At 58.6% G+C, this 56,813-nt stretch carries 50 protein-coding genes, 1 tRNA gene and 2 pseudogenes (1 of these 53 running past the window's edge); 27 read left to right on the forward strand and 26 right to left on the reverse strand.

All coding sequences use genetic code 11. The features are described 5' to 3' along the window. Window positions 1-222, reverse strand: a 222-nt coding sequence (locus M5B97_RS22900; protein ID WP_248732732.1) for a hypothetical protein, incomplete at its 3' end; no start/stop codon positions are given. Window positions 223-522: 300 nt separating this feature from the next. Here M5B97_RS22900 and M5B97_RS22905 point away from each other — a divergent pair. After that, the gene (locus M5B97_RS22905; RefSeq protein WP_248732733.1) at window positions 523-1,608 is read left to right on the forward strand and encodes a DUF1615 domain-containing protein; all 1,086 of its coding nucleotides are present in this window, start codon (window positions 523-525) and stop codon (window positions 1,606-1,608) included. Here M5B97_RS22905 and M5B97_RS22910 read toward each other — a convergent pair whose 3' ends face one another. Further along, window positions 1,609-2,394, reverse strand: coding sequence for a DUF4349 domain-containing protein (locus M5B97_RS22910; RefSeq protein ID WP_248732734.1), 786 nt, complete (start codon window positions 2,392-2,394; stop codon window positions 1,609-1,611). A gap of 154 nt (window positions 2,395-2,548) precedes the next feature. Between M5B97_RS22910 and M5B97_RS22915 the strand changes: the two genes are divergently transcribed. After that, window positions 2,549-2,968, forward strand: coding sequence for a PaaI family thioesterase (locus M5B97_RS22915; RefSeq protein ID WP_248732735.1), 420 nt, complete (start codon window positions 2,549-2,551; stop codon window positions 2,966-2,968). A gap of 178 nt (window positions 2,969-3,146) precedes the next feature. On the opposite strand, the gene M5B97_RS22920 is transcribed toward M5B97_RS22915, so the two are convergent. The 3 genes from M5B97_RS22920 to M5B97_RS22930 are packed head-to-tail and all read right to left on the reverse strand — an operon-like array spanning window position 3,147 to window position 5,733. Continuing rightward, window positions 3,147-4,328 (reverse strand): acetyl-CoA C-acetyltransferase, encoded by a 1,182-nt coding sequence (locus M5B97_RS22920; protein WP_248732736.1) that lies wholly within the window; start codon window positions 4,326-4,328, stop codon window positions 3,147-3,149. An 11-nt stretch (window positions 4,329-4,339) separates the two neighbouring features. Next, the gene (locus M5B97_RS22925) at window positions 4,340-4,999 is read right to left on the reverse strand and encodes a CoA transferase subunit B (protein ID WP_027603173.1); all 660 of its coding nucleotides are present in this window, start codon (window positions 4,997-4,999) and stop codon (window positions 4,340-4,342) included. A gap of 35 nt (window positions 5,000-5,034) precedes the next feature. Continuing rightward, window positions 5,035-5,733, reverse strand: coding sequence for a CoA transferase subunit A (locus M5B97_RS22930; protein ID WP_010211319.1), 699 nt, complete (start codon window positions 5,731-5,733; stop codon window positions 5,035-5,037). Between the two features lie 133 nt (window positions 5,734-5,866). On the opposite strand from M5B97_RS22930, the gene M5B97_RS22935 reads away from it, so the two are divergent. Continuing rightward, window positions 5,867-6,769: a LysR family transcriptional regulator gene (locus M5B97_RS22935; protein WP_248732737.1), complete on the forward strand. Its 903-nt coding sequence runs from the start codon at window positions 5,867-5,869 to the stop codon at window positions 6,767-6,769. A gap of 67 nt (window positions 6,770-6,836) precedes the next feature. On the opposite strand, the gene M5B97_RS22940 is transcribed toward M5B97_RS22935, so the two are convergent. From M5B97_RS22940 to M5B97_RS22965, 6 genes are all read right to left on the reverse strand, one after another. Further along, window positions 6,837-7,166, reverse strand: coding sequence for a hypothetical protein (locus tag M5B97_RS22940; protein ID WP_060756451.1), 330 nt, complete (start codon window positions 7,164-7,166; stop codon window positions 6,837-6,839). A gap of 461 nt (window positions 7,167-7,627) precedes the next feature. Beyond that, window positions 7,628-8,473 carry an NAD-dependent protein deacetylase gene (locus M5B97_RS22945; RefSeq protein WP_248732738.1) on the reverse strand — a complete coding sequence of 282 codons (846 nt, stop codon included), beginning with the start codon at window positions 8,471-8,473 and terminating at the stop codon, window positions 7,628-7,630. Between the two features lie 9 nt (window positions 8,474-8,482). Next, window positions 8,483-8,923, reverse strand: a complete 441-nt coding sequence (locus M5B97_RS22950) for a CBS domain-containing protein (RefSeq protein WP_123717719.1) — start codon at window positions 8,921-8,923, stop codon at window positions 8,483-8,485. A gap of 131 nt (window positions 8,924-9,054) precedes the next feature. Then, window positions 9,055-11,004 (reverse strand): DNA topoisomerase III, encoded by a 1,950-nt coding sequence (locus tag M5B97_RS22955; protein ID WP_248732739.1) that lies wholly within the window; start codon window positions 11,002-11,004, stop codon window positions 9,055-9,057. Window positions 11,005-11,169: 165 nt separating this feature from the next. After that, window positions 11,170-12,792, reverse strand: coding sequence for an MFS transporter (locus tag M5B97_RS22960; protein ID WP_134660692.1), 1,623 nt, complete (start codon window positions 12,790-12,792; stop codon window positions 11,170-11,172). Window positions 12,793-12,912: 120 nt separating this feature from the next. Then, on the reverse strand, window positions 12,913-14,574 hold the full coding sequence (locus M5B97_RS22965) for a GMC family oxidoreductase N-terminal domain-containing protein (protein WP_248732740.1): 1,662 nt from the start codon (window positions 14,572-14,574) through the stop codon (window positions 12,913-12,915). Window positions 14,575-14,703: 129 nt separating this feature from the next. Here M5B97_RS22965 and M5B97_RS22970 point away from each other — a divergent pair, with 129 nt between their 5' ends. Beyond that, window positions 14,704-15,597, forward strand: a complete 894-nt coding sequence (locus M5B97_RS22970; RefSeq protein WP_248732741.1) for a LysR family transcriptional regulator — start codon at window positions 14,704-14,706, stop codon at window positions 15,595-15,597. 61 nt (window positions 15,598-15,658) lie between these two features. Here the strand turns inward: M5B97_RS22970 and M5B97_RS22975 are convergent, their stop codons facing one another. The 4 genes from M5B97_RS22975 to M5B97_RS22990 form a co-directional block, all read right to left on the reverse strand. After that, entirely contained in the window at window positions 15,659-17,518 is a 1,860-nt protein-coding gene (locus M5B97_RS22975) for a DUF3857 domain-containing transglutaminase family protein (RefSeq protein ID WP_248732783.1), read from the reverse strand. 156 nt (window positions 17,519-17,674) lie between these two features. Continuing rightward, on the reverse strand, window positions 17,675-18,778 hold the full coding sequence (locus M5B97_RS22980; protein ID WP_248732742.1) for a DNA alkylation repair protein: 1,104 nt from the start codon (window positions 18,776-18,778) through the stop codon (window positions 17,675-17,677). Between the two features lie 31 nt (window positions 18,779-18,809). Beyond that, window positions 18,810-20,156 carry a glutamine synthetase family protein gene (locus M5B97_RS22985; RefSeq protein ID WP_248732743.1) on the reverse strand — a complete coding sequence of 449 codons (1,347 nt, stop codon included), beginning with the start codon at window positions 20,154-20,156 and terminating at the stop codon, window positions 18,810-18,812. An 11-nt stretch (window positions 20,157-20,167) separates the two neighbouring features. Beyond that, window positions 20,168-20,725, reverse strand: a complete 558-nt coding sequence (locus M5B97_RS22990; protein ID WP_123717726.1) for an XRE family transcriptional regulator — start codon at window positions 20,723-20,725, stop codon at window positions 20,168-20,170. A 704-nt stretch (window positions 20,726-21,429) separates the two neighbouring features. Here M5B97_RS22990 and M5B97_RS22995 point away from each other — a divergent pair. The 3 genes from M5B97_RS22995 to M5B97_RS23005 all read left to right on the forward strand — a co-directional run bounded on the left by M5B97_RS22995 (window position 21,430) and on the right by M5B97_RS23005 (window position 23,828). Next, window positions 21,430-21,888: a transposase gene (locus M5B97_RS22995; RefSeq protein ID WP_248732744.1), complete on the forward strand. Its 459-nt coding sequence runs from the start codon at window positions 21,430-21,432 to the stop codon at window positions 21,886-21,888. A gap of 361 nt (window positions 21,889-22,249) precedes the next feature. Beyond that, complete coding sequence (locus M5B97_RS23000) at window positions 22,250-22,558, forward strand: RcnB family protein (protein WP_123717713.1); 309 nt, start codon at window positions 22,250-22,252, stop codon at window positions 22,556-22,558. Between the two features lie 76 nt (window positions 22,559-22,634). Continuing rightward, window positions 22,635-23,828: an MFS transporter gene (locus M5B97_RS23005; RefSeq protein WP_248732745.1), complete on the forward strand. Its 1,194-nt coding sequence runs from the start codon at window positions 22,635-22,637 to the stop codon at window positions 23,826-23,828. On the opposite strand, the gene M5B97_RS23010 is transcribed toward M5B97_RS23005, so the two are convergent. Both M5B97_RS23010 and M5B97_RS23015 read right to left on the reverse strand, forming a co-directional pair. Beyond that, a complete protein-coding gene (locus M5B97_RS23010) occupies window positions 23,791-24,063 on the reverse strand; it encodes a DUF1652 domain-containing protein (protein WP_123717711.1) in 273 nt (90 codons plus the stop codon). The genes M5B97_RS23005 and M5B97_RS23010 overlap by 38 nt on opposite strands. A gap of 103 nt (window positions 24,064-24,166) precedes the next feature. After that, window positions 24,167-25,663 (reverse strand): helix-turn-helix transcriptional regulator, encoded by a 1,497-nt coding sequence (locus tag M5B97_RS23015; RefSeq protein ID WP_248732746.1) that lies wholly within the window; start codon window positions 25,661-25,663, stop codon window positions 24,167-24,169. 173 nt (window positions 25,664-25,836) lie between these two features. Here M5B97_RS23015 and M5B97_RS23020 point away from each other — a divergent pair, with 173 nt between their 5' ends. Both M5B97_RS23020 and M5B97_RS23025 read left to right on the forward strand, forming a co-directional pair. After that, on the forward strand, window positions 25,837-26,805 hold the full coding sequence (locus tag M5B97_RS23020; RefSeq protein WP_248732747.1) for a hypothetical protein: 969 nt from the start codon (window positions 25,837-25,839) through the stop codon (window positions 26,803-26,805). A gap of 78 nt (window positions 26,806-26,883) precedes the next feature. Beyond that, on the forward strand, window positions 26,884-27,504 hold the full coding sequence (locus tag M5B97_RS23025; RefSeq protein WP_123717708.1) for a hypothetical protein: 621 nt from the start codon (window positions 26,884-26,886) through the stop codon (window positions 27,502-27,504). Window positions 27,505-27,567: 63 nt separating this feature from the next. Here M5B97_RS23025 and M5B97_RS23030 read toward each other — a convergent pair whose 3' ends face one another. From M5B97_RS23030 to M5B97_RS23040, 3 genes and pseudogenes are all read right to left on the reverse strand, one after another. Continuing rightward, a complete protein-coding gene (locus tag M5B97_RS23030; protein WP_248732748.1) occupies window positions 27,568-28,734 on the reverse strand; it encodes a hypothetical protein in 1,167 nt (388 codons plus the stop codon). 14 nt (window positions 28,735-28,748) lie between these two features. Continuing rightward, window positions 28,749-29,636, reverse strand: a complete 888-nt coding sequence (locus tag M5B97_RS23035; protein WP_123717706.1) for a nitrilase family protein — start codon at window positions 29,634-29,636, stop codon at window positions 28,749-28,751. 121 nt (window positions 29,637-29,757) lie between these two features. Continuing rightward, window positions 29,758-31,702 (reverse strand): annotated as a pseudogene (locus M5B97_RS23040) (FAD-dependent oxidoreductase). Window positions 31,703-31,956: 254 nt separating this feature from the next. On the opposite strand from M5B97_RS23040, the gene M5B97_RS23045 reads away from it, so the two are divergent. From M5B97_RS23045 to M5B97_RS23070, 6 genes are all read left to right on the forward strand, one after another. Beyond that, window positions 31,957-32,301 (forward strand): FKBP-type peptidyl-prolyl cis-trans isomerase, encoded by a 345-nt coding sequence (locus tag M5B97_RS23045; protein ID WP_060756432.1) that lies wholly within the window; start codon window positions 31,957-31,959, stop codon window positions 32,299-32,301. A 12-nt stretch (window positions 32,302-32,313) separates the two neighbouring features. After that, window positions 32,314-32,913 (forward strand): GNAT family N-acetyltransferase, encoded by a 600-nt coding sequence (locus tag M5B97_RS23050; RefSeq protein ID WP_248732749.1) that lies wholly within the window; start codon window positions 32,314-32,316, stop codon window positions 32,911-32,913. A gap of 483 nt (window positions 32,914-33,396) precedes the next feature. Beyond that, a complete protein-coding gene (locus tag M5B97_RS23055; RefSeq protein ID WP_134660701.1) occupies window positions 33,397-34,113 on the forward strand; it encodes an MgtC/SapB family protein in 717 nt (238 codons plus the stop codon). A gap of 302 nt (window positions 34,114-34,415) precedes the next feature. Then, window positions 34,416-35,042, forward strand: a complete 627-nt coding sequence (locus M5B97_RS23060; protein WP_134660702.1) for a response regulator transcription factor — start codon at window positions 34,416-34,418, stop codon at window positions 35,040-35,042. Window position 35,043: 1 nt separating this feature from the next. Beyond that, complete coding sequence (locus M5B97_RS23065) at window positions 35,044-38,658, forward strand: transporter substrate-binding domain-containing protein (RefSeq protein WP_248732750.1); 3,615 nt, start codon at window positions 35,044-35,046, stop codon at window positions 38,656-38,658. 134 nt (window positions 38,659-38,792) lie between these two features. Further along, window positions 38,793-39,215, forward strand: coding sequence for a chemotaxis protein CheY (locus M5B97_RS23070; RefSeq protein WP_248732751.1), 423 nt, complete (start codon window positions 38,793-38,795; stop codon window positions 39,213-39,215). Here M5B97_RS23070 and dkgB read toward each other — a convergent pair. Both dkgB and M5B97_RS23080 read right to left on the reverse strand, forming a co-directional pair. Further along, complete coding sequence (gene dkgB / locus M5B97_RS23075; RefSeq protein ID WP_248732752.1) at window positions 39,212-40,030, reverse strand: 2,5-didehydrogluconate reductase DkgB; 819 nt, start codon at window positions 40,028-40,030, stop codon at window positions 39,212-39,214. The two genes, M5B97_RS23070 and dkgB, sit on opposite strands and share 4 nt — an antisense overlap. A gap of 263 nt (window positions 40,031-40,293) precedes the next feature. Beyond that, window positions 40,294-41,373 carry a 3-deoxy-7-phosphoheptulonate synthase gene (locus M5B97_RS23080; RefSeq protein ID WP_248732753.1) on the reverse strand — a complete coding sequence of 360 codons (1,080 nt, stop codon included), beginning with the start codon at window positions 41,371-41,373 and terminating at the stop codon, window positions 40,294-40,296. A 604-nt stretch (window positions 41,374-41,977) separates the two neighbouring features. Here M5B97_RS23080 and M5B97_RS23085 point away from each other — a divergent pair. The 7 genes and pseudogenes from M5B97_RS23085 to M5B97_RS23115 all read left to right on the forward strand — a co-directional run. Further along, window positions 41,978-42,727 (forward strand): carbon-nitrogen hydrolase family protein, encoded by a 750-nt coding sequence (locus M5B97_RS23085; RefSeq protein ID WP_248732754.1) that lies wholly within the window; start codon window positions 41,978-41,980, stop codon window positions 42,725-42,727. A gap of 19 nt (window positions 42,728-42,746) precedes the next feature. Beyond that, complete coding sequence (locus M5B97_RS23090) at window positions 42,747-43,181, forward strand: GNAT family N-acetyltransferase (protein ID WP_123717696.1); 435 nt, start codon at window positions 42,747-42,749, stop codon at window positions 43,179-43,181. A gap of 203 nt (window positions 43,182-43,384) precedes the next feature. Further along, window positions 43,385-44,026: a UvrY/SirA/GacA family response regulator transcription factor gene (gene uvrY, locus M5B97_RS23095; protein ID WP_248732755.1), complete on the forward strand. Its 642-nt coding sequence runs from the start codon at window positions 43,385-43,387 to the stop codon at window positions 44,024-44,026. Window position 44,027: 1 nt separating this feature from the next. Then, window positions 44,028-45,851, forward strand: coding sequence for an excinuclease ABC subunit UvrC (gene uvrC, locus M5B97_RS23100; protein WP_134660709.1), 1,824 nt, complete (start codon window positions 44,028-44,030; stop codon window positions 45,849-45,851). 32 nt (window positions 45,852-45,883) lie between these two features. Beyond that, window positions 45,884-46,444 carry a CDP-diacylglycerol--glycerol-3-phosphate 3-phosphatidyltransferase gene (gene pgsA / locus M5B97_RS23105; protein ID WP_123717694.1) on the forward strand — a complete coding sequence of 187 codons (561 nt, stop codon included), beginning with the start codon at window positions 45,884-45,886 and terminating at the stop codon, window positions 46,442-46,444. Between the two features lie 60 nt (window positions 46,445-46,504). After that, window positions 46,505-46,580: transfer RNA gene (locus M5B97_RS23110), tRNA-Gly, on the forward strand. 173 nt (window positions 46,581-46,753) lie between these two features. Then, window positions 46,754-46,977, forward strand: a pseudogene (locus tag M5B97_RS23115) (integrase arm-type DNA-binding domain-containing protein); the annotation flags it as partial. 76 nt (window positions 46,978-47,053) lie between these two features. Here the strand turns inward: M5B97_RS23115 and M5B97_RS23120 are convergent. Next, window positions 47,054-48,157 carry an endo-1,4-beta-xylanase gene (locus M5B97_RS23120; RefSeq protein WP_248732756.1) on the reverse strand — a complete coding sequence of 368 codons (1,104 nt, stop codon included), beginning with the start codon at window positions 48,155-48,157 and terminating at the stop codon, window positions 47,054-47,056. 370 nt (window positions 48,158-48,527) lie between these two features. Between M5B97_RS23120 and M5B97_RS27740 the strand changes: the two genes are divergently transcribed. The 4 genes from M5B97_RS27740 to M5B97_RS23145 all read left to right on the forward strand — a co-directional run bounded on the left by M5B97_RS27740 (window position 48,528) and on the right by M5B97_RS23145 (window position 52,327). Then, window positions 48,528-49,574, forward strand: a complete 1,047-nt coding sequence (locus tag M5B97_RS27740) for a helix-turn-helix domain-containing protein (protein ID WP_123715893.1) — start codon at window positions 48,528-48,530, stop codon at window positions 49,572-49,574. 200 nt (window positions 49,575-49,774) lie between these two features. Continuing rightward, the gene (locus M5B97_RS23130) at window positions 49,775-50,098 is read left to right on the forward strand and encodes a hypothetical protein (protein WP_248732757.1); all 324 of its coding nucleotides are present in this window, start codon (window positions 49,775-49,777) and stop codon (window positions 50,096-50,098) included. Window positions 50,099-50,155: 57 nt separating this feature from the next. Next, on the forward strand, window positions 50,156-50,569 hold the full coding sequence (locus M5B97_RS23135) for a hypothetical protein (protein ID WP_248732758.1): 414 nt from the start codon (window positions 50,156-50,158) through the stop codon (window positions 50,567-50,569). Between the two features lie 1,239 nt (window positions 50,570-51,808). Then, window positions 51,809-52,327 (forward strand): GNAT family N-acetyltransferase, encoded by a 519-nt coding sequence (locus tag M5B97_RS23145; protein WP_248732759.1) that lies wholly within the window; start codon window positions 51,809-51,811, stop codon window positions 52,325-52,327. Window positions 52,328-52,470: 143 nt separating this feature from the next. On the opposite strand, the gene M5B97_RS23150 is transcribed toward M5B97_RS23145, so the two are convergent. From M5B97_RS23150 to M5B97_RS23160, 3 genes are all read right to left on the reverse strand, one after another. Continuing rightward, a complete protein-coding gene (locus M5B97_RS23150) occupies window positions 52,471-52,677 on the reverse strand; it encodes a hypothetical protein (protein WP_123715889.1) in 207 nt (68 codons plus the stop codon). Further along, complete coding sequence (adeC, locus tag M5B97_RS23155; protein WP_248732760.1) at window positions 52,674-54,113, reverse strand: AdeC/AdeK/OprM family multidrug efflux complex outer membrane factor; 1,440 nt, start codon at window positions 54,111-54,113, stop codon at window positions 52,674-52,676. The genes M5B97_RS23150 and adeC overlap by 4 nt, the downstream gene beginning before the upstream one ends. A gap of 62 nt (window positions 54,114-54,175) precedes the next feature. Beyond that, window positions 54,176-54,991: a helix-turn-helix transcriptional regulator gene (locus M5B97_RS23160; protein WP_248732784.1), complete on the reverse strand. Its 816-nt coding sequence runs from the start codon at window positions 54,989-54,991 to the stop codon at window positions 54,176-54,178. A gap of 320 nt (window positions 54,992-55,311) precedes the next feature. On the opposite strand from M5B97_RS23160, the gene M5B97_RS23165 reads away from it, so the two are divergent. Further along, window positions 55,312-56,813, forward strand: partial view of a cyclic peptide export ABC transporter gene (locus M5B97_RS23165; protein WP_248732761.1) — the 5' portion only. 196 nt of this gene lie beyond the right edge of the window; the window shows 1,502 of its 1,698 coding nt (coding positions 1-1,502); the start codon lies at window positions 55,312-55,314; its stop codon lies off the right edge, out of view.

Below are 56,813 nucleotides of genomic sequence, written 5' to 3' on the forward strand. Positions count from 1 at the left end.
AACGGTAGAAAAATCCGCATCGGAAAAACTCACCGAGCGCTGTGAGTCTCCCACCCGTAACACCCGATCCATTCCCAGCAGCGATGGCATATCCGCGACATGACTGACTGAGTCCAGTGCCTGCGCGTACCAGGCGCTCATCTGTCGGCGGTAGTGCGTCAGGCTCTGATGAAAGCCATCCAGCTCGTGTTCGATATGGGTGATGTGGGAGGCGTGGGTCATTGGCGGCTCCTTCCCACGCAAGGAGCATCTAAGGTCGTCGAGTCATTCAACGCACAAAAAAGAAACAACATCTGCAATCCCTCGCACTGTGTGATCAGGCGACGGACTTTGCAGAGGATCTCGGCGGCGGTATGCAGAGCTCATCCGGCTATTACGTGGGATGTTTCAGCGGCTTGTGTGCGCCTTGCGCCAAGGCCCTGAACACGGTGCTGCGAAGGGGGGACAGCAAGTCGGCGAACCCCGGTTAGACTTACCTGTCGATATCCGCAATGCCCGGCCGTCGTCGTTCAAGGAAGCCCCATGTATTCAAGCCGCATGATTCTGTGTCTCACCACCTTGCTGGTGCTGGCCGGTTGTTCCACCACGCGCAACCCGCTGCAGCCGGAGCGCAGCGAGGCCGATGTGAAGGCTCAGATTGTGCGTCTGCTGCCAGCGTCGGTCCCGGACCGCAACGGTTGGGCCCAGGATATCTACACGGCCTTCGACACCCGGAAGATCTACCCCAGCACCGAAAATATCTGTGCCGTGCTGGCGATCACCGAGCAGGAGTCCACTTACCAGGTCGACCCTGTGGTGCCGAACATGGGCAAGATCGCTCAGGATGAAATCCTGCGCAGGGCCGGCAAGGTCCACGTGCCGGCGTTCGTGATACGCACCACGCTGCAATTGCGCTCGCCCACCGGCAAGTCCTACGCCGAGCGCCTGAGCGCCGCGCGCACGGAGAAGGACCTGAGCGGGATCTTCGACGACTTCATCAGCATGGTGCCGCTGGGAAATACCCTGTTCGGCGGCTTCAACCCGGTACACACCGCCGGCCCGATGCAGGTGAGCATCGAATTTGCGCAGCAACATGCGCGGGATTATCCCTACACGGTGGATGGCTCGATTCGTCGGGAAGTCTTCACCCGACGTGGCGGCATGTATTTCGGCATCACGCATCTGCTCGGCTACCCGGTGAATTACGACCGGCCGCTGTACCGTTTTGCCGACTTCAATGCCGGTTGGTATGCCAGCCGCAACGCCGCGTTCCAGGCCGCCGTCAGCCGTATCACTGGCACCGAACTGGCGTTGGATGGGGACTTGATTCGTTACGGATCATTGCTGCCGGGTACCACTGAGCTGGCGGTGCGCTCGCTGGGGTCGAAACTGGACATGCGCAACCCGAGTATCCGCAGCCAGTTGGAGCAGGGCGAGCAGTTGGATTTTGAGGACACCACGCTCTACAAACGCGTGTTTGCCCTGGCCGACAAGGCCGCGGGCAAACCGATGCCGCGGGCGATCCTGCCGGGCATCGTGCTCAAGAGCCCGAAGATCACTCGCAACTTGACCACGGCGTGGTTTGCCCAGCGGGTGGATGAGCGATATCAGCGCTGTATGAAGCGTTGATCACGTGCGCCGTTTGACGAACCGGCGCCACAACCCTACCCATAGCCACACCACGGGGAACGCCAGGATCACAAAGGGCAATACATAGCTGGCACGCTCCAGGGCGTCAGCCGTGCCGTTCACCAGGTTGTCGCCCAGGTTGCTGAACATCCGACTAAAGCGCGACTGCTGGTTCGCACCGTCGGACGAGCGGAAGTTAAGGGTAACGCGGTTGGTATCGAGGCGACGCTGCTGGCCGGCAGCGAGCTGGGCTAATTCCTGCAGTTCATTCTCGATGGACGCCTGTTCCTTGCTCAAGGCGATCAGATCGCTGACGGTGATGTCCTTGCGCTTGGCCAGTTCATCAAGGCGCTGCTGCTGGGCTTGCAGGCGCGCCTGGCGACGCTTTACGTCATTGACCGCATCGGCCAGGTCTTCGGCGGTGGTGATGCGCTGGCCGAGTTTGCCGCCTTCAGCCGCCATCGCGACCAGCGGTTCCACACCGGCAGGCGCTATGCGCAGGATGATCTCGCCGCCGTTGCCGTCTTCGGTGATGCCCAGAATATTGCAGGCACCAAAGTGTGCGGTTTCACAGGCTTCGCGAGTGGCTTGCATGCGCGGTGCGAGCAGAGCGCCGGGCAGGGCCAGGGTCAGCTCGTGTTCGTAGGCCAGTTGCGCGCCGGCCCGGCCTTGTTCGCCGTTGATCACCGTAGCGCGGGTGTGGTCCTTGGGCGAACAGCCGGCCAAGGTCAGCCCGGCCAGTAACAGCATGAAAAGCGGGCGAGATTTGCCGTCCAGATGGCGCATTGCAGTTCCTTGGGGGGAGGGGGAATTGACGGCGATTAAACCGGGTCTGGCGGATTAACGCAAAGCATCAGAGGGGATATGCGTGGCTGATGGTGATGGCCCTCACATCGGCCCTGGAGTACACCTCAAACCTCACTCCAAGGACGAATTCATCATGAATGTTCATGCCGTGCCCGAAGGTTTTATTTCGCTGCCGCGCAGCAGCCCACTGCTTGATTTGCTGGGCCCTGCCTATGGCCGGGGTGAGGGGCTGCACCTTGAAATTGGTCTGCGTGCGGATAACCGCCACGCCAACGGGCGCGGCACGGTGCATGGCGGCGTGTTGGCGACCCTGGCGGATGTCGGCATGGGGTATGCGATGGCGTTTTCCAGCGAGCCGCCGTTGCCGTTGATTACGGCGAGCATGACATTGGATTACTTGGGGGCGGTGCGGGTGGGGGATTGGATTGTGGTGCGACTGGAACACCATAAACGCGGTCGGCAGCTGGCATTTGCCACCGTGAGCCTGCAGGTGGGGGATAGGGTGGTGGCCCGGGCGAATGCGGTGTTTGCGGTGCCACAACCTGAAAGCTAAAGCGTGGGAGGGGGCTTGCTCCCGATGGGCATGGATCAGTTGATATATAGGGTGGCTGATCCAGTGAAATCGGGAGCAAGCTTCTCCCACAGTTGGATTGTATTTTTCTGACGCGACCGCAAAAAAGAAAAGGCCCGGTTTTTCGTGGAACCGGGCCTTTTCCGTACTGCGCGTTGAATCAGTTGCGTTCGAGGGCGAGGGCTACGCCTTGGCCACCACCGATGCACAGCGTCGCCAAGCCTTTCTTGGCATCGCGTTTGATCATTTCATGCAGCAGGGTCACCAGCACACGGCAGCCTGACGCGCCGATCGGGTGACCGATGGCAATGGCACCGCCGTTGACGTTGACCTTGTCAGCGTCCCACTCCAGCTCTTTGCCCACCGCCAAAGACTGCGCAGCGAAAGCCTCGTTGGCTTCGATCAGGTCCAGATCGGCCAGTTTCCAACCGGCTTTATCCAGGCAGCGGTGTGTCGCCGAGACCGGGCCGATGCCCATGATGGCTGGGTCGACGCCCGCATTGGCATAGCTGGCAATACGCGCCAGTACGGGCAGGCCGAGGGCGCGGGCTTTGTCGGCGCTCATCAGCAGCACCGCAGCGGCGCCGTCATTGAGGCTGGAAGCGTTGCCGGCAGTGACGCTGCCGTCTTTCTTGAACGCCGGTTTGAGCTTGGCCAGGGATTCGGCAGTGGTGCCGGCCCGCGGTTGTTCATCCACGGCGAAGGCCACTGGGTCGCCTTTGCGCTGGGGGATCAGGATCGGCGTGATTTCATCAACAAAGCGCCCGGCTTCGATAGCAGCGGCGGCTTTTTGTTGCGAGGCGGCGGCGAAAGCGTCCTGAGCCTCGCGGCTGATGCCGTACTTGTCCACCAGGTTCTCGGCGGTGATGCCCATGTGGTAGTCGTTGAACGCGTCCCACAGGCCATCGGTGATCATGCTATCGATCATCTTGGCGTGGCCCATGCGCAAACCGGTGCGCGCGGCAGGCAAGACATACGGCGCCAGGCTCATGTTCTCCATGCCGCCGGCGATGATCACGTCGGCGTCACCGCAACGGATGGCCTGGGCGCCCAGGTGCAGGGCCTTGAGGCCCGAGCCGCAGACCTTGTTCAACGTCAGGCTTGGCACTGCGTGGGGCAAGCCGGCCAGGATCGAGGCCTGGCGCGCCGGGTTCTGGCCGGAGCCGGCGGTGAGTACCTGGCCGAGGATGACTTCATCCACCTGGGCCGGATCCAGGCCGGTCTGCTCCAGCAGGCGGCGGATCACCGCAGCGCCGAGTTCCGGTGCCGGGATGCTTGCCAGTGAACCTTGGAAGCTGCCCACGGCGGTGCGGGTGGCAGCAACAATCACGACGTCTTGCATGGAATCTGTCCTCACTGGAAATGCATTTCCGGAACGTGGTCCGGGACGATCAGTTTACCGGCGGTCTTGCTCACAATCTCCTCGACGCTGACGCCAGGTGCGCGTTCCTTGAGGACAAAAGCGCCATTTTCGATTTCCAGGTAGGCCAGGTCCGTCAGTACACGCTTGATGCAGTTCGCGCCGGTCAGCGGCAGGCTGCATTGACTGAGCAGCTTGGACTCACCGTCCTTGGATGCGTGGGTCATGATCACGATGATGTTTTCCGCTCCGGCCACCAGGTCCATGGCACCGCCCATGCCTTTGACCAGTTTGCCGGGGATCATCCACGAGGCGATGTTGCCGTGTACGTCCACTTCAAACGCGCCGAGTACGGTGAGGTCGACGTGGCCGCCACGAATCATCGCGAAGGACTCGGCGGAGGAGAAGATCGAGGCGCCGATACGTGCGGTCACGGTCTGTTTGCCGGCATTGATCATGTCGGCATCGATGGTGTCTTCGGTCGGAAACGGGCCCATGCCCAGCAGGCCGTTTTCCGACTGCAGCATCACTTCCATGCCTTCGGGAATGTAGTTGGCCACCAGCGTCGGAATGCCGATGCCGAGGTTGACGTAGAAACCGTCCTGCATTTCACGGGCGACGCGTTGAGCCATTTGTTCGCGGGTAAGAGCCATGTTCTTTTCCTCTTATTGTCTGGGCTGGAGGTGGATTATTTGCGGACGGTGCGCTGTTCGATGCGCTTCTCGAAGGTGCCGCAGATGATCCGGTCGACGTAGATGCCAGGGGTGTGGATCTGCGCCGGGTCCAGCTCGCCCGGTTCGACGATTTCCTCGACTTCAACCACGGTGATCTTGCCCGCCGTGGCGGCCAGCGGGTTGAAGTTCTGAGCGGTGTGACGATAAATGACGTTACCGAAGTGGTCGGCTTTCCAGCCTTTGACGATGGCGAAGTCGCCGGTGATGGACTCTTCCATCAAGTAGGGGCGACCATTGAATTCGCGGGTTTCCTTGCCCTCGGCAACCGGAGTGCCGACACCGGTTGCGGTAAAGAAGGCCGGGATGCCGGCGCCGCCGGCGCGCATTTTTTCCGCCAGGGTGCCCTGGGGGGTCAATACCACTTCGATTTCGCCGCTGAGCAGTTGCTTCTCGAACAGCGCGTTTTCACCGACGTACGAGGCGATCACCTTGCTGATCTGCTTTTCTTCCAGCAGTACGCCCAGGCCGAAACCATCCACGCCGCAGTTGTTGGAAACCACGGTCAGGTCTCGGGTACCTTTGCGCTTGATCTCGGCGATGAGGTTTTCCGGAATGCCACAAAGGCCAAAACCACCGGACAGCACGGTCATGCCGTCTTCCAGGCCTGCCAGGGCTTCTTCATAGGACGCCACGCGTTTATCGAAACCTGCCATACGCACCTCTTTTATTGTTTGTGGGCCAGCCAATGAACCGAGTGTTGCGCCGAAGCATTGATTTGTTAAGTTGTTTTTTAAGGTTGATTGATTTAAAAAACAGCATAGTTGCCTGGCCGTTCGGAGTCGCCTCATGACAGTAAAACAGATGCGTGCCTTCCTCGCCGTGGCCCAGAGCCTGAGTTTTGCTGCGGCCTGCGAGCGCCTGCACCTTTCCCAATCGGCATTGAGCCTGACCATCAAGGGCCTGGAGGAGGGGCTGGGCGGGCGCTTGTTCAGCCGCAATACCCGCAACGTTGCGCTGACCCCTGAAGGTGAATCGCTGTTGCCTCTGGCGCGCCGACTGATTGCCGACTGGGACAACGCCGAAGATGAACTGCGCCAGCGCTTCACCTTGCAGCGCGGTCGGGTGACGGTGGCGGCGATGCCGTCGTTCGCAGGCAACCTGTTGCCGCCGATCCTCAAGATATTTCGTGAACGTTACCCCCAGGTGAACGTGACGGTGCATGACCTGATCAACGAGCAGGTGCTGGAGATGGTCCGCGACCGCCATGTGGAACTGGGTGTGGCGTTCGAGCCTTCAGAAGGGTCTTCGTTGGCATTTACGCCGTTGTACCTCGATCGATTCGTTGCAGTGGTGCCGGGTGAGTCACCTTTGGCCGAGCGTGCCGAAGTCGACTGGAAAACCTTGCTGGAGCAACCATTCATTACCTTGCAACGGCCCTCCACGGTACGGGTCATGCTGGAGGAACACCTTGGTGCCTTGCAGATGAAGCTGCCGGTGGCTTTGGAGAGTCATCAGTTGGCGACGGTGGGCAAGATGGTTGCCAGTGGGCTGGGTGTCAGTGCCGTACCCGCGTTATGTGCACGGCAGATGGAGGAGGCGGGCGCTCGTTGCATCACCTTGAGTGACCCGGTGATCGAACGGCCGATTGGCGTGCTGACCAAACCGGGACATGAACTCTCGGCGGCGGCGCAAGTGTTGTTTGATATTTTTCGGGATGAAGCGGAGAAGGGCAGGTTTCCAACTTTTTGAGCATGCCAGATACAAGTATGGGAGCTGGCCAGCCAGCTCCCATAAAGAGGTGAGTACTACTTTTCAGTTAGTAGTAACGGTCGATCACTTTAACTTGCGAGTTGTCTTTGAATGACGCCCAGGCATTGTTAAGTGTGTCGAATACTTGCTCGATAAAGTTGCGGTCAGCGGCCGCCTTTTTGCCGACATAACCCTGGCCGCGGCGGTACATCTTCAGGCGCGCCGCCAGTTCGCGGTTATTACGGTCGAACTCGGCTTCTTCGGTGTGGGGCGCCAGGCAGTCGATTTTCACTTCGCCCGATTTACCTACCCACAGGATATGGTCGTCGAGTGTGTCTTTCTGCGCTGCGAACATTTCAGCCAATTCATTGATAGTTGGTTGGTTGTTCAGATTCATGTGTAAGCCCCTTGACCAGTTGGCGATCTATCAGTTGATTCACGTTAGTTGTCTCCGGTTCCGAAAACCGGGCGTCAGCGACTGTCTGCCGAATACGGGCAGGGTCTTGAACCTGATGCATGTAGTCTTGCTGATGAACTGCTACGCAATGGTTTCATAACGAAGACAAGCAGCGTTTGAGCTCCTTGTACCGAACCTTGCGGGCCGGTCAGCTTCATCAATCTGCCTTGTGGGCAGTGCACATCCGGAAAAAACAGCTCGGCGGTCAGACGAGCTTGTTCAAAACACAGTTACCAACGCTCCCGATCCGGGAGACGTCTAGATCATGCAAGGACAAAAAGGTTACGTCAACGATTATGTAGTGATTTTTTTATAGCACTACAAAAATCGTTGTAGGGGCGAGAGAATGCGGTAAAACGTGACTTGGGCGTCATTTTTTGAAAGACAGGTCGAACGCAAAATCAAGTCAATCGTTCGGCCAACAGCGGCAGCAGTCGCTCGCATGACGCTTCGATCTTTACCTGCAGAAGATCATCTGCGCGGGTCTTGCCCAGGTTGATGGCAATCACCGGTTTACCTTGCTCCACCATCGCCTTGCACAGGCGAAATGCTGAATAGGCCATCAACGAGGAGCCCACCACCAGCAAGCCCTCGGCGTGCTCCACCGCAGCCATTGCTTTGGCAGCCGTGACTTGGGCGACATTCTCGCCAAAAAACACCACGTCCGGTTTCAACCGCTGGCCATCGCAATAAGGACAGTGGGGCACTTGGAAGCGCTCTTCAAAGGCGGGATCGAGCAACGTGTCGCCGTCGGGCGCCTGTACGGCATCGACACCCGCCAGGTACGGGTTCTGATGTTCCATCACCCGCTGGATCACATCGCGCTCGCTGCGTTGCTGGCAGTCCAGGCACAGTACCCTGTGCAGGTTGCCGTGCAGTTCAATCACATCATGACTACCGGCCTGATCATGCAACGCGTCGACGTTTTGCGTGATCAAGCCGCTGATCCGTTCGCGGTGCTGCAACGCGGCCAGTGCCAGGTGGGCTCTGTTTGGCTGAGCAATACGCACCCTTGGCCAGCCCAGCATGGCGCGAGCCCAATAACGCCGCCGCGCCTGCGGGGTGGCCAGGAACTCCTGATACATCATTGGTGCCTTGCCCCGGCGTACGCCTTCACTGTCGCGATAATCGGGAATGCCCGACGACGTACTGATTCCCGCACCGGTCAGTACCAGAAAGCGCCGTTCGGCCATGGCCCGGTGCAGGGTGTCGAGGTGGTCTTCTTGATGTTCCAGCGTGTCCAGCATGGGGGCCCCCTATTCTCCGCGGATGTATTGCTCCAGTTGCTTGATCAGATCAGCCTGGTCGGCGATGGCTTCCTTTACCAGGTCCCCGATGGACAGCAGGCCCAGCAGTTGACCGTCCTCGACCACGGGCAGGTGCCGAAGGTGGCTGTCGGTCATGATGTTCATGCACTCATCGACCTTTTTATGGGTGTCGACGGTTATCACCGGAGAACTCATCACCTCATGGACTTTTGTAGTGACCGACGACAGGCCCTTGAGCATGATTTTGCGTGCGTAATCCCGTTCGCTGATGATCCCTACCACTACGCCTTCCTTGACGACCGGCAAGGCCCCGACGTTTTTCTCCGACATCCGGACCAGTGCTTCAAATACGGTGTGGTCCCATTGGATGGTATGGACGTCCTGGTTTTTCTGGTCCTTGGCTTTAAGCACTTGTGCAACGGTTTTCATGGCGGCCACTCCGGTGTTGTTGTTAGTAAGTCAGGGTCCTCCTAAAGAATCCTAGACGCGCCACCGTGCCGCAAGGTGCAAAGCGGCGTTAAACCTGTCGAAAAACGTCATTTGCCGGTTTTTTTTAACGGTTATCCGGTGTTTGTCGGCTTTTTCCCTCGCCTGGGGGCGGTAGCCGCCTTGCGTGGTGCGTTCTTTCGTTTCTTTTTCCACGCAGGGGCGTTTTTGCCGGCAGGGCTTGCCGGGCCGGTAATGGTCATGCGCATGCCGTTACAGCGGGCCACTTGTTTGCTCATCCAGGCTGCCTGTTTGGCGACGAATTCTTCCAGGCTCATTTCCCCGCTTTGCACCATGTCCAGCGCCTGTTCCCAAATTGCGGTAGTGCCGGGGTCGGCGATGGCGCGTGGCACTGCATCGATCAGGCTGAATGCTGCCGGGGTGGCAGAGAGCGCCTTGCCGTTTTTCACCAGATAACCACGGTCCAACAACCCCTGGATAATCCCGGCGCGAGTGGCCTCTGTGCCGATACCGGTGGTGTCCTTGAGCTTTTGCTTGAGCAGTGGGTCTTCCACCAGTTTGGCGACGTTTTTCATCGCCTTGATCAGGTCGCCTTCGGTGAAGGGCTTGGGTGGCTGGGTCCACAGGTCTTTCAGGTTGACCTTGGCGACGCTGTAGTCCTGACCTTGCGCCAGTGTCGGCAAGGCTTGCGGGGCCGGCGCCTCTCGGCCTTTGGCGGGCGCCAGGGCTTCGGGCAAGGCGCGTTTCCAGCCCGGCTCAATGATGACTTTACCGACTGCGCGTAACGCCTGGCCCGCACAGTCAAAATCCGCCTGGGTGCGATCGTACTCGTGGTTGGGCAGGAACTGCGCCAAGTAACGTGCGCGAATCAGGGTGTAAACGGCGCGGTGTTTGCCGGTCAGTTGCGTGACATCCTTGCCGGCCCCGGTGGGAATGATGCCGTGGTGCGCGCTGACCTTGGCGTCGTTCCACGCGCGGGAGCGGCGTTGGGGGTCGATATGAGGCATCAGTTCATTCACCGTCGCATCCGCACGCCCCAGTGCCGCAAGAATACCCGGTGCTTCACGGTGCTGGCTCAACGGCAAGTAGCCGCAATCACTGCGCGGGTAGGTGATGACCTTGTGGGTTTCGTAAAGCGACTGGGCGATATCCAGGGTTTCCTGGGCACCGAGGCCGAGCTTCTTCGAACAGATCTCCTGCAGGGTGCCCAGATCGAAGGGCAGGGGCGCCACTTCGCGCATGCGTTCGGTACGCAGCTGCATCAGTCGCGCGGTGCCGGCATTGCTCATGGCGTCGGCCGCCTCCCGCGCCAGTTGTGGGTTGAGGCAACGCCCTTGGTCGTCGCAGGCATCTTCGGCCGCACGCCATTGGGCAGTGAAGGTCATGCGCTCGTGGCGCAGGTCGACATCGATGGCCCAGTAGGCCACCGACACGAAGTCGGCGATGCTGCGGTCGCGGTCCACCACCAGGCGCAAGGTCGGCGTTTGTACCCGGCCGACGGGCAATACGCCCTGATAACCGGACTGGCGCCCAAGCAGGGTGAACAAGCGGCTCATGTTCATACCGATCAGCCAGTCGGCGCGTGAACGGCCGAGGGCCGAGTGATACAGGCTGAAGGTTTCAGCACCGGGCTTGAGCGCAGCCAGGGCCTTGCGGATGGAGGCGTCATCCAGCGCCGATAACCACAAACGCTGGATTGGCCCGCGATAGCGGCAATGCTCTACCAGTTCACGGGCGATCATTTCGCCCTCGCGGTCGGCATCGGTGGCGATCACCAACTCCTGGGCTTCCCCCAGCAAGCGCTTGACCGCCTTGAACTGACTGGCGGTCTTGGGTTTGACCAGCATCTTCCATTTTTCCGGGACAATCGGCAGGTCGGTCAGTACCCAGCGCTTGTATCGGGTGTCGTAGGCATCGGGCGGGGCGGTTTCCAGCAGGTGGCCGATGCACCAGGTGACTGTGACCCCATTGCCCAGCCAGCACCCGTCGCCGCGCCGGCCGGCGCCGAGCACAGCCGCGATATCTTTGGCCTGGGAGGGTTTTTCACAGAGGTACAGCCGCATGGTCATCACATCAGATCGGGTTGATGCCTTGCAGGATGCGCAGTCGGAGGAATTTGATCAACCATTATCTGTATGGATGTACAGCTTTAAGTTTCCAGCTGCAAGCTGCAAGAAAGAGCCAATGGGCTTTTACTTGCCGCTTGCAGCTTGCTCCTTGACGCTCATTCAGTTGTTATCGATATCCACATGCCGCGTTTCCTTGAGGCAGAACAAGCCCACGATCAAGCTCACCCCGGTCACCACCACCGGGTACCACAGGCCGTAGAAGATATCGCCGGTGTACACCACCAACGCAAACGATACGGTTGGCAGGAACCCGCCAAACCAGCCGTTACCGATATGGTAAGGCAGCGACATCGAGGTATAGCGGATACGCGTCGGGAACAGCTCCACCATCAACGCCGCGAGCGGGCCGTAGCACATGGCGGCAATCAGGATCAGCGCTACGATCAGCACCACCACCATCACCTTGTTGACCTGGGCCACGTCCGCCGAAGTCGGGTACCCGGCCAATGTCACCGCGCCACGCAGGGCGGCTTCGTCGAAACCGTCGATGCGCACATCGCCCACGCTGACTTGCACCGGGCTGCCCGCCGGGGCGGCGGCGCTGCTGTACGGCAGGCCTTGTTTGACCAGGAAGGTCTTGACCTTGTCGCACGGGCTGTCAAAACGCGCCTTGCCCACCGGGTCGAACTGGAAGGTGCAGGTGGCAGGATCAGCCAGCACGGTGATGGGGGCCTGGCGGCTGGCCTGGTCCATCGCCGGGTTGGTGTAATGGGCCAGGCCCTTGAAGATCGGAAAGTACAACACGGTCGCCAGCAACAGGCCGAGCATCAATACCGGCTTGCGGCCCAGCTTGTCCGACAGCCAGCCAAACAGAATGAAGAACGGCGCGCCAATCACCACGCTGATGATCAGCAGCATGTTGGCCAGGGCCGGGTCCATCTTCAGGAATTGGGTGAGGAAAAACAGCACGTAGAATTGTGCCGCGTAGAAGGTCACCGCTTGCCCACCGTTGATGCTGAACAGAGCGATCAACACCACCTTGAGGTTTTCCCATTTGCCGAAGGATTCCCGGATCGGCGATTTGCTGGCCTTGCCTTCTTCTTTCATTTTCAGGAACGCGGGCGACTCGTGCAGGCTCATGCGGATCCAGGTGGAAATGCCCAGCAGCACGATGGAGAACAGGAACGGTATACGCCAGCCCCACACCTCGAACTGGTCGCCGGTGAAGTAACGGCAGGCCAGCACCACCAGCAGTGAGAGCAGCAGGCCAATGGTGGCGGTGGATTGAATCCAGCTGGTGTGCAAACCGCGTTTGCCGGTGGGAGCATGTTCAGCCACGTAGGTGGCCGCGCCGCCGTATTCGCCGCCCAGCGCCAGGCCCTGCAGCATGCGCAGCACAATCAGGATGATCGGCGCGGCGATGCCGATACTGGCGTAGTTCGGCAGCAACCCGACACAGAAGGTCGCCACGCCCATCAGGATGATGGTGACCAGAAAGGTGTATTTGCGCCCGATCATGTCTCCCAGACGGCCGAATACCAGCGCGCCGAACGGCCGCACTACAAAGCCTGCTGCAAAGGCCATCAAGGCGAAGATAAACGCGGTGGTGTCGTTGACCCCCGCAAAGAACTGCTTGCTGATCACTGCCGCCAGGGCGCCGTAGAGAAAAAAGTCATACCACTCGAACACCGTCCCGAGGGATGAGGCAAAGATGACTTTCTTCGAGTCGTTGCTGGTGCTCGCGTTGATTGCCGAGCCCAGGGGTTGAGCATGTTCTGACATCGGGTAGCCCTCACAGTGATTATTTATTGTTGTTCCACTGTCGGCGCCGGGGGCGGCGCCGCTATTGCTTCATTTATCCGTAGGTGCGGGTTTGCTCGCGAAAAAACCGGGAGCACCAGGTTAAGCCGGATGTGCTGCGTTTTCGTTGAGGTTCTTCGTGAGCAAGCTCGCTTCTACAGTATTCGGCGACAAGATGAGCTGCGCAGCTTTCTCAGCGATCATCAAGGTAGGTGAGCAGGTGTTGCCGGATGTGATGCGCGGCATGATCGAGGCATCGGCGATGCGCAGGCCGGGTACGCCATGTACGCGCAGTTGCGCGTCGACCACCGCGTCCTTGTCATCGCCCATGCGGCAGGTGCCCACCGGATGGAAGATCGTGGTGCCGATGCGCGCGGCGGCTTCGTGCAGTTGTTCTTCGGTTTGCAGCGCATCACCGGGCAAGTATTCCACCGGTTTGAACTGGCTCAGCGCCGGCGCGGCAACGATCCGCCGGGTCAGGCGAATAGCGTCGGCGGCCACCCGCAGGTCTTGCGGATGGCTGAGGTAGTTGGGCCGGATCAATGGCGCATCTGCCGGGTTGGCCGAGCGAATATCGACGCTGCCACGGCTTTGCGGACGCAGGTCGCAGACCGATGCGGTAAACGCCGGGAACCCATGCAGCGGTTCGCCGAAACGCTCCAGGGACAGCGGTTGCACATGGTATTCGAGGTTGGCCGAGGTCTGTTCCGGGCCGGAGCGGGCAAACGCGCCGAGCTGGCTGGGCGCCATCGATAACGGGCCGCTGCGGTCATACAGGTAGCGCAGGCCCATGCCCATCTTGCCCCACAGGGTGCCCGCGATCTGGTTCAGGGTGCGTGCATTTTCCAGTTTGTAGATCAGGCGCAACTGCAGGTGGTCCTGCAGGTTGCCGCCGACGCCCGGCAGGTGATGCAGCACATTGATGCCCAATGGCTTGAGCACGTTGGACGGACCGATTCCCGAACGCTGCAGAATGCCCGGGGAGCCCACGGAGCCGGCACACAGCACGATCTCCTTGCGCGCCTTCCAACTGACCTGCAGGCCATGCTGGCGGCCGAGGACGGTAGTTGCCCGGCCGTTTTCCAGCAACACGCGGTCGACGTCCACTTCGGTCAACACGGTGAGGTTGGGTCGCTGACGAATCGGCTTGAGAAAGGCCTTCGCCGCATTCCAGCGTACGCCGGCCTTCTGGTTGACCTGGAAGTAGCCGCAGCCTTCGTTATCGCCCTGGTTGAAGTCGTTGATCGGCGCGATGCCACTTTGCGCTGCCGCGTCGCGGAACGCATCCAGGATCGGCCAGTGCAGACGCTGTTGTTCAACGCGCCACTCGCCACCTTCGCTGTGAAACTCGGAGTTGCCGGCAAAGTGGTGTTCGCTTTGCTTGAACAGCGGCAACACGTCCTTCCAGGCCCAACCCGAATTGCCCGCCGCCGCCCAACCGTCGTAGTCCTGGGCCTGGCCGCGCATGTAGATCATGCCGTTGATGGATGAGCAACCGCCCAGCACCTTGCCGCGCGGGTAGCTCAGCGCACGGCCTTGCAGGCCCTCCTGGGCTTCGGTTTTGAAGCACCAGTCGGTGCGTGGGTTGCCGATGCAGAACAGGTAGCCGACGGGGATATGAATCCAGGGGTAATTGTCACGACCGCCGGCTTCGAGCAGCAGCACGCGGTGGGCCGGGTTGGCCGACAGTCGATTGGCCAGCAGGCAGCCAGCCGGGCCGGCGCCGACTATCACGTAATCGTATTCAGCAGTAGCAATGGGCATCTCGGGCCTCGCTTGTTTTTCTTATTGGCTTCATCCTAGTTGTTAGTTTTCGTCTTAAAAATGTTAGTTTTTACCCAGCTGCTGTGCGTTTTTAAACAGCGTGCAGCGGACTTACACAAGGGAGGCGATATGTTCGACTGGAACGACCTGCGGTATTTTCTGGAGTTGCAGCGCAGTGGCCGCCTGCTCACCGCCGCGCAACGCTTGAAAACCACCCACGCCACCGTCGCCCGGCATATCGAAGCCATTGAAAAAAGCCTTGGCACGGCGTTGTTCGTGCAGCACGCCCAGGGCTACGAACTGACACCCGCCGGCGAAGCGCTGCTCAAGCATGCCGAGGCCATGGAAAACGTCGCCTTGCTGGCCGAAGACGAACTCACCCATTCGGCCGCGCCCCTGGGCAAGATTCGGCTGGGAGTGGCGGAGGGGTTGGGGGTGATGTTCCTTGCCGGGCGCATGGGCGGGCTATTCGAGCGGTATCCGGGGTTGGAAGTGGAGCTGGTGGCCGTGCCGCGCTTCGTCAGCATCCTCAACCGTGAAGCGGAAATCAGCATTCACCTCGAACGTCCCAGCGTCGACCAACTCGTCACCCGCAAACTCACCGATTACCGCCTTGCGCTCTACGCCAGTCGTGCCTACCTGGACCGCCATCCGCCAATCGAAAAACGCGAAGACCTCGCCGCCCATTCATGGATCGATTACGTGGATGACCTGTTGTTCAGCCAGGAACTGAAATTCCTCAGCAGCTTTTGCCGAAACCCTAAAGTGGTATTCCACAGCACCAGCGTGATCGCCCAGCACCAGGCCGCGCGCTCGGGGTTGGGAATCGCGGTATTGCCGTGCTTCATGGCGGCAGGGGACGCGGATCTGGTGTCGTTGTTGCCGGGGGAGGGTATCCAGCGCAGTTACTGGATCAGCTCAAGGCGCGAATTGCACAAATCTGTGCGGTTGCGGGTGTTGTGGGATTACGTGGTGGAGTTGTGCGCGCAGGAGCAAAGCCTGCTGTTGGGCGAGTTCAACTGAAAAGTGTGGAAGGGGGCTTGCTCCCCCTCCCACATTTTTGCGGGTGTCGGGTCAGTGAGGTTTAGAGCTTGACCACCTGATGCACCTGCTCGGCACAGGACCGGGCGTCCTCAATCATCTTGCCAAACGCCTCACTGGCAACCTCGTCATGGGTCAGCCAGCGCTTTTTCTGACTCAGGCGATACTGATAGCGCAGTTCGCCGTCCTTGCGGGTTCCGCTCAGGTCCATGTCGTACCAGGGCGAGCGCACTTGGCATCCGGGAATGGCTTTTTCCATCTGCCCGCCCGTGAGGGTGATGGTGTAGTCATGGGTTTCGGGGTTGCCCAGGTCCAGGTCAGCCTGTTGTCCGTGGCGGCGGTAGTTGATGAAACCGTCCCAGCGGTCTTTCAAGGATGGGTCGGTGTAGACGTAATCGTTCGCCAGTTTTTCCAGGGCACGTTGGTCGTTCAAGGTGGCCTTGACGGTGTAGCCGTCGTGCACGACGAAGGCGGTGGGCTCGCGAGTGATGTGGCAGTCGCTGATCTCGTTGCCGAAGTTGGCGCAGATGTTCTGGTCGGTGGCGGTGGCGCCTTGCTGGCGGTCGGCGACGCTCAGTTGCATCAGCGGCAGGCGGCTGAAGGTGATGGTGGCCTGGGTCGCGCCGTTGCCCTGTTTGTCGAGATGGACTTTTTTATCCAGGAGCAGGGTGGTTTCGGGGCGTTCCAGTGGGATGTGCTCTTCGCGTACCTGGCCCTGGGCATCGTTGACCAGTACCCAGTGATCCTGGATGTCCGGCATGACCTGGCCGGGCGCGAACACCGGGTTGGTCGGGTCGAGCCACCAAACCTGGTCATTCACTTCGGCGCGGACAATGGCGTGGTTCGGTGCGAGGGTACCGGGGATCAACAACGATTCGGCCACATCGCCACGGCTGACCCAGGCCGTCTCGGCCTTGATGCCACTGGCTTTGAGCATGGCGGTCAGCAGAATCGCCAAGTCTTTGCAGTCGCCATAACCGTGCTGCTCGATTTCCTCCAGGTTGAACGGCACGTAGCCGCGCTCGGTGGCGCGCCAGTCGCCCAGGTAGCGGTAGTGGTCGTTGATGTGCTGCATCAGCGCGGCGACTTGCTCGGCCGGTGCCAGGCCACGTGCAGCGACCACGGCGGCGGCACTTTGTGCAGGCAGGCTGGCGTCGAGGATCTGGTTGTAGCGCTGGGCGAAATCGCCGAAGTAGGCCTGGCGATCCAGGGCACTGCCCACTTCCAGGCGCGGAATACGCAACAGTGCGGCGCTGGAGGATTCGTTGATGTAGTTGAGGTAGACCGGGGCTTTTTGCACCACGTCCAGGGTCTTGCCGTTGGCCGATGGCGTCACTTTAAAATCATCGAACAGTTCGCTGCGCCATTGGATCGGCCGCTCGGCGGTAAAGCGCGCCTTGAAGCGGTCGCGTCGCGCTGCGCTGGGGCCGAACTTGAGCGCGTAGTGAAACTGAGTCATCAGCGGTTTCGCCGGATGATGTTCACGCACGGTGTAGCGGATCTGGGTGCCGACGCGCAGGTTGGGAAAGGCCAGGGAGGTTTGCTTGTCGCGCTTGAAGCCCTGGTCCGGGTTGGGCGCGGTGCGTGTGTCGATCTGGGCGGCACCCAGTGCTACCGGCTTCGCACCGGGTTGGGTGGATTGCGCGCTGATCACTTCGAAGGTGTCGCCTTCGGAGTAGTCGAAATCGATGCGCGACAGCATTTCGCGGCCGTTGGGCTTGAGGATGGTGTAGTGGTAGGTGGTGGTGCAGTCGGTGCTGGCGTCGCGGTTGAAGTGGCAGTGCAGTTCGGTGCCGCTGGCCAGCGGGGCTTCGGCCATGGGTTGTAATGCGGCGTAAGTGGACTGGGCAACGAGCCCCAGACTGAGGGCAAGCAAGGGGCGGTGAAACGAAAAACGGTACAAACGGTACATTGGCGCCTCGGGTGACACATTGAAACAACTACCCGATGGGTAGTGAGAAGGCGCTGGATGATAATGGATCGCAACAACAAAAGCCAGGATTGTTCGACAATATATTCAGCTGAAAGGCCCGAGATAGAGCCTTTTGTGTGATTTATGTCAGGGTTTCAGCAGTTCGAATTCGGCGCTGGCGAGCTTCTCGCCATTGATCAGTACATGCACCGCGTGCTTGCCGGGGTAGTGCTTGCGTGTGGTCAGCTCACGGATATGTTGTTCGCGGTGCAGGCTGCGATGTTCGCCCGCGCCGAGGGTCATTGTCTTGAGCTTGAACACCTTGGCTGCGGCGCTGTGCCCGGCGCTCTTTACATAGTCGATGGCGTAGTCCACCACCAGTTTTTGCGCGGTGGCGGCGGTGGATTCCAGGCTGAAGGACAGGTTGATGCGTTCGCCCAGCCTGATCACCGCCGGCGTGACACTCAGGTGATGAATCTTTACCTCGGCCCTGGCGCCCGCACCCATGATCGCCAGTGCGCGGGTATTACCTTGTTTGATCAAGCCGCGCAGTGCGTGGCGGGCGATCCAGGCGGTGTGCGGGTTATCCAGGGACCAGCCTTCGAGCAGGCTGAGCACCCAGTCGGGATGGTCCTTGGTGATGTCGTTGAGGTGGTTCGCCACCGACTTGCGCACGTACAGGCTGCTGTCGGCCTTGAGGTTGTCGAGGATCGGCGCGCACAGCTCGGGGTCGGCTTGCACTGGCCCCAGGCGAAAGGACCAGGGCAGGCGAGGGCGCGAACCTTCGCTGGCCAGGCGGCGCACGTGTTCGTTGTCATCCAGCGACCAGGTTTGCATCACCGCCAGGGTGCGTTCGAAGTCGTCCAGCAGAAACCGGCGGATGCCGAATTCGGAAGAGCCAAAAGTCGTGAAGTATTTGAGCGCCGCCATGGAGCGCTTGAAGTCGTCGCGCCCGTAACTGGCCACGTAGTGCGGCAGGAACAGGCTGACGAACCCGCTGTTCAAGCGCGGGGCCAGCGCATACAGGCGCTTGAGGGTGTGCGGGTAATCCAGTGGGATGACCGCATGCAGGCTTTCGCTGACCCGCGCCATGCGCTGCATCACCGACAACTCGGCAAGCCCCGCGTTGGCATGTTCGAGGAAACCCTTGGCGTCGAAGGCCGGGTACACCGCCGTCATCTCGGTGGCGATGTGTTGCAGGCGTTCGAGGTTGAAGATTTCCTTGAGGGCCGGGGCGCTTTGGTCGGTCATCGGTGAGTCCATGCAGTGATAGGGGGGCGGTTTAGAGAAACCAGCGATATTCCCGTGCCGCGATCTCTTGCTGGAAGGCCAAGTGATCCTGACGCTTGTTTTCGCAATACACGTCGACAAATTCGCCACCCAGCTTATCGCGCACGACCGGTTGATGCTGCATGGCACGCACGGCGTCGAGCATTTCCAGGGGGAAATCGGTGCCGCTGGCGCGGTCTTCGTTCAGCGGCGCGATAGGTTCACGCTTGGCTTCAAGGCCATGTTCCAGACCGGCGAGGATAGCTGCCAGCACCAGATACGGGTTGGCATCGGCACTCGCCAGACGGTGCTCGATACGCAGGTTGCGCGGGTCGGACTCGGGGATGCGCACGCACGCGTCGCGGTCTTCGAAGCCCCAGCTGGCACGGGTCGCTGCGTTGACCGTGCCGCCGAGGCGGCGGAAGGCGTTGTGGTTGGGTGAGAAGATCGGCATGCAGTGCGGCAGCAATTCCAGGCAACCGGCCACGGCATGGCGTAGCGGCTGTTGCTGGTGCGCCGCCAGCAGGTTGTTGCCCGCCGCATCATAGAGGCTCACATGCACATGCATGCCACTGCCGGGGTATTGCAGGTACGGCTTGGCCATGAAGCTGGCGCGATAACCGTGCTTGAGTGCGACGCCACGGGTGCTGCGGCAGAACAGGGCAGCCCAGTCGGCGGCGCGCAGGCCGTCGTCCATATGGCCGAAGTTGATCTCGAACTGGCCGGGGCCGAGCTCGGCGGTGATCACCGTGATGTCGATGCCTTGGTCCTTCGCGGTGTGTGCCATGTCGTCCAGCACGTCGCTGAAGCGCGACAGGCGCTCGATATGCAGGTTGGGCTGGTCATCGAGGTCGTCGCTCAGCGGGTCGCGGGCAAATTGCGGCAGGCCGTTGTCGAGCTTCTTGTCGAACAGGTAGAACTCCAGTTCGAACGCCACCACCGGGTGGATACCCTTGTGTTGCAGGCGTTCCAGTACCTTGGCCAGGACCTCACGGGGTTCGAATTCGATGGGGGCTTCGGTGCCGTCCGAGGTGATCAGCATCTGCCCCAATGGCTGTTTTTCCCAAGTGACGGGTTTGAGTGTGCCCGGCACCAGGCGGCGGTTGGCATCCGGGTCGCCGTCGTTGAAGCAGTAATCGCCGATCTTGTACAACCCACCCTGAACCCCGAGCAGCACGGCGTTTTGCGGCAGCTTCAAGGGGCCGCCGGCGGCAACCTTTTCCAACATCTCGACCGGGTAGCGCTTGCCGTAGAAATGCCCGGGAATGTCCAGGGCGATCAGGTCGACATAACGTACGTCGGGGTGGTTCTGGCGGAAGGTCCGTACTTCGGCCAGCAACGTCGAGGAATGGCTTTTCACGGGTGCAGCTCCTAGTTGTAAACCCACAGTACGCGGGCGGGCAGGTCGGTCAGGTTGGCGTAGCGACAGTGGGCGAAGCTGGCCAGGTGGAAGCTGTCACCGACGCCAAGGGTGACCGGCTCGGCCTCGTCCTCCACCCACAGCGTCAGCTCACCCTCCAGCACAAAACCGGCCTGCTCGGCGCGGTCGCTCATGCTTTGTTCGCCGCTGTTGGCGCCGGGTGCCAACAGGCTGTCGAGCATCGAGAAGGCGCCATTCATGCTGGGCGAAACCAGGATGTCGGTGATGCCGTTGGCGTAATACACCGTGCGCCGCTCGTTGGGGCGAGTGACCCAATCCACCGCCTTGGGTTTGGGCAGGCTGTAGAAGTAGGTGGTGGGCACGTCGAGTGCGTGGCTGATGGCGGTCAAGTCCGCCACAGTCGGTCGCGACAAGCCACGTTCGACCTGGGACAGGAAACCCACCGAGCGCTCGATTTTCTGCGCCAGTTGGGCGAGGGTGAGTTTCTTGTGCTTGCGCAGGTCGTGGATGAGGACGGCCAGGGTGGCAAGTTCTTCTTGTTGGTTCATGAAATTTATGTCGAATAATTTCATGAAAAATTACAGGATTTATTTCATGTGAGCAACGGGGATGGCTGATTTCGTTGAGTTTGGTGTCAGCGGCAATGTACGGAGTAGTGGGACGCCGCTTGGTTATGAGAGCAAACCTTTGTGGCGAGGGAGCTTGCTCCCGTCGGGCAGCGAAGCTGCCCAGGTCCATTTATTGAGTTCATTCAGACAGTTTGAATTCGGGCTTTTTGGGGCTGCTGCGCAGCCCAGCGGGAGCAAGCTCCCTCGCCACGCAGTTACTGGCGGATGATTTTGTTGAGTTTGGTGCCAGTGGCAATGTACGGGGTAGTGGGACGCCGTTTGGTTATGAGAGCAAACCTTTGTGGCGAGGGAGCTTGCTCCCGCCGGGCAGCGAAGCTGCCCAGGTCCATTTATTGGGTTCGTCCAGGCGGTTGAATTCGGGCTTTTTGGGGCTGCTGCGCAGCCCAGCGGGAGCAAACTCCCCTGTGGCGAGGGAGCTTGCTCCCGTTGGGCAGCGAAGCTGCCCTGGTCCATTTATTGAGTTCATTCAGACGGTTTGAATTCGGGTTTTTTGGGCTGCTGTGCAGCCCAGCGGGAGCAAGCTCCCTCGCCACAGGGGAAATATTGGGAAACTGTATTCGGCAGGGTGAGGCCGGGTGCCGGCTAGGTTGAATGGGGTATCCATTTAACCCAGGAGCATAGGATTGCTTAAAAAACCTAATTCTCATCTGTTACGGCGTGGTCGTTATTCAGAGTCTGGTCGTGCCTATTTGGTCACCTCCGTGGTTCATCAACGCCGCCCAGTATTTACCGATCTTCGCTTGGGACGATTACTGGTTGCCGAATTTAAGCAAGCTCATGACCTCAATCTCGTTGATTCACTGGCTTGGGTCATCATGCCGGACCATTTTCATTGGCTATTTGAACTGAGGGAGGCCACGTTGCCCGAGGTGATGCAACGTGTGAAGTCGAGAAGCACATTAACCATTAATCGTGCTTGTCATACACGAGGTGCTTTCTGGCAGAGTGGATACCATGATCGTGCGGTCCGTGCAGAAGAAGATCTTATTCGAATTGCTCGCTATGTCATTGCCAATCCCCTGCGGGCCGGCTTGGTCCAGCAGATAGGCGACTACCCCCTTTGGGACGCCGCCTGGTTATAAAAGCAACCCTCTGTGGCGAGGGAGCTTGCTCCCGCCGGGCAGCGGAGCTGCCCAGGTCGATTTATTGGGTTCGTTCAGACGGTTTGAATTCGGGCTTTTTGGGGCTGCTGCGCAGCCCAGCGGGAGCAAGCTCCCTCGCCACGCAGTTACTGGCGGATGATTTCGTTGAGTTAGGTGCTAGCGGCAATGTATGGGGTAGTGGGACGCCGTTTGGTTATGAGAGCAACCCTCTGTGGCGAGGGAGCTTGCTCCCGCCGGGCAGCGAAGCTGCCCAGGTCCCTTCATCGCGAATTCTGGGTTGAATGTTCACATCGGCCGGCGGTCGTAACCTGGGTATGCATCATTCATTGAAGGAGTACCTATGAATTCCAAAGCCCTCGTTGCCTGCCTGCTGCTCACTGCCGGCCTGTCCACCGCCAGCTTCGTCGTGCAAGCCGGTGATACTCCGCAGGAAACCGTACAACCTTCAAACATCAACGCTCGCGATTTGAAGGAGGGCGACCGTGCCCCGGACATGCTGATGCGCAAGGAGTCGGCGGTCAGCAATTGGAAAAAGCACGGCCTCAAGCAACCTGAAGCCGACAGCCAGTGGGCGCGGGTAGGCGATAAATTCGTGCTGCTCAAGACTACCAACGGCACCATTCTTGAAATCACGCCCGTTAAAAAATGACCTCTCGTTAAGCGCCGCTCTTGAGTTAAGGTAACCGACCGAAAGGGTCGCGTTACCTTCAAAGAAAGAGAGCAGGATGCTTGCCACAATAAGAACCTACCCCCGCACCGTTAACCTGTTGCTGTCCGCCACGTTGATGCTGACCTTGGCCAAGGCGATCACCTTTCCGTACCTGGTCATTTACCTCACCAGCCGCTTTGGCCTCAATATTACCGAGGTGGGCCTGGTGATCGGCAGTTCGCTGATTGTCGGCTCGCTGCTCAGTGTTTACGGCGGCTTTCTCGTCGACCGTATCAACAGTTATCGCCTGCTGCTCGGCTTGAGCATGGTGTTTGTCGTGGGCTTTATCGGCACGGTGCTCGCGGGGAATATCTGGGCGTTCTACAGTTGCCTGATCCTGATCAACCTGGCCTACGCCGTCATCGATATTGCGGTGAAAGCCGGCTTCGCCAGCCTGTTGCCCGAAGACGCGCGCAGCGAAGTGTTTTCCATCAAATACACCCTGACCAATATCGGTTACGCGGTCGGGCCGGCGTTTGGGGCGATGGTTGCCAATCTGGATATCAGCCTGCCGTTTATGCTGTCGGCGCTGTTGGGGGTGGGTTTTTTCCTGCTGTACTGGCGCTGGGGCGATCGCACGCTGACCACCATCGATGCCACGCAAAAACCGGTGTCGTTCATCGCGGTAGGCCGTGTCCTGCTGCGCGACCATCGCCTGGTGTGCTTCACCCTCGGCGGCGTGCTCAGTGCCGTGGTGTTCGGCCAGTTCACCGCGTGGCTTTCGCAGTACCTGGTGACAACCACGACGGCGCAATACACCTACACCGTGATCAGCGCGGTACTCACCACCAATGCCGTGGGGGTGATCGCCTTGCAGTACGTGATTGGCCGGCGTATCTCGCACCGCTACCTGAGCCAGTGGCTGGTCGCGGGCCTGGGTATGTTCATGTTGGGCTTGATTGGCTTTGCGCTGTCCACCAGCGTGTTGTGGTGGGTACTGGCAATGGCGGTGTTCACCGTGGGGGAAATCATCGTGTTCCCGGCCGAGTACATGTTTATCGACCGGATCGCCCCGGACCACTTGCGGGGCATGTATTACGGGGCGCAGAACCTGTCCAACCTGGGCGCTGCTCTGGGGCCGGTGTTGTGCGGGATGGTGTTGGCCAGCCTGCCGGCCCACACCATGTTCTACATGCTGGGGGCGTTTATCGTGGGTGGCGGCGTGTTCTATTTCATTGGGGCGTCGCTGAAGGCAAATCATCCAGCGTAAGCTTGCCCACATTGTTGCATTCCAGTTCGTAGCGCAGCTCTTCGACCATCTTTGCGACTTCTTGCGCGGTCTGCAGTCGGTTGGTGCTGATCCCGGTGACCACCAGATCGACCCGACCCGTTTCGGCATCGAAGACCTTGAGGGTCAGGGACGCGTCCCGGCACAGGGTGAATTCACAGGTCAGCGGCGACAGGCCTTCTTCGATGCAGTTTCGCAGTTGAGAGAGACTAAACATGCTGGTTCCTTCAAGACATTAGTACGATGCCTTAAAGGTTATGGCTTAGCCTGGGCCGCAATAAGGTGAGTTCGCACTAGTTGCACTAGTGCATTTGCACTTTTTATGACCTGTTTGCCACGCGCAATTCACCGGCAAACAGCCCGCGTTCACGGGCCCAGACAATCGCCGCACTGCGGCTGTGCACCCCCAGTTTGGAGTACACGGTGGCCACATGGTTACGCACGGTATTAGGCGCCAGCTTCAAGCGTGATGCGATCTCCTTGTCGGCCAGCCCCTCACAAATCAACCCCAGCACATCGCGCTCACGGGCGGTGAGATCAGTAAACGCCACGGTCGGTGAATTGGGGCTCTTCACGCTCTTGGCGTTGGCCAGTTTCTCGATCAGGGTCTGGCTGAACCAGGAGGCGTCCTGCATCACTTCTTCAATCGCCGCCACGAGTTCAAGCTCCGTGCGTTTACGTTCGGTGATGTTCATCAGCACCAATAGGTAGCAGGGCACGTCTTGAATGATCACGGTGTCGGCGGAGACCACACAGTCGATCAATTCATTGCCCTTCTTGCGCACCTTGATGTCCTGGCCTTCCAACTGGCCGGCTTTTTCCAGACAGGCAAACAGGTGTTCGGCCGCTTGGGGACTGTCGATAAAGTCGATTTCCTCGATGGCTTTGCCAATCAATTCCTCGCTGGTATAGCCGGTGATGTTCATGAAGGCTTCATTGACATCCACTACCTGGCGGTTATCGGCGCTGCACATCAGGGTTGGCACCGGCGTCAGTCGGAACGACTTGGCGAAGCGCTCTTCACTCTGGCGCAAGGCAATCTCCGCCTTGCGCCGTGGCTCCAGGTCCATGAAGGAGAAGAGCATGCAGTCTTCTTCGTTCATGTCCAACGGCTGACCGGCGACGATCACCAGCTTGCTGCCGCCTTTGGGCAGCTTCAGTTCGGCCTGCATCTGCGGGATGGTTGCGCCTTCGCCCAGACGCTGAATGGCCAGATCCTTACGCTCGGCCTGCTCCAGCACATCCAGCTCATACACGGATTTGCCGATGACCTGCTCGCGGTTATAGCCGGTCATCTCCAGAAAACCCTGATTGACCTTGATGTAGCGCAGGTCACTCAAGCGGCAGATCACCGCGGGTGCCGGGTTTGCATTGAAGGTTTTTTCGAAGCGCTGCTCGGCGCTGGCCCATTCGGTGGCGTTGCTGAGGATCAGCACCAGCAATTCGGGGTTACCCGATGCATCGTTGAGTACCAGGCTGCGCAGGCGGTGCACCCAACTGCGCTCCTCGTCGGCGGCAGGCATGACTTCCACGATGACATCGCTGAACTCTTCGCCTTCGGCCACACGGGCGAGGGGGTAGCTGTCCAGTTGCAGCGGATGGTTATTGCGATAGCGCAAGGCAAAGCGCTTGGCGTATTCCTCGGTGTTCGCCCCCAGGTCCTTGACCTCGCTGACACCGTGCATGTTCAGTGCGGCTTCGTTGGCCCAAAGAATGGTCTGGTCAACCTCGGCGAGAATCACGCCGTCGGAAAGCCCGGAAATGATCTGCTGCAGTTGGCGGCGGTTGGTTTCTTTGGCGAGAACGTCCTGGGTCATGATTTCTCCTGGGTTTGAGCGCATGGAAGTACGACATCCGGGCTTCAGAATAGTGCAGAACAATTTCCCGGGCTGGGGTGCGAATGCACCAGGTTTACTGGTGCATTTGAACGGGGAATTCTGGCAGTGCGCTCGCCAGACTGAAACGGTCAATCACTGTCAAAGGATCGAACATGACCACTGTCTATGAAACCAATCGTTCTGCGTTTCGGGTGTCCTGGAGCGCTGTCCTGGCCGGTAGCGCGATTGCGCTGGTGACTTACCTGGTGCTCAGTGTGTTGGGCACCGCCATTGGCGCAAGTGCGGTCGACCCGATGGAGGCGGGTAACCCGTTGCGTGGTTTTGGTACGGGCGCCGGTATCTGGTTGTTTGTCTCCACACTGCTGGCAATCGCCGTTGGTGCGTTCGTCGCGGGGCGTACCGCACCGGATCGCGGCGGCCTTCATGGCGTGCTCACCTGGACGCTGACCACCTTGTTTACCACCTGGTTGTTGGCGGCACTGGCTTCCAGCGTCGTTGGCACGGCGGGCAATGTGGTGGGCAAGGGCCTCTCCGCTGCCGGCAGTGGCATTGCCGCTGTGGCGCCGGGTATCAGCGATAGCGTCAAGCAGCAATTGGACGAGCAGGGCATCCGCCTGGATTGGAACAGCCTGCAAGGTCAGCTCGACACCTTGCTCAAGCAAAGCGGCAAGCCTGAACTGGACCCTGCCCGCATTGAGCAGAAAGCTGATCAGGCTACGCAGGATGGCAAACAATCGGCGACGGCCGCCGCGACTGACCCTGCCCAGGCACCGGACGCCTTGAAACAGTGGTTCGATCGGGTCAAAGCCTCCGGCGAGCCCGCTTTGAATGCCGCGGATAAAGACGCCCTGATCAACATCGTCGCGGCCCGCACCGGCAAGAGCAAGGCTGAGGCGACCCAGATCGTCGACAACTATGCCCAGGCGTACCAGCAAGCCGTGCAAAAGGTCGATGAGCTGAAACAACAGGCTGAGCAACAGGCCCGTGAAGCCGCTGAAGTGGCGGCCAAGCAAGTGTCCCGCGCGGCGTGGAGCACCCTGGCGATGCTGTTGCTGGGCGCGGCCTTGAGCTTCTTTGTGGGACGTATGGCACTGACTACGCGTCGAGTACCTTTGGCTTAAAGCGGTTTGCGGCAAGGACGCCGCTTCGCTGAGCGCGTAAAATGCCGGCTTTTTACGCGTATCACGCAAAGGTGCCCCTTGAGCGCAGGCAAAGCCGTCGGACTGTTGTTACTCACCTCAATGCTGGCGGCTTGCGGCACCTCGCCGCCACGCACACCCAATGATATCTGCGGTATCTTCCGCGAAAAGGACGACTGGTACGACGCCGCCAAAGTCACGCAAAAGCGCTGGGGCGTGCCCATCCAGGTGCCGTTCGCGATCATGTATCAGGAGTCCGGCTTTCGACAGAACGCCTTGACCCCGCGTAAATATCTGCTGTGGATCATCCCCTGGGGCCGCGTCTCCACTGCCGCCGGCTACGCCCAGGCCAAAGATGAGGTGTGGAACGATTACCGCAAAAGCACCGGCCGCAGCGGTGCGAGTCGCCAGGACTTCGACGATGCCATCGACTTTGTCGGCTGGTACATGGACAAGACCTACACCATCAACGGCGTGTACAAATACGACGCTTACGGCCAATACCTGAACTACCACGAAGGATGGGGCGGCTACCGCCAACGCACCTACGCCGCCAAACCCTGGCTGCCGCCGGTGGCCAGCAAAGTGCAGGCGCGTTCGCAGATGTACGCGGCGCAATATGCCGGGTGCAAGGATGATTTGGGGCGGGGGTTCTGGAGTCGGTTCTGGCGGTGGTTGTAAGGTCGAACGGTTTGACTGCCCCCACGCTGTCTCAACAGCACAGCGTGGGCACAGTGCTCAGGCTCAGGCCACCCAGCCCACGAGTGGCACCACCATAAGTGTGCTGAGCGCCATCGCTATTACATTGCCGATATAGGGATGAAAGTGCGCAGGCAGTCGCCCGGCAATTGCACAGGCCAGTGGCGGTGCAATCAGTGCGCCCAGTAATGCGCTTGAACCTATCACCGTCCAATTGCCTCCGTGTGTGAGCACCGCCGCAGGCACCACCGATACCAACGGAACGTAAGTTGGGTACCAGCCCCGCTTGATCCACTGTTGCCGCCAGATCACTACACCCAGCGCCGATGTCAGGGCCTGTGCGACGATTATATGCAAAAGCAGGCCCGACCCATAAGCCGGACTGAGCGGGTTCAGGGCGTATGCGAGTAATACGCCGGCCAATAGTCCAAGGCTGGCCAGTTCATTTCCGAAAAAGGGCGCTTCAGAAAAGTCCGCCAACACTCGACGCAGGCTCCACACCATGCCGTAGGTGGGCGTCCTGGCAGGCATGGGCCTGATGGGCGCGACGTAGTCCGAGCGCACCAGTGAAGGCATGCGATGGCACAGTACGAACGCTATGACACTCCCTATGGCCATGCCCAGCACGTTGCCGATCACCACCGGCAAGCCCAGTGGCACGCATACGAGGTTCACGATCAAAATACACAGCGGCGTAACCAGCAGAGCCCCTGTTAACGCACCCGTGAGCGTGACCTTCCAGCCGCCACCGAACATCAGCACCATGGCCGCCGGCAATGAGACGAATGCTGCAAACGTCGGTTGCCATGTCTGGGAGTTGACGCTCCAACCCCACAACAAGTTGCTCAGCAACAGCCCCAGCAATGAGCTGGTGACCAGCCAAGGCCACAGCCCGGTACCATAAGAAATTGAAAAGCCTTGCCAGGTTTTCCCGCGTTTGCTTGCCCACCAGGCCAGGTAGGCACCGCTCAGCAAACCGAGCGAAGCAAGCTCGTGCTTGTAGAAGGCAACTTCACTGATATCCCCCAGTATCCAGCGCAGCCAGGCAGCGGGGTGGGGCAGGCTGTCGGTCATGTCGGCATAGCCTGGCCAGGAACCTTGATGACTCAGTGTTACCCAGAGCACCAGTGACGCACTTAACACACCCAGGATAAAGACCGTAGTTTCTGCTCTCGATCGGATGAGTGTTGCCTTGGTAAATAACGTTCCCATGAATTGCCCTCCGATCAGCGTGGCAGGGCAGGGTGTTGGGAATACCCGAGTATTTGATCGTAGAGATCCGTGCGTCGGTCGCGTTGCAGGTCATTGAGGTTGTTCCAGATGGGCGCACTGCGGGCGCTGGTGATATCGATATCTGCGAACAGGATTTCCTGGCGATTGGGCGAAGCTACAGCACCGATGGGCCAGCCATTGGTTCCGGCAATCAGCGAGCAACCGAGATAACGCGCGTCGCGCTCTTCACCAATACGGCTGGCAGCTGCGATAAATACGTTGTTCACATGGGCCGCGGTCATCGTCAGGTACGATGCCATGCACTTGCCGGCGTCATCGAATAGCGGGGGTGGCGTCCAGACCCAATTATTCAGACTGCAAATGATATCGGCGCCTTGTTGGCTGAGAATGCGCGGTACTTCTGGAAACCAGATGTCCCAGCAGATCAGTAAACCGATGCGGCCAATGGGCGTTTCAAACACTGGAAAACCCGTATCTCCTGGGGAGAACCAGAGTTTTTCCAGGTTCCACAAATGAGCTTTGCGATATTTACCGATGAAGCCATCGGGACCTAACAGAACCGCTGTATTGAACAACCGCGCAGCGTCGATTTCGCTCAAGCCCGCAACCAGATACACCTGATGCCTGCAGGCAAAATCAATCCACGCCCGAACACTGACGCCGTCCGGCACCGTCTCGGCATGATCAAAGGCATCCTGGCGACTGCGAAAGAAGTATCCACAATTGGAAAGCTCCGGCAGCACGATCAGGTTGGCGCCACCGTTCACCGCTTCGGTTGCCAGTGCAAGGCTTTGCTGCAGGTTGGTGGCTCGGTTGTCGATACCGACTTGAGGGTCAAACTGGATGACCGCTACGCGGGCGGGGCTGGTGGGTTCGCTCATGAAGATGGCCTCTTATTGTTATACAACCAGGAAGTGGTTGGATGTTTATAAGAAGCGGCAATTTGTTTAAATGAAAGTCAGACGGTTCCTGTTAAGCGGTAGTCTATTTCTCTTGTGCTATTTAAGTTTTATACTCTGGATAGTCTTGAATGCTAAATCCCCCATTAAAGCGTGCTTGGGTTTTATTGCAGATGTGGATAACCGTATCCAGCGCGCCTCTGAAGCAGGGCTCAGTCCAGCCGGCATCGACAGAGAATGATTCGCCGCAAAGATAAAGTCCCGAGGCGTAAGAGAAGTCTCTGTTGTATTTCATTAAACTCACCGCCTCGTAATAGGTTCCCGCGCGATAAAGCTTTGCACAACCCAGTGAGTTCTTATCATTCATCCAGCGCTGGACGATCGCTTGTTCACGGCCTATATAAGGAGATATTTTTTGTTTTATGTTGCTTGATTTTAAAAGAATCCTATCAAGTTCCTCTATGCATTTGTCTACGAGTTCTTCATCGCTGAATATTGAAAGTTTTGTAGCATCATCTTCCCATGTGTAGCTGAGCAGTATGCAGTCGTAGGTGTTGCTTTCATTGTAGCGATAAGTGTAAATGTCGTGGACTAAGCTGTCGGTCACGATAGTTTGTGGAATGGTTTTGTTATGTGACAGAAAGGACTTTTTAAGAGGGGCGTACACTTTGCAGCTGGTTTCCCAGTGAGCTGTTTTATAGGCCGCGACTATCTCGAATGGGAGCATTTTCTGATCAAAGTTTTCGAGAAGGATTTGTGTCTCTATCAGCCAGGAAGGAAGCGTCATGACGACAGAGTCAGCATCGATAAATTTCCTCTTTACTATCTCTGGCTGTGTGGTGTTCCAATCATAATAAACTCGTGTTTTACCATTTTTAAGTTTTTTTTATTTTTGTCACTGAACTATTGGTAAGCAAACCGGATGGGCTTTTTATTAAGTGTTCATACAAAGACTCATGGGTGTCGTCTGATTTTATGAATAAGAGAGATTCTGCGAGCGCACCTAACCCAACGTACTTGGGTGTGTTGAAGTGAAGCCCGCCAGAGTCAACGATTTCCGTCGCATTCAGATAGGGCGAGGCTATTGGTGTTCCATCCGCATTTACACGTCCGTGGATCAATTGCAAATGACTACTGAATCCAAATATCGCGGTGCGTATGGGGTAAATTGAGCAAACGTCATAGAAAGCTCCCCAACTGCCATCACCAATCCCAATAGAATAGAAAACCGCTGACTCCTGAGCAGTCATGCCCATTCCGCCAAAATTGCCTGGTTCACTGGGGCTCCATCTGTCAATAGCTGGCATTTTCACTAAGTCGCGAAATGAAACACTTTCGTACTTTTTGACAATGGAGGCCCACATGTCTTCCCAACGTTCGGAACCATAATGCTCCGAAACGTGTAGCGTCATGCGCTCAGCAAATATTTTCCATTTTGCGAATACAGCCCCTAACATTTCACCAGGTGGCGCGGTCTTTCCGTCAGTGTTTTTCCATATGAGCATGGTGGGCTCGTTGTTACCTTCTATGCTGCCTTCTCGTAGGTATATACCAGTTGATCGAACGGCAGGACTGCCCGGATTGGGAAAGTCTGAATGAACTAATTCAAATGCGTCAGCGTAATAGGCCATGAGTGAGCGGCCTTCTTTAGGGGACTCATCTGACATATTGAAAAATGGCATTCTCATCGCGCCCATTTCAAAAGGGGGGCGACCGACTGTGTTGGTATTGTTGCTCCCAAGTGCTGTGAGGTGTCTGCCGCCAATGCGCTTGGATTTTTCAATTAACGTAATATTTGTGAAGCCGCACCTATGCAGTTCCCGTGCGGTTGTTAAACCTGTAATGCCTGCTCCAATAATGCAGATTTTATGACCGGTTTGAGTGGCTTGGGCAATGCCATTCTCTTGCTCTACCAATGCACGATAGTCAAAGCACAAATCTGGTGGGTTAGGGAATCTGGCTTTCCATTTATGATTGGAAGAGCGCTTCTTTCGATGATGTTCCCGGGCCACGTCCGCAGGGTAGTTGAAGTTTGAGCCTATTGTCATGGTGATAATCCCTGATCCGATATGATTGTCTGTCCATAGGTTGTATGTAGCCACTGGTGCCTGAGAATAAGCAGGAAGTGATTTTTGGCTGGGGAATATCGTGTTCTTTCGTAGGGCAATCGCAAACCGTTAAGGTGGCCCAGCACTTCCTCGAGGCTCCCGTATCCCGCTCGGTGAGCTGGCCGCGCCCACACTTGCCAAACCCCATCAATTCTGGGAAAACCCCCAACCTTTGCGCCTACAACGAGAACGCCATGAGCACTGATGAACTTCAGATCACCGACATCCGCCCCGGCACCGGCAAGGCCGTCGTCAAGGGCGCGTTGATCACTACCCAGTACACCGGCACCCTGGAAGATGGCACGGTGTTCGATTCGTCGTGGGAGCGGGGCAAACCGTTCCAGTGTGTGATCGGCACCGGTCGAGTGATCAAGGGCTGGGACCAAGGGCTGATGGGCATGCAAGTGGGAGGCGTGCGTACGTTGTTCGTGCCGGCGCACCTGGCATATGGCGAGCGTTCAATCGGCGCGCATATCAAGCCCAACAGCAATCTGCGCTTTGAAATTGAATTGCTGGAAGTGCTGACGCGGGATGATTGAAAGAGAGTGGACATGGACGTAGATGCTCAGGTGATACCGGACTGCTCCATCGAGGGCGTTCGTGTGGTTGAGTTGGGCGGTCGCGATGAAGCCGAGTTGCAACGGTTTTTTGAGCGGGCGCCGGATTACTTCATCGCCGTGAATGGCGAGCCGGCGACGCCGACTGAGGCGCATGACGAGTTGCAGGGCGGCCTGCCCGCAGGCTGGACCTGCAGCCGGATGTACTGGCTGGGTTATCGCGATGTTGATGACCAACTTGTTGCGGTGGTGAATATTGCCGCGGATGTGCTGGCAGTCGGTGTATGGCATATCGGGTTGTTGTTGGTCGATAAGCGCCTGCATGGCACCGGCCTCGCTTACCAGTTACATGAGGACCTTGAAGCGTGGGCGGTAGAGCGCGGTGCCCGATGGCTGCGGCTGACGGTCGTCATCGGCAATATCAAGGCCGAGCGTTTCTGGCCCCGGCTGGGCTATAGGCAGGTGCGTATCCGTGACGGGGTCACGATGGGGCAGCGCGTGAACCGCGTGTCGATACAGATCAAGGCGCTGGCCGATGGGCAGGTTGATGATTACCTGGCTGTGGTCGCCAGGGATCGACCGGGTACCCCCTGAAATTGACCTGTCTGAACTTACCCTGAAGAATTGTCTCATTCCTCATGTAGATACTTTCCTACGGTTTACTCCCCCGTAAACGGGGCGTAAGCTTCGCGCGTTTTCATCAATAGCGGAGACCCTCAGTGGGTACTTGTTCGAGTGACAGTTGTCGGCCGGTTTCGGTAACCGGTACATACTTGGCAAGGTAACGCGCATGCTTTCAATGCCGTTGTCTCGCCTCAGATAGCGAGAAGCGGCATCCCGGCAGCGGCCAGTCCTGGCCCTGCCCGATCCCTCTCATAGACGCTGATCAGCACCTGGCTCACCCCGGGATGCCACGCCTGCGCCCGTTTTTTACGGTGGGCGCCCGGTGCTGCTCGATCCTTGACATCACCCTGTTCCACGCCTGTGGTATGTGGTTGATGCCAACACGCCGTACCCCGGTGCTGAAGGGTTTCCACATCCGTAAATTTGGCGGGTAATGAGCAGGGAAGAATCCTTATGCAAGCAATCAATAACATCAACCTCAACTCCCTCGTCGACACCGTGGTCAGCCTCACCGCGGCGTTTATCCTCGGCGGCCTGATTGGTTTCGAAAGGCAGTACCGTCAGCGTACGGCGGGTCTGCGGACCAACGTGTTGGTCGCCGTGGGGGCGGCGATTTTTGTCGACATGGCCAACCGTCTCGGTGGTGCGGAAGGCGCGGTGCGCGTGGTGGCGTATGTGGTGTCGGGCATCGGCTTTCTGGGTGCAGGTGTGATCATGCGTGAAGAGGGCAATGTGCGCGGGCTCAACACCGCCGCGACCCTCTGGGCCTCGGCGGCGGTAGGTGCCTGTGCCGGTGCCGACCTGATCCTCGAAGCGCTGCTGGGCACGCTGTTTGTGCTGGCGGCCAACACGCTGTTGCGGCCGATCGTCAATAACATCAACCGCCAGCCGCTGGATGTGGTGTCGGCGGAGGTCACCAATATCCTCTATGTCATTGCGCGGCGTAGCCAGCAACAAGCCGTGATGGTGTTGCTGGAAGCCGAGTTGGCGCGGTGCAACTACCCGGCCAGTGACGTCGACGTGCGGCCGTTCGGCAGCGAGGAAGTGGAAATCGAGGCCACCCTGGCCGCAACGTCGGTCGATGGTGATGAGCTGGATGCGCTGGTGGCGCGTATTTCCATGTCGACTCTGGTGGTGCAAGCCTTCTGGAGTCCGAGTACCACCGACTGATTCCCCTATGGAAAACCCGCTTAATCCATGGATGGGGTCGGCTTTGTGAGGATAAGTCCTACACTCACTCAGGATTACTCCTTCAATTTGAGCATCATTACGTTGTTAAGGTTGCGCACTTACGACTGGTGGGCCCTTCGGCCCGGCTTCACAGGCTCGTGGTGTTTTCAATCGAAGGGGCCCGGCAGCGCTTGGTGATCGCCTTGGGTGTGCTCAGTGCCGTTCGTCGGCACTGTCATTTCTCACAGGTATCGAGGTCCCGCGTAATGTGAAAGGGTGCAGTGTTCGCTTAGGGGAGTTTTATGATCAAGGCGTTAATTGTGGATGACCATCCGTTTATCCGTGAGACGGTCAAGCATCTGCTGAAGCTGGAAGGTTTCGGTGAGATCTACGAAGCGGGTAATGGTGCCGATGCCATGCAAATGGCGCGGGAGAAGTGCCCTGACCTGATCATCCTGGACTTGGCGATGCCCAAGCTGGGCGGGCTGGAAGTGATCAGCCGGATCAAGGCGCTGGGCTTGCCGTGCAAAATCCTGGTGCTCACGTCCTACCTGGCAGTGTTTTTTTCTACCCGCTGCATGCGTGCCGGGGCGATGGGTTTTGTTGCCAAGACCGGTGAGTTGGACGAGCTGCAGAAGGCGATCAAGGCGATCATGTCCGGCTACAGCTGCTTCCCGAGCATTGCAACCAGTTCGGTGCGCCGCGACGACTTGCAAGTCACGGAAGCGGCAATGGTGGATGCGCTTTCGGATCGCGAGTTGACGGTGCTGCAAAAACTCGCCCTGGGCCTGTGCAACAAGACAATCGCCGAAGACATGCTGCTGAGCCACAAGACCATCAGTACCTACAAGACCCGGCTCAAGGAAAAGTTGCGTATGTCATCGGTGGTGCACCTTTCCAAGTTTGCCCAGCGCAATCATCTGATCTGAAATGACCACCACCACGTTCATGAGGTTCGCCGCGATCTGGCTGGTGAGCCTGTTGCCCCTGTGCGCGGTCGCTCTCGATGAACCGCGCACGCTGCGGCTGTTGGGGCACTCGCACGTGGAGCACGTCAACGTGGTGTTGGATGAGGCGCAATGGCGCTGGTTGCGCGAGCGGCGAACCCTGGTGATGGGGGTGTCCGCCCCCGATTACGCGCCTTTTGACTTGACCAATAACAACGACGAACTTGAAGGGATCACACCCGATTATGCCGCCCTGATCGGGCGGCTCCTGAATATCCCCATCGAGGTTCGGCGCTACGACACCCGTGACGAAGTCATTGCGGCCCTCAAGCAAGGCGCCGTGGATTTCCTCGGCTCAGCCAATGGCTTTGAAGCGGCCGACCCGCAACTGCGCCTTTCCCGTTCCTACGCCAATGATCAACCCACACTGGTGACCCGCACCAGTGACAGCCAGGCGCTGAGTGATGACCTGGCCGGCAAGCGCGTGGCGATGCTCTATCACTATATGCCGCCCGCTGCGGTGCAGGCCTTCTACCCGCGTGCCCAGTTGGTGCTGTTTCCCTCAACCGTTGAAGCCATCGGCGCCGTGGCCTTTGGTAACGCCGATGTGTACCTGGGCGATGCCGTCAGCAGCAGTTACCTGATCAACCACAACCATCTGAATAACGTACGGATGGCGGATTTCTCCGGGCTGGAAGTCAACCCATTTGCCTTTGCCGTCAGCCGTGAAAATACCCGGTTGCTGCCTATTCTGGACGCAGCACTGGCGGTGATTCCGGCGAGCGAGCAGATGGAAATCCTGCGCCGCTGGAGCGTCGGCAACCTGGGGATTGTCGGTACCGGCCGGCTGCAGTTGAGTGCCAGTGAACAACGCTGGTTGCACAAACATCCGCGGGTCAAGGTGGCGACGCTCGACAAATTCGTGCCGTTGTCGTTTTTCGATGAGCAAGGGCAATTCGAAGGGTTGAGTGCCGAAGTGTTGTCGCGTATCAGCCTGCGTACCGGCTTGAAATTCGATGTGGTGCCGGGCAGTTCAATGCCGCAACAGGTCGATCAGGTCAGTATGGGCGCTGCGGATATGCTGGCGGTGGTGACCCCCAGCATCGAGCGTGCCGAGAAGCTACGGTTTACCCGGCCTTACCTCACCAACCCCTTTGTGCTGGTTACCCGCAGCGATGAGCGCAGCCCTGTCACCCTGGAAGAGATGGTGGGCAAGCGCTTGGCGCTGATCCCGGGCAATGGCCTGCGTGATGCGATGACCCAGAACTTCCCGGGGATTGTGTTCGTCGACGTTGAGAACCCGGAGCAAGCCATGGCATGGGTGGCCAAGGGTGATGTAGACGGCGCGGTCAACTCGCTGATCAGCGCACGCTACCTGATCGCGCGGTATTACCGCGACCGCTTGCGTATCTCCAGCACGGTCGGCTCCGAGCCTGCTCGCGTCACGTTTGGCGTCAATCGCAGTCAGTTGGAGTTGTACTCGATCCTCGACAAGGCGTTGCTCAGCATCCCGCCCCAGGAGATGGATGAATTGATCGGTCACTGGCGCAGGGAAATCCTCATCGAGGACAGTTATTGGCTGCGCCACCGCAATGCGATCATTCAGGCGTTCGGGTTGGCCGCAGTGTTGCTGGCGGTCACGCTGGGGTGGGTTATCTATCTGCGTAGCCTGATTCGCAAACGTGTTCAGGCCGAGCGGGCGTTGAGCGATCAGATCAGCTTCATGAACGTCTTGATCGACGGCACGCCGCACCCGATTTATGTGCGTGACCGGCAAGGGCGGTTGATGGCCTGCAACAACGCTTACCTGGACGTGTTTGGTTTCAAGCTCCAAGACGTGATCGGCAAGACCGTGGTGGAAACCGACACCGGCAACCTTCCGCAGGCCCAGTCTTTTCATGAAGATTACTTGCGGTTGATGGCCGACGGCGAGCCACAGATCCATGACCGCATACTCAAGGTGCCCACGGGTGAGGTGCTGACCATTTACCAGTGGATGCTGCCGTACCGAGACGGTGATGAGAAGGTGGTCGGTATGATCGCCGGCTGGGTGGATGTGAGCGAGCGTCAACGGCTGCTGGGCCAGTTGCAGGAAGCCAAGGACGATGCCGATGCCGCCAACCGGGCCAAGACCACTTTTTTGGCGACGATGAGCCACGAAATCCGCACGCCGATGAACGCGGTGATCGGCATGATCGAGCTGGCCCTGAAAAATGCCGAGCAGGGCCGGGCCGACCGCGATGCGCTGGAAGTGGCTTCGGTGGCCTCGCGCGGCATGTTGGAGTTGATCGGCGATATTCTCGATATCGCCCGGATCGAGTCCGGGCATTTATCACTGGCGTTGCAGCCGGCCAATCTGCATGAGTTGTTGGCATCGGTGGTGCGTGTGTTTGAAGGGTTGGCGCGAGCCAAGGCGCTGGTGCTGCAGGTTGAACTGGACGCGCTGAAGGGGCACAGCGTGATGGTTGACCCGTTGCGCTTCAAACAGGTGATCTCCAATTTACTCAGCAATGCGATCAAGTTCACCGCACAGGGCCAGGTAACGCTCGGTGCCCAGGCGGTAGCTGAGGGGGAGCATTTAAGGCTGCAGTTATGGGTGCAGGACACGGGTGTCGGCATCAGTGCCGTGGATCAACAACGGTTGTTCAACCCTTTTGTCCAGGGCGGCAATAGTGAGCAGTCCGCTCGCAGCGGGTCTGGACTGGGGCTGGTCATCAGTCGCAGCCTGTGCGAAATGATGGGCGGACAGTTGCACCTGAGCAGCGTGCTGGGGCAGGGCACTCGTGTGGATGTGATGTTGACGCTGGCCAGCACCGTTGCATTGCCGGCCCAGGTTGTACCGCCGGATCCGCAGACTCCACCGGCCCGAGCACTGAGCATTCTGGTGGTGGACGACTACCTGGCCAACCGCCTGCTGCTGGCCCGGCAGTTGATCTTCCTGGGGCATCGAATCACCACGGCCGAAGATGGGGTCAAAGGCTTTGAACAGTGGCAGGCCGGGCACTTCGACGGGGTCATCACTGATTGCAATATGCCGCTCAAGAACGGCTATCAGTTGGCACAGGACATTCGTGCACAGGAGCGCGCGCAAGGCTTGACGCCATGCCTGCTGCTGGGATTCACCGCCAATGCCCAACCCGAAGAAACCGAGCGCTGTCGGCAGGCAGGCATGGATGGGTGCCTGTTCAAGCCCACGGGGCTTGAGGATCTGCGCACCGCGTTGGCGTCGCGCACTGCCGGCCTTTCTGCGCCAGAGGTGGCAGCGTTTGATTTGAGTACCCTGTCCGCATTGACGGGCGGCGATCCACGGGTCCTTGAAGAGCTGCTGATACCGTTGCTCGACAGTCTGGAGGCTGATCGTGCGTTATTGGCGTCGCTGCAACGCACCGCTGACTTCGCCGGGTTGCACGACCTGGCCCATCGTGCCAAGGGCGGGGCGCGGATGGTCAAGGCGCATGCGGTGATTCGTGCTTGTGAAGCGTTGGGGGCGGTGTGTGAGCAGCGTGACCGTGAAGCGCTGGGGCCGGCGCTCAAGGATCTGGATGACGCGATCGATGATTTGCAGCGTGGCTTGAGTGCGTATTGCAAGCGGCCTTGACTGCAGTTGATCGTCATTCGGTGGATTTGGGATAACTCCTACGCGAAGTAGGAACATGCCTGATTTTGTCGTCGAGTTATGTCTGGAAAATGGGCGGCACTCACTGACGAGTACTGCCAGCCCAGGGGCTTGCCATGCCAAACAAAGCACTGACCATCCTGATTGCCGATGAACAGCACCTGCAACGGCTGTACATCGAAAAAATGCTCAACCAGTTGGGGTATCACCGGATCGTGCCGGTGCAGACCTTCGAAGAGGTCCAGATTCTAACGGCCATCCCGGCCGAACCCTTCGATGTGCTGATCATCAATGCCGGGCTGGCGGCCTGTGCCGACGGGCCGAACCCACAGGTCCGCCATGTACTGGTCTACGACCAGCTCGACATGGGTGCATTCGCCGGTGCAACGCCGGCGGTGCTGGTTCGCCTGCCGGGTGCGCCGGACAACGTCAACCTTGAACACTTCATGGACATCATCGATCCACCCGCGTCCCCCCAGGGGCTGCGGGTGTTGCCGTGGCTGCGAGAGTTATCCCGCCGTCCCGTGGCCGGGGTCTAGTCCCACTTCGGTGCGATGCCTTTGGGGCTGGTCAGGCGGTGACCGCGTTCGAGGCCGGCAATCTGAGCCATATCGGCCGCGCTCAAGGTCATTTGCAGGGCCTTGAGATTGCTTGCCAGGTTGGCACGCTGGGTCGATGAAGGGATCACCGCGTAGCCCAGCTGCATGGCCCAGGCCAGGGCGACTTGCGCCGGGGCGGCCTGATGGCGTTCGGCAATCTGTTGGATCACCGGGTCGTTCAACACTTCGCCGTAGGCCAGGGTCATGTACGACGTGATCTGGATGCCATGGGCGCTGGCGAACTCCACCACCTTGCGGTTTTGCAGGTAGGGATGCAGTTCGATCTGGTTGGTGGCGATGTTCTCGGCTCCCACTGCGGCAATAGCCTGCTTCATCAGGTCGATGGTGAAGTTGGAGATGCCGATCTGACGTGTCAGGCCCAGGCGCTTGGCTTCCAGCAACTGCCCCATGAATTGGGCAACAGGCACCTGGTTTTCCGGCGATGGCCAATGGATCAGGGTCAGGTCCAGGTAGTCGGTCTGCAGTTTGCGCAGGCTTTCCTTGAGGCTCGGGATCAACTGGCCTTCAGCGAAATTGGCGATCCAGATCTTGCTGGTGATGAACAGCTCTTCACGCGGTACGCCACTGTCGGCAATAGCCTGGCCGACTTGCGCTTCGTTCTCGTAGATCTGCGCGGTGTCGATGGCGCGGTAACCCAGTTCCAGGCCCGTGCTGACGGAGTCGATGACCACTTGGCCTTGCAGGCGGAAAGTGCCGAGGCCGAAGGCCGGAACATGTTGTGTGGGAATAGACATCGGTAGCTCCTGAAGGGTGATAAGCAACGACGTCGAGTATCCGCCCGTCGTCCCTTCGGAAACACCGCCCGATCCGAAAAGGACTCTTGACTGCAAATCACGAATCGCCGCGTCAGCCGACTCCAGGCGTTGGCGTTAATGTCGGTAGTTAAGACTTGCTGTAGGAGCGAGCTTGCTCGCGAAAATCTCACCGGCGACACGTTCTTTCAGGCAACACGCGTTATCGTTGGCGTTTTTCGCGAGCAAGCACGCTCCTGCAGGCGTCAGCTGGCTTTGCGGTGCAGGCGCAACCGTTCGGCGGCGCTGCGCAACAACTGCTCGGTGCCGTCCCAACCCAGGCAACCATCAGTCACCGACACACCGTATTTCATGGCCGGGCTCAGCGGTTGGCAGCCTTCGAACAAGTGGCTTTCGAGCATCATGCCGATCAGCGCTGTATCGCCTTGCAAGCGCTGCTCCAGCACTTCGTTGAATACGGCCGGTTGACGCAGCGGGTCTTTGCCGCTGTTGGCGTGGCTGCAGTCAACCATGATGCGCGCCGCCACCTTGGATTTGGCCAGGTCGTGCTTCACCTGCGCGACACTTTGAGCATCGTAGTTCGGCCCACGGTGACCGCCGCGCAGCACCAGGTGCGTGTCAGGGTTGCCGGGTGTCTGGATAATCGCTGGATGGCCCTGGCTGTCGACGCCGAAGTGGCGGTGTGGGTGAGAGGCCGAGCGCATCGCATCACAGGCAATCGCAACGCCGCCATCGGTGCCATTCTTGAAACCCACGGGCATGCCCAGGCCGCTGGCCATTTCCCGGTGAATCTGTGATTCGGTGGTACGTGCGCCAATCGCAACCCAACTGAGCAGGTCATCGAAGTAGCCGGCGGCCATGGGTTGCAGCAGCTCGGTGGCGACCGGCAGGCCCAGGCGCAGCATTTCACGCATCAGCTCGCGGGACAGGGTCAGCCCGGCAGCCATGTCATCGCTGCCATCCAGGTGCGGGTCGTAGGCCAGGCCTTTCCAGCCGATGGTGGTGCGCGGCTTTTCGACGTAGGCGCGGATCACCAGCAGCATCTGGTCGCTGACTTCCAGGGCCAGCTTCTTCAGATTGCGCGCATATTCCATGGCCGATTCCGGGTCGTGGATCGAGCATGGGCCGACAATCACCAACAGGCGTGAGTCGTCGCCATTGAGAATGGCGCGCACGGCTTGGCGATGGGCGTGGACCTGTTCATTGAGGAACGGGCTGAGGGGCAACTGGTGTTTTAAATCAAGGGAGCTGGGCAGGCGCTGAGTCAGGGCTTCATTGGCGCTGTTGAGGTTCGAAACGGGCAGAGCGGCGACGGAGGAGTTCATATTCAAGGCTTCCTGGGCAAGCGGCGGGCTGTTCCCGCGCGCTGTGCCCTACTGGGGTGTTCGACAATTGGCCGTATTGGCTACGTGTGTTGGCTTGCCACCAATAGGTGACCGATCGGAGGCGGCAGGCTGTCCCGAGCGGAGCTTGCTAAATCGCCATGCGGTGGAGATGTCGTAGCGGTAATAGGTGGCGTAGTTCATGTCGTGATTCCTTTGAGTGTTCCAGAAAAGGGTGGGGCCTGAAAAAACAAAACCCCCGGTCGGGGAGCCGACCGGGGGTTAGATTTCTCTGGCAGGCGACCCCTTGAGTAGTGGGCGCCGATTTCAGGTATCAGGCGCGCCAGTGGCTAAACCAATACCCAAAATAAAAACTGACAGCTGCGCTCGAACCGCTCAAACGGGCAGCCGACACCGAGCGCTGGGCGCTGGCGGCAGGGCAAACCTGAGTGTGGGTGAGTGGCAACATGGTCTGTCTCCAAAAGATGGAGGGAGCTTACTAGAGGCGTACGGGTGGATTCAATCAGTAATTTCTATGGCGTGGGGGTAGTCATGACTATGGGGCGCGATATGCTGATGGAACCTCGATGACTGCCCGGACGCAACCATGACTGCCTTGACGCTTGCTGCTGCTCAATCCATTTCCATTGCGGGCGATGTACCGGCCAATATCGGACGGCACTTGGCGTTCATGCAAGCGGCAGCCGAGCGGGGCGTGCAATGGCTGGTATTTCCGGAGCTGTCGTTGACCGGTTATGAGCCGTCGTTGGCGGCGGCATTGGCGATTGACCCGCAGGACAGTGTGTTGGCACCGCTGCGTGACAAGGCCCGTGAACTGCGGTTGACGGTGGTAGTCGGGATGCCGATCCGGCTGGCACCGCAAGCGGGCGTGTTGATTGGCGCACTGGTGTTGGCGGCAGAGGGTTCATTGACGGTCTACACCAAGCAGCATTTGCATCCAGGCGAAGAGGTGGCATTTGTCGCAGGGCAGGGTGGCGGGGTGTTTGAGTGCGGGGCTGAGCGGATTGCGTTGGCGGTGTGCGCGGATTTTTCCCACGCCAGCCATCCGCGCCACGCGGCGCATGCCGGCGCCAGTGTGTACGCCGCCGGCGTGTTGATCAGCGAAGGGGGCTACGCAACGGACAGCGCCTTGCTCCAGAGCTATGCTGTTGAACATGGCCTGCTGGTGTTGATGGCCAACCACGGCGGCCCGTCTGGGGGCTGGGCCTGCGCCGGTCGCAGCGCCATTTGGGACGGCGAAGGGCGCCTGGTGGCTGCGGCGCCAGGCGTTGGCGATGCACTTGTGGTTGCCCAGCGCACCGACGGCGGCTGGAGCGGCTACGCAGTAGGTCTTTGAGTTGAAGGAGTGCGACCCTATGGGGTTTCACCTGCGCGAAGCGACATCTCACGACTGCTCGTTCGCCCGAACCCTGACCTATGAGGCGATGAACCACTATTACCTGCAGTACGGTTTATCGTGGTCGGATAATGGCTTTGATACAGCCTGGGCGTGTCGAGAAAACTGGCTGGTTTGCCGAGACGAGCATGTCATCGGCTTCATCAGCCTGAGTCGCGACAGCACGGCGCTGTACATTCGCGAACTGCATATGCTCGCCGGTTCGCGTGGGCAAGGTGCTGGAGGTTGGGTGTTGGAGCAGATGGCCCTGAAGGCACAGGAGCCGGGTTTACTGCGATTGACCGTGTTCAAGACAAATCCGGCCAGGCGGCTCTATCAGCGCATGGGGTTGAGCATTGTCGGTGACGAAGGCTGTTTTTGGCTTATGGAACGGGTCTGCCGGTTGCCTCGCTGATCGCATCTCTTGCCTGGATGGCAAAACCACGCCGCACCCCCGGAAATCCTGACCATTTACCCAGCAAACTGCGCCATTTGTCTCGCACTAGACAGCCGCTATGTAGCCAAACTCTATATATATGACGCTTGCAGCTAGGTCTGCGCCTTGGTTTTTTGCTAAGGTGTTCAGCAACCTATAAGACCATATCGCGAGGTGTCTGCTTGATTAGGGTGCTAGTAGTCGATGACCATGATCTCGTTCGTACAGGCATTACACGAATGCTGGCTGACATCGATGGCCTGCAAGTAGTCGGCCAGGCCGAATCAGGGGAGGAATCCCTGATCAAGGCTCGGGAGTTGAAACCCGATGTGGTTTTGATGGACGTCAAGATGCCTGGGATTGGCGGTCTTGGTGCCACAACCAAATTGTTGCGCAGCCATCCGGACATCAAAGTCGTGGTGGTGACCGTGTGCGAGGAAGACCCGTTTCCAACACGCCTGCTTCAAGCAGGCGCGGCGGGTTACCTGACCAAGGGCGCGGGCCTGGCGGAGATGGTGCAAGCCATTCGCCTGGTGTTTGCCGGCCAGCGCTATATCAGCCCGCAGATTGCCCAGCAGTTGGCGATCAAATCGTTCCAGCCCACCAGTGATTCGCCGTTTGACGCCCTGTCGGAGTGGGAGATCCAGATCGCCTTGATGATCGTGGGGTGCCAGAAGGTGCAGACCATCTCCGATAAGTTGTGCCTGTCGCCCAAGACCGTCAACACCTACCGCTATCGTATCTTCGAGAAGCTTGCCATCAGCAGTGATGTTGAATTGACCTTGCTCGCGGTGCGCCACGGCATGGTGGACGCCAGCGCCTGACATGACCACACCGTTTGATCCGAGCGCCTTTCTCTCGACCTGCAGTGGCCGCCCCGGCGTCTACCGCATGTTCGACAGCGAGGCACGACTGCTTTACGTCGGCAAAGCCAAGAACCTGAAGAACCGTCTGGCGAGCTACTTTCGCAAGACCGGCCTCGCGCCGAAAACCGCTGCCCTGGTAGCGCGTATTGCCCAGGTCGAAACCACCATCACCGCCAACGAGACTGAAGCGCTGCTGCTTGAGCAGACGCTGATCAAGGAATGGCGCCCGCCCTATAACATCCTGCTGCGTGACGATAAATCCTATCCCTACGTGTTTTTATCTGACGGCGCCTTCCCACGCCTGAGTATTCATCGGGGTGCGAAGAAGCAGAAGGGCAAGTATTTCGGCCCGTACCCCAGCGCCGGCGCTATTCGTGAAAGCCTGAGCTTGCTGCAAAAGACCTTTTTTGTGCGTCAGTGCGAAGACAGCTTTTACAAGAACCGTACGCGGCCTTGCCTGCAATATCAGATCAAACGCTGCAAGGCGCCCTGCGTGGGCCTGGTTGAGCCGCAGGAGTACGCCGAGGATGTTCGCCATTCCGTCATGTTCCTTGAAGGGCGCAGTAATGCACTCACCGATGAGCTCTCGGTTTCCATGGAGCAAGCCGCCAGTACCCTGGATTTCGAACGCGCCGCTGAGCTGCGTGATCAGATCTCCCTGCTGCGTCGCGTCCAGGACCAGCAAAGCATGGAAGGCGGCAGCGGCGACGTGGATGTGATCGCCGCTTTCGTCAACCCGGGCGGTGCTTGTGTGCACCTCATCAGCGTGCGCGGCGGGCGGGTACTGGGCAGCAAGAACTTCTTCCCGCAGACCGGCATCGACGAAGACGTCGCCGAGGTCATGGCCGCATTCCTGGGGCAATACTATGTCAGCAGTCCGGAGCGCGACCTGCCGGCGGAACTGATCGTCAACGTCGTGCATGAGGACTTTCCCACGCTGATTGAAGCCATCCACGAACTGCGCGGCCGTGAGCTGGACATCAGCCATCGCGTACGCGGCACCCGTGCGCGATGGCAGCAATTGGCCGTCACCAATGCCGAACAGGCCCTGGGCGCACGTCTGGCCAATCGTCAGCACGTTGCCGCACGCTTTGAGGCCCTGGCCGAAGTCCTCAACCTGGACGAGCCACCGCAGCGCCTGGAGTGCTACGACATCAGCCACTCCAGCGGTGAGGCCACCGTGGCCTCCTGCGTGGTATTCGGGCCGGAAGGGCCGATCAAGTCCGATTACCGACGCTACAACATCGAAGGCGTCACCGCCGGCGATGACTACGCCGCCATGCACCAGGCGCTGACACGACGCTTCAGTAAATTGAAGGACGGCGAGGGCAAGCTGCCGGATATCCTGCTGGTGGACGGCGGCAAGGGCCAATTGTCCATGGCGCGGGATGTGCTCAACGAACTGGCGGTGCCCGACCTGATCCTGCTCGGCGTAGCCAAGGGCGCGACGCGAAAGGCCGGTTTTGAAACGTTGTACTTGAATGATGCCGCCCATGAGTTCACTTTGAAGGGCGACTCACCTGCACTGCACCTGATTCAACAGATTCGCGACGAGGCCCACCGTTTCGCCATTACCGGTCACCGTGCCCGACGCGGCAAAACCCGGCGAACCTCAACCCTGGAAGGGGTGGCGGGGGTTGGCCCGACGCGGCGTCGCGACCTGCTCAAACATTTTGGTGGCTTGCAGGAGCTATCCCGTGCCAGCATTGACGAAATAGCTAAAGCACCCGGTATCAGTAAAAAGCTCGCTGAGTTGATTTATGCCAATCTGCATAGCGAATAGAATGCCTTCTCACCTCGTAGCCAGTTGTGCCGATGAATATCCCTAATCTGATCACCGTTCTACGCGTCCTGCTTATTCCGATTTTTATTTTGCTGTTTTATTTACCTTACGAATGGAGCTATGCGGCCTCCAGTTCGGTGTTTGCTTTTGCTGCCGCCACCGACTGGCTCGATGGTTACCTGGCCCGCCGCCTGGAACAGAGCACGCCGTTTGGCGCGTTCCTCGACCCCGTGGCAGACAAGCTGATGGTCGCTGTCGCCCTGGTCCTGCTGGTGCAGGAGCACGGTAACCTGTGGCTGACCTTGCCGGCCGCGGTGATCATCGGCCGCGAGATCGTCGTCTCGGCCCTGCGCGAATGGATGGCCGAAATCGGCGCCCGCGCCCACGTCGCCGTGTCGAACATGGGTAAATGGAAAACCGCTGCGCAAATGCTCGCCCTGGTGATCCTGCTGGCCAACCCTTCGGACTTTTCGTTCTGGGTGTTTATTGGCTATGCCTTGCTGCTGATCGCGGCCGGCCTGACCCTATGGTCCATGCTCCAATACCTGCGCGCTGCCTGGCCTCATCTGCGCACCACCGTTGAAAAGAAATAAAACTTTTTTGAATCAAGAGGTTGACGGGTTCTGATAAATCTATAGAATGCGCAACACCAAGCGGGAATAGCTCAGTTGGTAGAGCACGACCTTGCCAAGGTCGGGGTCGCGAGTTCGAGTCTCGTTTCCCGCTCCAAATATAGCGCTACAGAGTTTCAGTGAATTCTGTAAGTGATTGAAATAAGGACCTTCGGGTCCTTTTTTCGTTTCGGCGTAATCATTAAATCCAGCATTATCCGGTGCGTTGAAGTCCAGAATCCTGACGCGTACTGAATCGGTTTGTTGCTGGAGCAGTTTGCGTAGCGAGATGAGCATCTGTCGCTCGGTAGCTACCCCCAAATAGGGCTTAAAGAAGCCCGTGCCAGTCGTGATGAGGCACGTGCTTTGGTTGCCCAGGGCATCAAACCCCTGTGAGCATCGCAAACAACAGCGGCTTGCTGTTCGTTTTGCGACGGAGCATACCTTCGAGGCCGTGTTCGATCAGTGGGTGGAGTTCCACAGGGAGTCTGAAGGACGGGCGTCAAAGCATTTTGAGCGCACCCCGCACAAACATAGGGCGAAAATGCGCAGTTCAGCCTTCGATTGAACACTCGCGTTTCGCGCGCATAGCTAGCTCGCTCGCCTTGCCAGGCAGTGCTCGACGACCCAGCTGGTTGGTTTGATCACTCCCTGCGGCCCGAACGCCAGCGGTCGCTGGGCCGATGGTCCCATTGAAGGCGTAGCACCGGTGCGGTGCACGGTATCCCATACACCCCAGGTCAAGACGGCTGATACCGTGCCTGTTCCGAGCACGAGGTCCAGGTATCGCTTGTATGTGCCGGCGACGATGGCGTCGCGTTGGTTCACGTCGCCCGTCAGGTGACTGTCGTCCACGTCGAGTTCAGTGATATAGACGTCAAGTCCCAAGTCATGCACCTGTCGCAGAAACGCGACCAGCCCGGAGCCGAAGCTGTGCGGGTCTGCGGCGCGCAGATGAGACTGGATGCCCAGCGCATGCACCGGTACGCCGCGCTGCTTCAGGGTCCTCAGGAGCGCAAGCACGGCGGCGCGCTTGCGTGTGCCGGCAGGTGAGTCGCTTTCCAGGCCGTATTCGTTGTAGCAGAGGGCGGCGTCTGGGTCGGCACGGTGCGCGGCCTCGTAGGCCAGATCGATATATCCGGGACCGAGCATCCTGTACCAGAAGGCGTCTCGCAGCCCACCTGCCTGCCCGTCGTCGAGCTGGATGGCCTCGTTGACGACATCCCAGGAGACAATCTTGCCGCGGTAGCGGCCGACCACCGCGGCAATATGTTGCGTCAGTACCTGTTTCGCGTTGGCGGGTGTCACCGTGTGTGTGACCCAGTCGGGCAGGGCGCGGTGCCAGCACAGTGTGTGGCCACGCATGCGCTGATGGTTCGCCTGCGCAAACGCTAAGATACGGTCCACCGGTGTGAAGGTGTAGCGGTCCGGGGCGGGGTGGACCTGGGCCCATTTCAACGCGTTTTCCGGCACCACGATGCCCGCTTGCCGGGCCACGACGTCCCGATACGACGGGTTGGTATCGAGCAGGGCAGGATCTACCGCGAAGCCGAACGAGAGCCCGTGTTCCGCGGCGACCGTGCGCAACGGCCTGAAATTATCGTCGGCAAGCGCGGGGCGAACACGCAAAAGCGGCGCGAGGGCCATGGCCTGCAACGTCGTGGTGAGGAAGCGTCGGCGATTAAAGGGCTTCATGCGTGGGCTCTCGGAGCGTGGAGTTGCTTCGCAAGCTTATAGCTCATCTCATCTGCGAACTACTGTCGCGCCTGCCGGCTGTACACCTACCCTGTAGTTTAAGAAGATTGCCGCTTCGCTGGTGCGTTTTGTCCATCGGCTGAACAACGGGTGGGGGATTGTGCTTCCCTTATTTGGACGCTGCACCAAGGGCGGTACTTGCTTCAAATGGCACCGGTCATGCATCGAACATGAAAATCTCTCGAAAGGTAGGGTTCCCGATTCCATTCCTCTAGACTGGGGGCCGACAGAAGTAGCTTTCGCTCTTACAGATAGGTAGCCAGGATCCTGATTAGTGCAGATCTGCACGCTCTGAGAACGTGGAGTATATGTGGAGAACGCCTCTTATAGCTTCAGCACCCAACCTTACCCACCTAGACAGCGTTTTGAAGTCTGGCGTGAAGAGGTTAATGCAATCTTTGACGTGAGGATTGGCGACCCTGAATCAACAGCGTTCAATTACCGGCTGACCACCTGTTACCTGGGCTCGCTGTTGATGGGGTGCGGCGTATGGGAAGGCACCGAAAAGCCCGTGCATTATGATGTCAAACGGTCAGCTCAGAGGGTCCGCCGCGACGGTCTCGACCATTACTATATCTGCCTGGGCCTGTCTCATTCGATCAACGGCTCGGCCGGTCAGGCACCGTTGGTGGCAAGTGATTCGCAGATTTATGTGTTGGACCTTGCTCGGCAACTGGATTGCATTATAACGGCAGGCGATACGATTATCCTGACGGTACCTCGGGACTTGCTGGCGGCTCAAATAGGTAACAAGGACATTCATGGGCTGGTATTGAGGGGCGGTTTGAGCGACCTGCTTGCCGATCACATGCGCGCGCTACGAGCGCGGTCAGCCAGTTTTAAAAGTGATGAAATACCCTATATACAACAAGCCACTCTGGCCATGGTCGCGGCCGCGATAACACCCTCCATTCCAAACCTCAAAAGCGCTGAAACCGAAATTGATCGCACACTGTTAAACCGCGCCCGAAAACTGATCGAACAGCATCTTCAGAACCCCGATCTGACGCCAACATTCATATGCCGGCACATAGGGATTTCAAGGGCTGGACTCTATCGTTTATTCGAGCAAGAGTCGGGTGTTGCGGCTTATATACAACGACGCCGGTTAGACAAGATAAGGGCCATTCTCCAAGGAGATAGTAGCGTTCAGCATCGAACTTCCGGGCTGGCCTTTCAATTTGGGTTCAAAAGCGAGTCACACTTCAGTCGCACGTTCAAGAAGGCTTTCGGCTATTCGCCAAAAGAGGCGCGTGACTACCTCATTGCATCTCACCCCTTAGACTCCGCAGGCCAGGCCTCTGTGCACACCGGTTTTTCACTTCGGACCGTGCTTGATCAAATGACGCCAGGTTGAGACGGACAGGCAAGGAATTGGTACACAGGGGCTAGGAATTTTTCTCGTTTTTTTTTGTTACGTTTTATAGTTAACGCTCTTTCGGTTCGCCGGATTGATGAGCGGTGTTAACTATTACTCCATCACCATTCAGGCGAGCTGGGTTGTGGTTTTAAAATCAATAAACTACTCGGTTTTCAGTCAACAAAAGGATGCGTGATATGTCGCTGATGAAGTTGTATGTAATGGCAGCCACACTTGTGCTTTTGAGTGGCTGCAATGCGCTCGCCAGTAAGACGAATATGTTGAGTGACGATGACGTAAAATCTCAAAGCGCTGGTGCGTTGGGTTATGCTCCAGCAGACCTGACTGTTATCAACCGGCGAACGCAAGGTACCAATACCTATGTACTGCTGAAAACCAATGATAACAAGCAGTTCAACTGCATTATCAACGGAGGCAATATCTTGACGTTCGGTATGTCCAACCCGCCGAGCTGCGCACCAAAAGGTCAGCCGATAAAGAGCGCACCGTTTGGAGGATAAGACTGCGTGCTCAACAACATTCATACTTATCAATTCTTACGGCTGGGAAGGTTCAGTATGGCTGAACAAAAATTTAAGTATTTGATATTATTAATTTTTTCAGTTCTGATATCCGGATGTGAAGTGCTGGCAAATGCTGTGCCCACCATTCCGGACGTTATAAATAAGAATAAGTTTGAAGGGGCTGATATACAGTTGGCTTATGCTCAATATGGGAAGCCCGGCCAAGTGGTGAAGAGTGTTGATGGTGGGTCTGTTGCGAGATGGTTTTATGAAAGTCAATATTCCTTGTCGGACACGGCAAATACCGTCAGCGCAGGCCCTGGCGGTGGCGTGATGCTGACACCTACAACCAGCACAAAATACTATGATAAAAAATGTACTTTAGAAATTACATTTAATGCGCAAAATATAGTCACTGACTATAAGACTATTAAAAACTCCCCCGGAAGTTGTAATAAGTGGTTCTAATTAAGGCTGGTGTGGCCCCGAGACGCGCGCCAAAGCAAGATAGTTCGATCCAACGCGCTATCCTGCGTCAGCTAACAGCTGGTACAGTCTGCACGGAGCACGTTGTTTTGAATTACATGAATAACTAGACGAGCCCCCTCTGTCGTAGGGCTGCTTTTCGCTGGGCGAAGATTGCGAATGGAGAAATCACATGAGCACCACAAGGAAATTCATATTGGTTTTGTCTGCGTTGAGCCTGTTGGGTGGATGCGCCGTAAACCATTCTGACTCGCTTGCTCGCAAACCCATGAGTACACTTGAGCAGGATCAGCAATTGGTCGCTATGGGGATTCTGCCACCGTCTGTTTTGGAGATCGATGCGGAATTGGAAAAGGTTCCGCCTAACAGCCCCAGGGCCCTACAACTGCTCAAACAAAAGCTTGCGGTGACTCAGCAGCAGCAGAACAGACTTCAAGCAGAAGACGCCCAGCGCCCACCCGTTAGCGTACCTTCGCAACCGCAAGAGCAAGAGCAGCGTATGTGTTCTGTGAATAATGGGTCCGCAATATATTTAGTACCTTGCTAAAAGCAGTTCTGTACAAAATTTCGGCTTGCGCGAGGAGCAGACGTTTACCTTGTAGCCGTCCTTTCACATCCCTTTCACAGTCGGGCGCCTATTGTCATTCCAGCTCCTGGTGAACATCCCTTTAAGCCCGCTCTCCCCATCGCGGGCTTTTCTTTGTCTGCAATTTGAGCGCATAAAACCAGGCCAATGCTGGGCGGCTCGTATCTGACACCGGCACTTTCTGAGCTGAAGCATGTCAATCGTGCATCGCTGCTACGTTGGTACGTCATCATGCACAGTTGGAAAAAAATATCGCTGACTGAGGGTCTGGAACGGAGTCTGCCCGGGCACCAAGTTGATTGCGTTCTGATCAATGGCTGGACGGCTACCGTTTTTGTCCGGCAGCCCGAACATGAATCACTGTTTTGCACGACGGGCATAGACCTGGCCAAGCTTGCAGACAGCTCGAGCGTTCAGCAGCTTGCTGACGAGATAACGTTTGAGGTCGATATGTCCAAGGACAGGAGCGCTGGCTAGCTGTATGCGTATCTAAAGAGTGTCCTCACGCGATTGCCGACGCAACGGGCGAGTGAAATCGATCGGTTATTGTTGCATAAGTGGGCAACTGTCTAACTACACAAGGCATGTCGTCATACACTCACTGCACTGGCTCGACTTCTTCACCAAAGGCGCCCATGTCCGCAACTATTCGCTTCGCTGTACCGCAAGATGCAGAACTCCTGAATGCCATTGAAACCTCTGCTGCACAGGCATTCCGCGCGATTGATAACTTGAGTTGGCTGGCGGATTCGCCCCCCATGGCGGTTGAGCGACACCGTCAACTCATCGCTCTATCAACATGCTGGGTTGCCCTTGATACCGAAAATCGGCCGCAAGGATTTCTCAGCGCGGAGCACCACGGTGACGATCTTCACATCCTTGAATTATCGGTAAGGCAATCGATGCAAGGACAAGGTCTGGGGTTGAGTCTGGTTGAGGCTGCCAAGGATTATGCGCGTTCAAAACGACTGCGTTTCGTAACGCTTACCACGTTCAAAAACGTTCCTTGGAATGCCCCGTTTTACTCGCGGATAGGATTCAAGGCTGCCACCCGCGCGGATCTGGATCAAAGGCTGGCGGCGATTCTAAACGAGGAGTACACGCACGGATTCGCTCCGGGGGATCGATGCGCAATGATATGGCCGGTGACTTGAATAAATAACTTTCAGGCATCCACGCCGATAGCAACGCGTTGAACGAAATCGGCTACCCCGGAAACTGGAGTGTTCGCCGCTTCCTTCCGCAGGGCTGGGCCTTGCCCAGCCTGAATAGAAGGGCGGGCAGGGCAACGGTAGGCTCATTCTCTCGACACCTTCAACGGCGCGTCCGCCAACCTCAGGTTGGCGGCGATGTAAAACCCCAGGACCGTGCGCTTCTTCTCTTCATATTCACAGGGCACCAGCGCGGTATTGGGCAAGTGCGCGCTGTCCTGTGCCGGTTTGACCAGCATTCTCTTTCCCCCCGAGCGCAGGCGCACATATTGCCCGGGCTCGAAGGTGCTCATGGGCGCGTCTCGGCAACCGCCAGGCGTGTAGGTTCTCCCCATGCGCCGCCCAGGGCGGTGTAGAGGTTGACCTCGGCAATCAATTGCGCCAACCGATCAGTGATCAGAGTCTGTTGCGAGGAGAACAACGAGCGTTGTGCATCGAGGAAGACCAGGTTGCTGTCCACCCCGATGTGATAGCGACGTTGCGCGAGGTCGTAATAGACCTGATTCGCCTGCACCAGGTCGCGTTGTGCATTCAGCTGGTCGTCATAGGTCTGGCGTGCCGCCAGGCCATCGGACACTTCCTGGAAGGCCGTCTGGATGGCTTTTTCATACCGGGCGACGCCGATGTCTTTCTGCAACTTGGAGTAGTCGAGGCTCGCGCGCAGGCTGCCGGCGTTGAAGATCGGCAGGTTGATCTGGGGTTGGAACGTCCAGCTGCCCGAGCCGCCTTTGAACAGGCTGGACAGTTGGGAGCTGGACGCGCCGGCATTCGCCGTCAGGCTGACGCTGGGGAAGAATGCGGCACGCGCAGCGCCGATATTGGCGTTGGCGGCTTTGAGCTGGTACTCGGCCTGCAGGATGTCGGGTCGGCGCTGCAGCAGGTCGGACGGCAGGCCGGAAGGCATCTGCGCGATCAAGTCGCTGGCCAACGGCCGAACCGGCAAGGATTCCGGCAGTGCGCCGCCGATCAACAGCGTCAGGCTGTTGCGGTCCTGTGCCACTTGGCGCTCGTAGCGGGCGAGGTTGGCGCGGGCGTTCTCGACACTGGTGCGTGCCTGTGCCGCGTCCAGTGAAGACGCGGCCCCCACCGCCAGGCTGCGCGTGGTCAGGCGCAGGCTTTCCTCGTAGGAGGCCAGGGTCTGGCGCGTCAGCACCAGTAACTCCTGGTCGGCGCGCCAGGTCAGGTAGGCATTGGCGACGCTGGCCACCAGGCTCAGTTCTGCGCTGCGGCGCGCTTGCTCGGTGGCCAGGTAAGCCTGCATCGCCTGCTCGCTGAGGCTGCGCACGCGACCAAAGAAATCCAGTTCATACGCACTGATCCCCAGCGTCGCCGAATAGGTGGAGGTGATCGTCGGCTTGCCGGTCTGGGTCATGTTCGCCGGGACACGCTGGCGAGTGCCGCCGACGCCCGCGGAGACCGCCGGGAACAGGTCGGCACGCTGGATCTGGTACTGCGCGCGGTAGGCCTCGACATTCAAGGCGGCCACACGCAGGTCGCGGTTCTGGGTCAGGGCGGTCTGAATCAGTTGCTGTAAGGCCGGGTCGTGAAACAGGGTGCGCCACCCCTGGCCGGCCGCGTCTTCGCTGACCGTTCCAGCGGCAGCGGCATACGCCGGGCCTTGTGGGTACTGTGTCGCCACCGGTGCCGCAGGTTGCTGGTAATCGGGGATGAGCGAGCATCCGCCCAGCGCCACTGCAACCGTCACCAGAGAGAAAGCAAACTTGTTCATGGGCCAGCCTCATTTGAAAAGGGGCACGGGTTACCGCGTAGTAACCCGTTGCTTGAATTGCGCTAGGCGCCGACCATCCACTTGGTCAATCCATGTCGGCCGCTGACCCCAAGCTTTGCGGTGGCACGCTTGAGGTAGGTTTCAATAGAGCTATTTTTCAGCTGCAGCGTTTCTGCTATTTCCGGCACTGTTCTGCCGTTGAGTAAGCCCAGGCAAACTTCCTGTTCGCGGGTCGATAAGGTGATGTCGCACAGCGCCAGGCGCTTTTCAAATTCGCGATGAATGTGCGTCGGCTCCTGATTGGTGACCAGGGTCGCCATCCAGCTGCCCATTTTTCGCAACGTGCTCTGGCGGCTGAACTGGGCATAACTTTCAATCAGCGGTAGCAAGGCTTCGGAGAGATTCTTGAGCAGCGACAGCTCGCTCAAAGAAAAATCCTTTTGCGTGTGCGACCGATACAAGGTCACGACGCAGCGCCGGCTGCCGTCGCGCGACACCAGCGTGCACTGGTGCGCCGCACGGCGCGCGCCTTTGCCGGCTGCGCCTTTGGTTCGCGCGTTCACACGGATCAGCAGCGAGCCCTCCATCTCCAGCACTTCCTTGAGCAGCTGAGGGTTGTGGGCGGGACGGCTGGCGTTGAGCGCCGGGATGTCGGCAGGGTCGCCGGCATTGCCCAACGGTTTGATGTCGGTCAGGTGGGTGTTTGACTTATCCAGCGTCCATTCGCAGAGCGTCAACGCCGTGACCGGCAGGAGCTTGTCGATCAGCTTGAGCATGTTGAGTGCGAAGTGATCCTGGTCAGTACTGGAGATCAACTCGCCGAGTATGAAATAGAAGTGGGGGCTGTCCGCATTTCGAATACGGCTGGTCAGATCCATAGTCCAATCATCCTTGATGGCGATGTTTTTATAAGTAGCGGGTGAGCGAGCCGTGCAGCCATCGTTCACTCCTGAAGGTTTCAACTCGGGTCCGTATTAGGCCCATTGATTGCGCAACGGTCTGTAATAGAAAGCGGGGACATTCAGGTCGCATCCGCTTCTTCCTCGCGGATTTGCCTCCCTCGACGTTTTGTACAGGCTTTCGGGGACAGCCGAATCCGGGGCAATCCGTACACTTGCGGCTCCGGCACCCCTGGCCAGTAGCAGCGGTCTGCCTGACGGGCCATGCCCGGTCTTGAGTGTATTTGAGGAGTTAATCCATGAATAAAGAGCATGAGAAGCCGCCCAAGCCGGGCTCGGTCTTGCGCCTGCTTTGGCAAAATCATCCCTGGCTGGCCTTCTTTTCAGTGGTCACCGGCATCGTCAGCGGCGTGGCCGCAATCGCCGTGGTCAACGTGATCAACCAGGCGATTTACGAACAGGGATCGCGGTTGCACTTGCTGTATTGGTTCGTCGGTTTGAGTGTGGTGGCGCTCGCGTTTCGCAACGGCGCGACCTTGTTCCCCGCGTACGCCAACATGAAATTGATGACGCGCTTGCGCATTGCGTTGTGCCAGAAAATCCTTTCTTCGCCCCTCGAAGAAGTGGATCGGCGCGGCCCGCCCAATGTGCTGACGCTGCTGACCACCGATATTCCGCAGCTCAATGCGACGCTGCTGGTGATGCCCGTGATACTGGTGGAATGCACGGTGTTCTTGTGCGGCCTGGCTTACCTGGCTTACCTGTCCTGGACGGTATTTGCCTTGACCCTGGCGCTGCTGGCCGTGGGGGCGATTCTGTACATCTTCCTGTTCCTCGGCGGCGTGAAGTTCACCGGCCGTGTGCGTGATGAGTTCACCGCCTTTAACGAACACACGCACGGCCTGGTTTTCGGTCTCAAGGAGTTGAAGCTCAACGGTATTCGCCGGCGCTGGTTCGGCCGCTCCGCCATCAAGGAGTCATCCACGCGGGTGGCGCGTTTCAATTTCATCGAGCATATGTGGTACCTCGGCGCCGAAAACATGGGGCTGCTCACCCAGTCATTGCTGATCGGCAGCCTGGTGTTCGCTTTACCGTTGTTGATGGTGACTGACAGTCAGGTGATGACGGCCGGCGTGTTGACAGTGATGTATATCCTCGGGCCGCTGGGGTTGTTGATCGGTGCGATGCCGGTCATGGCGCAGGGACGGATTGCGATCGCCCGTCTCGCCGAGTTTGGCTTCCTGATCAACGAACACCACGCCGAGCCGGACGAGCCGGATAACTCCAATGTGCTGCGTCTGGAGCACAAGAAGCACTGGCGCCAGATCACGCTCAAAGGCGTGGTGATGAACTATCGCGGTGCCGATGCCGAGAACGGCTTTGCCCTGGGGCCGGTCGACCTGACCATCAACAGCGGGGAGTTGATCTACATCATCGGCGGCAACGGTTGCGGCAAAAGTACCCTGGTCAAGGCACTGTGCGGGTTGTACGTGCCCCAGGCCGGGCAGATATTGCTCGACGGCGTCGCCGTCAACGATGAGACCCGCAGTGACTACCGCGACCTGTTTTCCGCAGTGTTCAGCGACTTCCATCTGTTCAACCGGCTGATCGGTCCTGACGGTGAGGAGGTCAATCCGGCCCTGGCGCAGAAGCACCTCACCGCCCTGGGCCTGGCCGACAAAATCAAGATCGAAGGGCTGGGGTATTCCACCACCAAGGAGTTGTCCTACGGCCAACAAAAACGCCTGGCCCTGGTCTGCGCCTACATGGAAGACCGTCCGGTGTATGTCCTCGATGAGTG

Origin of the sequence: Pseudomonas sp. MWU13-2517, from assembly GCF_023242545.1 — a bacterium.
In the GTDB taxonomy this organism is placed as follows: Bacteria; Pseudomonadota; Gammaproteobacteria; order Pseudomonadales; family Pseudomonadaceae; genus Aquipseudomonas.

Coding starts and splice junctions, on each gene's coding strand:
- M5B97_RS23005 (WP_248732745.1), top strand. CDS start 22,635: ATGCTTGCCACAATAAGAACCTACCCCCGCACCGTTAACCTGTTGCTG.
- M5B97_RS22960 (WP_134660692.1), bottom strand. CDS start 12,792: ATGTCAGAACATGCTCAACCCCTGGGCTCGGCAATCAACGCGAGCACC.
- M5B97_RS22955 (WP_248732739.1), bottom strand. CDS start 11,004: ATGCGGCTGTACCTCTGTGAAAAACCCTCCCAGGCCAAAGATATCGCG.
- M5B97_RS22910 (WP_248732734.1), bottom strand. CDS start 2,394: ATGCGCCATCTGGACGGCAAATCTCGCCCGCTTTTCATGCTGTTACTG.
- M5B97_RS22970 (WP_248732741.1), top strand. CDS start 14,704: ATGTTCGACTGGAACGACCTGCGGTATTTTCTGGAGTTGCAGCGCAGT.
- M5B97_RS22920 (WP_248732736.1), bottom strand. CDS start 4,328: ATGCAAGACGTCGTGATTGTTGCTGCCACCCGCACCGCCGTGGGCAGC.
- M5B97_RS23045 (WP_060756432.1), top strand. CDS start 31,957: ATGAGCACTGATGAACTTCAGATCACCGACATCCGCCCCGGCACCGGC.
- M5B97_RS22965 (WP_248732740.1), bottom strand. CDS start 14,574: ATGCCCATTGCTACTGCTGAATACGATTACGTGATAGTCGGCGCCGGC.
- M5B97_RS22940 (WP_060756451.1), bottom strand. CDS start 7,166: ATGAATCTGAACAACCAACCAACTATCAATGAATTGGCTGAAATGTTC.
- adeC (WP_248732760.1), bottom strand. CDS start 54,113: ATGAACAAGTTTGCTTTCTCTCTGGTGACGGTTGCAGTGGCGCTGGGC.
- M5B97_RS22990 (WP_123717726.1), bottom strand. CDS start 20,725: ATGAACCAACAAGAAGAACTTGCCACCCTGGCCGTCCTCATCCACGAC.
- M5B97_RS23020 (WP_248732747.1), top strand. CDS start 25,837: ATGACCACTGTCTATGAAACCAATCGTTCTGCGTTTCGGGTGTCCTGG.
- M5B97_RS23080 (WP_248732753.1), bottom strand. CDS start 41,373: ATGAACTCCTCCGTCGCCGCTCTGCCCGTTTCGAACCTCAACAGCGCC.
- M5B97_RS23145 (WP_248732759.1), top strand. CDS start 51,809: ATGTCCGCAACTATTCGCTTCGCTGTACCGCAAGATGCAGAACTCCTG.
- M5B97_RS22935 (WP_248732737.1), top strand. CDS start 5,867: ATGACAGTAAAACAGATGCGTGCCTTCCTCGCCGTGGCCCAGAGCCTG.
- M5B97_RS23060 (WP_134660702.1), top strand. CDS start 34,416: ATGATCAAGGCGTTAATTGTGGATGACCATCCGTTTATCCGTGAGACG.
- M5B97_RS23030 (WP_248732748.1), bottom strand. CDS start 28,734: ATGGGAACGTTATTTACCAAGGCAACACTCATCCGATCGAGAGCAGAA.
- M5B97_RS23035 (WP_123717706.1), bottom strand. CDS start 29,636: ATGAGCGAACCCACCAGCCCCGCCCGCGTAGCGGTCATCCAGTTTGAC.
- dkgB (WP_248732752.1), bottom strand. CDS start 40,030: ATGTCTATTCCCACACAACATGTTCCGGCCTTCGGCCTCGGCACTTTC.
- uvrC (WP_134660709.1), top strand. CDS start 44,028: ATGACCACACCGTTTGATCCGAGCGCCTTTCTCTCGACCTGCAGTGGC.
- M5B97_RS23130 (WP_248732757.1), top strand. CDS start 49,775: ATGTCGCTGATGAAGTTGTATGTAATGGCAGCCACACTTGTGCTTTTG.
- M5B97_RS22915 (WP_248732735.1), top strand. CDS start 2,549: ATGAATGTTCATGCCGTGCCCGAAGGTTTTATTTCGCTGCCGCGCAGC.
- M5B97_RS23070 (WP_248732751.1), top strand. CDS start 38,793: ATGCCAAACAAAGCACTGACCATCCTGATTGCCGATGAACAGCACCTG.
- M5B97_RS22930 (WP_010211319.1), bottom strand. CDS start 5,733: ATGGCAGGTTTCGATAAACGCGTGGCGTCCTATGAAGAAGCCCTGGCA.
- M5B97_RS23000 (WP_123717713.1), top strand. CDS start 22,250: ATGAATTCCAAAGCCCTCGTTGCCTGCCTGCTGCTCACTGCCGGCCTG.
- M5B97_RS23010 (WP_123717711.1), bottom strand. CDS start 24,063: ATGTTTAGTCTCTCTCAACTGCGAAACTGCATCGAAGAAGGCCTGTCG.
- M5B97_RS23160 (WP_248732784.1), bottom strand. CDS start 54,991: ATGGATCTGACCAGCCGTATTCGAAATGCGGACAGCCCCCACTTCTAT.
- M5B97_RS22980 (WP_248732742.1), bottom strand. CDS start 18,778: ATGACCGACCAAAGCGCCCCGGCCCTCAAGGAAATCTTCAACCTCGAA.
- M5B97_RS23050 (WP_248732749.1), top strand. CDS start 32,314: ATGGACGTAGATGCTCAGGTGATACCGGACTGCTCCATCGAGGGCGTT.
- M5B97_RS22925 (WP_027603173.1), bottom strand. CDS start 4,999: ATGGCTCTTACCCGCGAACAAATGGCTCAACGCGTCGCCCGTGAAATG.
- M5B97_RS23015 (WP_248732746.1), bottom strand. CDS start 25,663: ATGACCCAGGACGTTCTCGCCAAAGAAACCAACCGCCGCCAACTGCAG.
- M5B97_RS23135 (WP_248732758.1), top strand. CDS start 50,156: ATGGCTGAACAAAAATTTAAGTATTTGATATTATTAATTTTTTCAGTT.
- M5B97_RS23055 (WP_134660701.1), top strand. CDS start 33,397: ATGCAAGCAATCAATAACATCAACCTCAACTCCCTCGTCGACACCGTG.
- M5B97_RS23150 (WP_123715889.1), bottom strand. CDS start 52,677: ATGAGCACCTTCGAGCCCGGGCAATATGTGCGCCTGCGCTCGGGGGGA.
- M5B97_RS23065 (WP_248732750.1), top strand. CDS start 35,044: ATGACCACCACCACGTTCATGAGGTTCGCCGCGATCTGGCTGGTGAGC.
- M5B97_RS22945 (WP_248732738.1), bottom strand. CDS start 8,473: ATGCTGGACACGCTGGAACATCAAGAAGACCACCTCGACACCCTGCAC.
- pgsA (WP_123717694.1), top strand. CDS start 45,884: ATGAATATCCCTAATCTGATCACCGTTCTACGCGTCCTGCTTATTCCG.
- M5B97_RS22950 (WP_123717719.1), bottom strand. CDS start 8,923: ATGAAAACCGTTGCACAAGTGCTTAAAGCCAAGGACCAGAAAAACCAG.
- M5B97_RS22905 (WP_248732733.1), top strand. CDS start 523: ATGTATTCAAGCCGCATGATTCTGTGTCTCACCACCTTGCTGGTGCTG.
- M5B97_RS23120 (WP_248732756.1), bottom strand. CDS start 48,157: ATGAAGCCCTTTAATCGCCGACGCTTCCTCACCACGACGTTGCAGGCC.
- M5B97_RS23090 (WP_123717696.1), top strand. CDS start 42,747: ATGGGGTTTCACCTGCGCGAAGCGACATCTCACGACTGCTCGTTCGCC.
- M5B97_RS23085 (WP_248732754.1), top strand. CDS start 41,978: ATGACTGCCTTGACGCTTGCTGCTGCTCAATCCATTTCCATTGCGGGC.